General features: G+C 29.1%; 50 protein-coding genes and 1 riboswitch (2 of these 51 only partly in view). Of the genes, 4 read left to right on the forward strand and 46 right to left on the reverse strand.

The annotated features are described in order from the left end of the window. The 13 genes from AB4Y15_RS01795 to AB4Y15_RS01855 all read right to left on the reverse strand — a co-directional run. Positions 1-479: the 5' portion of a SagB/ThcOx family dehydrogenase gene (locus AB4Y15_RS01795; protein WP_427338052.1), read on the reverse strand. 337 nt of this gene lie to the left of the window's left edge; the window shows 479 of its 816 coding nt (coding positions 1-479); the start codon lies at positions 477-479; its stop codon lies beyond the left edge, outside the window. Between the two features lie 5 nt (positions 480-484). Beyond that, on the reverse strand, positions 485-1,363 hold the full coding sequence (locus AB4Y15_RS01800; RefSeq protein WP_427338053.1) for a thiopeptide-type bacteriocin biosynthesis protein: 879 nt from the start codon (positions 1,361-1,363) through the stop codon (positions 485-487). 12 nt (positions 1,364-1,375) lie between these two features. Further along, positions 1,376-2,767, reverse strand: a complete 1,392-nt coding sequence (locus AB4Y15_RS01805) for a nitroreductase family protein (protein ID WP_427338054.1) — start codon at positions 2,765-2,767, stop codon at positions 1,376-1,378. Positions 2,768-2,795: 28 nt separating this feature from the next. Further along, the gene (locus AB4Y15_RS01810) at positions 2,796-4,697 is read right to left on the reverse strand and encodes a YcaO-like family protein (protein WP_427338055.1); all 1,902 of its coding nucleotides are present in this window, start codon (positions 4,695-4,697) and stop codon (positions 2,796-2,798) included. After that, entirely contained in the window at positions 4,624-6,237 is a 1,614-nt protein-coding gene (locus AB4Y15_RS01815) for a hypothetical protein (RefSeq protein WP_427338056.1), read from the reverse strand. Before AB4Y15_RS01815 ends, AB4Y15_RS01810 begins: the two co-directional genes overlap by 74 nt. Next, entirely contained in the window at positions 6,234-7,346 is a 1,113-nt protein-coding gene (locus AB4Y15_RS01820) for a hypothetical protein (protein ID WP_427338057.1), read from the reverse strand. Before AB4Y15_RS01820 ends, AB4Y15_RS01815 begins: the two co-directional genes overlap by 4 nt. Before the next feature lies 1 nt (position 7,347). Further along, positions 7,348-9,846 (reverse strand): lantibiotic dehydratase, encoded by a 2,499-nt coding sequence (locus AB4Y15_RS01825; RefSeq protein ID WP_427338058.1) that lies wholly within the window; start codon positions 9,844-9,846, stop codon positions 7,348-7,350. Positions 9,847-10,035: 189 nt separating this feature from the next. Beyond that, entirely contained in the window at positions 10,036-10,773 is a 738-nt protein-coding gene (locus AB4Y15_RS01830; RefSeq protein WP_427338059.1) for an ABC transporter permease, read from the reverse strand. A gap of 9 nt (positions 10,774-10,782) precedes the next feature. Further along, the gene (locus AB4Y15_RS01835; protein ID WP_427338060.1) at positions 10,783-11,496 is read right to left on the reverse strand and encodes an ABC transporter ATP-binding protein; all 714 of its coding nucleotides are present in this window, start codon (positions 11,494-11,496) and stop codon (positions 10,783-10,785) included. Positions 11,497-11,636: 140 nt separating this feature from the next. Then, positions 11,637-11,816, reverse strand: a complete 180-nt coding sequence (locus tag AB4Y15_RS01840; RefSeq protein ID WP_427338062.1) for a thiazolylpeptide-type bacteriocin — start codon at positions 11,814-11,816, stop codon at positions 11,637-11,639. Between the two features lie 178 nt (positions 11,817-11,994). Continuing rightward, positions 11,995-12,477 carry a LytR/AlgR family response regulator transcription factor gene (locus AB4Y15_RS01845; protein WP_427338063.1) on the reverse strand — a complete coding sequence of 161 codons (483 nt, stop codon included), beginning with the start codon at positions 12,475-12,477 and terminating at the stop codon, positions 11,995-11,997. A 352-nt stretch (positions 12,478-12,829) separates the two neighbouring features. Beyond that, positions 12,830-14,851: a methyl-accepting chemotaxis protein gene (locus AB4Y15_RS01850; protein WP_427338064.1), complete on the reverse strand. Its 2,022-nt coding sequence runs from the start codon at positions 14,849-14,851 to the stop codon at positions 12,830-12,832. Between the two features lie 178 nt (positions 14,852-15,029). Then, entirely contained in the window at positions 15,030-15,668 is a 639-nt protein-coding gene (locus AB4Y15_RS01855) for a redox-sensing transcriptional repressor Rex (RefSeq protein ID WP_427338065.1), read from the reverse strand. 438 nt (positions 15,669-16,106) lie between these two features. Between AB4Y15_RS01855 and abc-f the strand changes: the two genes are divergently transcribed. Further along, positions 16,107-18,038 (forward strand): ribosomal protection-like ABC-F family protein, encoded by a 1,932-nt coding sequence (abc-f, locus tag AB4Y15_RS01860; RefSeq protein WP_427338066.1) that lies wholly within the window; start codon positions 16,107-16,109, stop codon positions 18,036-18,038. 153 nt (positions 18,039-18,191) lie between these two features. Further along, positions 18,192-18,743, forward strand: coding sequence for a biotin transporter BioY (locus AB4Y15_RS01865; protein ID WP_163235295.1), 552 nt, complete (start codon positions 18,192-18,194; stop codon positions 18,741-18,743). A gap of 321 nt (positions 18,744-19,064) precedes the next feature. On the opposite strand, the gene tsaD is transcribed toward AB4Y15_RS01865, so the two are convergent. Further along, the gene (tsaD, locus tag AB4Y15_RS01870) at positions 19,065-20,099 is read right to left on the reverse strand and encodes a tRNA (adenosine(37)-N6)-threonylcarbamoyltransferase complex transferase subunit TsaD (RefSeq protein WP_427338067.1); all 1,035 of its coding nucleotides are present in this window, start codon (positions 20,097-20,099) and stop codon (positions 19,065-19,067) included. A 240-nt stretch (positions 20,100-20,339) separates the two neighbouring features. Here tsaD and AB4Y15_RS01875 point away from each other — a divergent pair, with 240 nt between their 5' ends. Further along, positions 20,340-20,489, forward strand: coding sequence for a hypothetical protein (locus AB4Y15_RS01875; protein WP_427338068.1), 150 nt, complete (start codon positions 20,340-20,342; stop codon positions 20,487-20,489). 29 nt (positions 20,490-20,518) lie between these two features. Here the strand turns inward: AB4Y15_RS01875 and AB4Y15_RS01880 are convergent, their stop codons facing one another. From AB4Y15_RS01880 to AB4Y15_RS01935, 12 genes are all read right to left on the reverse strand, one after another. Continuing rightward, complete coding sequence (locus AB4Y15_RS01880) at positions 20,519-20,722, reverse strand: hypothetical protein (RefSeq protein ID WP_427338069.1); 204 nt, start codon at positions 20,720-20,722, stop codon at positions 20,519-20,521. 86 nt (positions 20,723-20,808) lie between these two features. Beyond that, positions 20,809-21,549 (reverse strand): YIP1 family protein, encoded by a 741-nt coding sequence (locus tag AB4Y15_RS01885; RefSeq protein ID WP_427338070.1) that lies wholly within the window; start codon positions 21,547-21,549, stop codon positions 20,809-20,811. A 30-nt stretch (positions 21,550-21,579) separates the two neighbouring features. Continuing rightward, a complete protein-coding gene (locus tag AB4Y15_RS01890; RefSeq protein ID WP_427338072.1) occupies positions 21,580-22,803 on the reverse strand; it encodes an ABC transporter permease in 1,224 nt (407 codons plus the stop codon). Positions 22,804-22,840: 37 nt separating this feature from the next. Further along, complete coding sequence (locus AB4Y15_RS01895; RefSeq protein WP_427338073.1) at positions 22,841-23,518, reverse strand: ABC transporter ATP-binding protein; 678 nt, start codon at positions 23,516-23,518, stop codon at positions 22,841-22,843. Continuing rightward, positions 23,515-24,771 (reverse strand): efflux RND transporter periplasmic adaptor subunit, encoded by a 1,257-nt coding sequence (locus tag AB4Y15_RS01900; RefSeq protein ID WP_427338075.1) that lies wholly within the window; start codon positions 24,769-24,771, stop codon positions 23,515-23,517. The genes AB4Y15_RS01895 and AB4Y15_RS01900 overlap by 4 nt, the downstream gene beginning before the upstream one ends. A gap of 302 nt (positions 24,772-25,073) precedes the next feature. Then, on the reverse strand, positions 25,074-25,532 hold the full coding sequence (gene rimI, locus AB4Y15_RS01905; protein ID WP_427338076.1) for a ribosomal protein S18-alanine N-acetyltransferase: 459 nt from the start codon (positions 25,530-25,532) through the stop codon (positions 25,074-25,076). Next, positions 25,513-26,235 (reverse strand): tRNA (adenosine(37)-N6)-threonylcarbamoyltransferase complex dimerization subunit type 1 TsaB, encoded by a 723-nt coding sequence (gene tsaB, locus AB4Y15_RS01910; protein WP_427338077.1) that lies wholly within the window; start codon positions 26,233-26,235, stop codon positions 25,513-25,515. Before tsaB ends, rimI begins: the two co-directional genes overlap by 20 nt. Further along, positions 26,235-26,693, reverse strand: coding sequence for a tRNA (adenosine(37)-N6)-threonylcarbamoyltransferase complex ATPase subunit type 1 TsaE (tsaE, locus tag AB4Y15_RS01915; RefSeq protein WP_427338078.1), 459 nt, complete (start codon positions 26,691-26,693; stop codon positions 26,235-26,237). Before tsaE ends, tsaB begins: the two co-directional genes overlap by 1 nt. A gap of 19 nt (positions 26,694-26,712) precedes the next feature. After that, a complete protein-coding gene (locus tag AB4Y15_RS01920; RefSeq protein ID WP_427338079.1) occupies positions 26,713-27,897 on the reverse strand; it encodes a pyridoxal phosphate-dependent aminotransferase in 1,185 nt (394 codons plus the stop codon). Positions 27,898-28,302: 405 nt separating this feature from the next. Then, on the reverse strand, positions 28,303-28,905 hold the full coding sequence (locus tag AB4Y15_RS01925; RefSeq protein ID WP_427338080.1) for an ECF transporter S component: 603 nt from the start codon (positions 28,903-28,905) through the stop codon (positions 28,303-28,305). Positions 28,906-29,001: 96 nt separating this feature from the next. After that, positions 29,002-29,119: riboswitch (FMN riboswitch) on the reverse strand. A 158-nt stretch (positions 29,120-29,277) separates the two neighbouring features. After that, entirely contained in the window at positions 29,278-30,444 is a 1,167-nt protein-coding gene (locus tag AB4Y15_RS01930; RefSeq protein ID WP_427338081.1) for an amidohydrolase, read from the reverse strand. Beyond that, positions 30,431-32,707, reverse strand: coding sequence for an ATP-binding protein (locus AB4Y15_RS01935; RefSeq protein WP_427338083.1), 2,277 nt, complete (start codon positions 32,705-32,707; stop codon positions 30,431-30,433). Before AB4Y15_RS01935 ends, AB4Y15_RS01930 begins: the two co-directional genes overlap by 14 nt. Before the next feature lie 305 nt (positions 32,708-33,012). On the opposite strand from AB4Y15_RS01935, the gene AB4Y15_RS01940 reads away from it, so the two are divergent. Beyond that, on the forward strand, positions 33,013-33,588 hold the full coding sequence (locus AB4Y15_RS01940) for a DUF2202 domain-containing protein (RefSeq protein WP_427338084.1): 576 nt from the start codon (positions 33,013-33,015) through the stop codon (positions 33,586-33,588). Between the two features lie 52 nt (positions 33,589-33,640). On the opposite strand, the gene AB4Y15_RS01945 is transcribed toward AB4Y15_RS01940, so the two are convergent. From AB4Y15_RS01945 to fliB, 20 genes are all read right to left on the reverse strand, one after another. Beyond that, positions 33,641-34,987: an MFS transporter gene (locus AB4Y15_RS01945; protein WP_427338085.1), complete on the reverse strand. Its 1,347-nt coding sequence runs from the start codon at positions 34,985-34,987 to the stop codon at positions 33,641-33,643. Between the two features lie 103 nt (positions 34,988-35,090). Further along, positions 35,091-37,244: a Tex family protein gene (locus AB4Y15_RS01950; protein WP_427338153.1), complete on the reverse strand. Its 2,154-nt coding sequence runs from the start codon at positions 37,242-37,244 to the stop codon at positions 35,091-35,093. A 131-nt stretch (positions 37,245-37,375) separates the two neighbouring features. After that, positions 37,376-39,493, reverse strand: a complete 2,118-nt coding sequence (locus AB4Y15_RS01955) for a methyl-accepting chemotaxis protein (RefSeq protein WP_427338086.1) — start codon at positions 39,491-39,493, stop codon at positions 37,376-37,378. A gap of 122 nt (positions 39,494-39,615) precedes the next feature. Next, positions 39,616-40,720 (reverse strand): peptide chain release factor 2 gene (gene prfB, locus AB4Y15_RS01960; protein ID WP_427338087.1). Its coding sequence is split into 2 segments (ribosomal slippage): positions 39,616-40,653 and positions 40,655-40,720, totalling 1,104 coding nucleotides; the frame shifts between segments, so codons are not numbered across the junction. Positions 40,721-40,774: 54 nt separating this feature from the next. Continuing rightward, entirely contained in the window at positions 40,775-41,059 is a 285-nt protein-coding gene (locus tag AB4Y15_RS01965) for a hypothetical protein (RefSeq protein ID WP_427338088.1), read from the reverse strand. Between the two features lie 32 nt (positions 41,060-41,091). Further along, the gene (secA, locus tag AB4Y15_RS01970) at positions 41,092-43,827 is read right to left on the reverse strand and encodes a preprotein translocase subunit SecA (protein WP_427338089.1); all 2,736 of its coding nucleotides are present in this window, start codon (positions 43,825-43,827) and stop codon (positions 41,092-41,094) included. Between the two features lie 161 nt (positions 43,828-43,988). Then, entirely contained in the window at positions 43,989-44,519 is a 531-nt protein-coding gene (hpf, locus tag AB4Y15_RS01975; protein ID WP_427338090.1) for a ribosome hibernation-promoting factor, HPF/YfiA family, read from the reverse strand. An 809-nt stretch (positions 44,520-45,328) separates the two neighbouring features. Continuing rightward, positions 45,329-45,814 carry a flagellar protein FlgN gene (locus tag AB4Y15_RS01980; RefSeq protein ID WP_427338091.1) on the reverse strand — a complete coding sequence of 162 codons (486 nt, stop codon included), beginning with the start codon at positions 45,812-45,814 and terminating at the stop codon, positions 45,329-45,331. A gap of 15 nt (positions 45,815-45,829) precedes the next feature. Next, positions 45,830-46,222, reverse strand: a complete 393-nt coding sequence (fliS, locus tag AB4Y15_RS01985) for a flagellar export chaperone FliS (RefSeq protein WP_427338092.1) — start codon at positions 46,220-46,222, stop codon at positions 45,830-45,832. 209 nt (positions 46,223-46,431) lie between these two features. Continuing rightward, the gene (fliD, locus tag AB4Y15_RS01990) at positions 46,432-48,129 is read right to left on the reverse strand and encodes a flagellar filament capping protein FliD (RefSeq protein ID WP_427338093.1); all 1,698 of its coding nucleotides are present in this window, start codon (positions 48,127-48,129) and stop codon (positions 46,432-46,434) included. 192 nt (positions 48,130-48,321) lie between these two features. After that, positions 48,322-49,383: a UDP-2,4-diacetamido-2,4,6-trideoxy-beta-L-altropyranose hydrolase gene (gene pseG, locus AB4Y15_RS01995; RefSeq protein WP_427338094.1), complete on the reverse strand. Its 1,062-nt coding sequence runs from the start codon at positions 49,381-49,383 to the stop codon at positions 48,322-48,324. Between the two features lies 1 nt (position 49,384). Next, complete coding sequence (locus AB4Y15_RS02000) at positions 49,385-50,068, reverse strand: PIG-L deacetylase family protein (RefSeq protein WP_427338095.1); 684 nt, start codon at positions 50,066-50,068, stop codon at positions 49,385-49,387. Next, entirely contained in the window at positions 50,061-50,750 is a 690-nt protein-coding gene (locus AB4Y15_RS02005; protein ID WP_427338097.1) for a formyl transferase, read from the reverse strand. The genes AB4Y15_RS02000 and AB4Y15_RS02005 overlap by 8 nt, the downstream gene beginning before the upstream one ends. Before the next feature lies 1 nt (position 50,751). Further along, positions 50,752-51,801 carry a pseudaminic acid synthase gene (pseI, locus tag AB4Y15_RS02010; protein WP_427338098.1) on the reverse strand — a complete coding sequence of 350 codons (1,050 nt, stop codon included), beginning with the start codon at positions 51,799-51,801 and terminating at the stop codon, positions 50,752-50,754. A gap of 31 nt (positions 51,802-51,832) precedes the next feature. Continuing rightward, positions 51,833-52,285 carry a GNAT family N-acetyltransferase gene (locus tag AB4Y15_RS02015; RefSeq protein WP_427338100.1) on the reverse strand — a complete coding sequence of 151 codons (453 nt, stop codon included), beginning with the start codon at positions 52,283-52,285 and terminating at the stop codon, positions 51,833-51,835. A 16-nt stretch (positions 52,286-52,301) separates the two neighbouring features. Continuing rightward, positions 52,302-53,039 (reverse strand): cytidylyltransferase domain-containing protein, encoded by a 738-nt coding sequence (locus tag AB4Y15_RS02020; RefSeq protein WP_427338101.1) that lies wholly within the window; start codon positions 53,037-53,039, stop codon positions 52,302-52,304. A gap of 8 nt (positions 53,040-53,047) precedes the next feature. Further along, positions 53,048-54,244 (reverse strand): UDP-4-amino-4,6-dideoxy-N-acetyl-beta-L-altrosamine transaminase, encoded by a 1,197-nt coding sequence (gene pseC, locus AB4Y15_RS02025; RefSeq protein WP_427338102.1) that lies wholly within the window; start codon positions 54,242-54,244, stop codon positions 53,048-53,050. A gap of 53 nt (positions 54,245-54,297) precedes the next feature. Beyond that, entirely contained in the window at positions 54,298-55,344 is a 1,047-nt protein-coding gene (gene pseB, locus AB4Y15_RS02030; protein WP_427338104.1) for a UDP-N-acetylglucosamine 4,6-dehydratase (inverting), read from the reverse strand. Positions 55,345-56,064: 720 nt separating this feature from the next. Further along, positions 56,065-56,454 carry a flagellar protein FlaG gene (locus AB4Y15_RS02035; protein ID WP_427338105.1) on the reverse strand — a complete coding sequence of 130 codons (390 nt, stop codon included), beginning with the start codon at positions 56,452-56,454 and terminating at the stop codon, positions 56,065-56,067. Positions 56,455-56,548: 94 nt separating this feature from the next. Further along, on the reverse strand, positions 56,549-57,671 hold the 3' portion of the coding sequence (gene fliB / locus AB4Y15_RS02040) for a flagellin lysine-N-methylase (RefSeq protein ID WP_427338106.1). 110 nt of this gene lie beyond the right edge of the window; the window shows 1,123 of its 1,233 coding nt (coding positions 111-1,233); its start codon lies off the right edge, out of view — the gene reads right to left on this strand; it ends in the stop codon at positions 56,549-56,551.

Genomic DNA, 57,671 nt, shown 5'->3' on the forward strand with positions numbered 1-57,671 from the left:
TGATTATACCTATAAACCCTTTCCTCTTTTAAAATCTCTGAATTTCTTATCATTTTTTTAGTAGGAACTAAATAGATATCGACTGGATAAAATCTTCCACCAGACGGATAAGTTTTTAAATTGTATTCTCTATCACTTATCCCAAAAGAATATCCTAAAAAAGCTATTAACTCTTGTGTTGACAAAGCCTGTTTTTTAAAATTCCAAGACGTTCGCCTTTTTAATAAAACATCTGTTAACCTAGTATCAAATTGTTCTAATTCAGAAACATAAGGGACTACGTAAACCACTTCACCTTTTTTGTCATTTTCACGCCCTTTTCTAACATCATTTTCTATTAACTCCATATAATTACTTATAGGAGCTTTTACCGATTGAGTTAACGGTGAATGTTTAGAATTTTCATGGTACAATCTATAAAGATAAGTCTGTTTTTTTACATCATATTTAAAATTCCATAATACGCGTTTCTCTAGCATTATCCTCACCCTTTTTTAATCACTTGATTTATAACATCGGCTATCATACTTTCATACTGAGGATATACCCCTAGTCGATTGTTCATCATATGAATATGCGATGCAAGAATACTAATACGAGCTTGATTTTGAGTTTTATATTTAGTCTGATTTTTTACAATATTATCAAGTATAGTCTTAAGATTCATATACCAGTCATTATATTGAATATTCTTTAGATTATCTTTTATATAGTGATATCTTGAACTGTATATATCAATTAACTTCTGAGTCAGTTTAGAATAATTTATTTTTTCATTTCTATGCTTTGCCCAAAACGAACTATATATCTCATTAAACTTCGCTTTATCTTCTAGAATTTGTATTGCCACACTAAACAAATCTAATGCCGCTATGATTTTTTTATTAGGATTATCCTCTATTTTTTCGAGTATAAGTAGTGATAACCTACTAGATATATGGAATAAATCTTCTGATAATTCTATTACATTTTCTCCACCATACCTATCTATCTCTGGTATATACGGTATCTCCACAATAGTCCTATTATCGCACCAATATAAATCTTCTTTTTTTACAGGTTGTCCATCAAATTTATGGTTTCTATAATAATCTTCTGGTTTTAATATTAATGAATTATTGTATTCAAGATTAAATTCATCAAATATTTTATTAAGTTCTTGTCTAATATATTTACCGTTTTCTCCACGTTTCTTGACTCTAAATCGAATATGAGGGCCTCCCTGCCAATATCTAATATAAAAATATTTATCTAATAAATTATTATCTTCTAATTTTCGTATAAACTTTGAAAAAAACTTCACCAAGAAAACATCATGTAAATTTGTCTCATGAATAAATATATGATAAGAATCCCAACCCATTCTATCTAACTCCTAACTAAAATAAATTTTATAATTATATGTATTTCCTCTGCCAATCATTAGAGCATACATAATCCTGTTATCTTTATCTAATCTCAATACCTTCTCTAAATAATCATCTTTAAAATTCTTTATAGGTCTCGAATACAAACCAAATAATGATACTATGGTAGAAATATAATGAATAGATTCTGCCGATAATAAATGGGAAAAATAAATTTTCTCTTCCTCTGAAAAATCTCCTGTAATATCATAACTTACAAAGAACACAACAGGATTAGAAGATAAGTTAATACTCTGATGACTGTCATTTAAAATTTTATAGTTTTCAGTATATATATCATCCATATATGAGATATTTTCTATTCTCCCGTCTTCCTTAACTTCATAATATCCCGGTTTAACTCCAAATACACTATTTACTAAACAGAATACTCTTATATTCTCTGAATAAAATACATTATTAAAAATCAAATCTGCACTTCTATTTATAATTTCATAGAAAATTTCAGTTTCTAAAACCTTTTTTGTACTAAAAATCCCAAAATAGCTGTGATTAGATTCTCTAGTTTTTATCGATAATAACAATTCTTCTTTACTTAAATATTTTTCTGATTTAAATTCAAACATATTATAAATTTCTTTGTCATTCGACATATTTATCTTCTCCAAAAAATTAATAACATTCGGAAAAAAAGTAATCTCTTCTAAATAACTATATATTCTCATAGGCACATCTACATTTTTTGTAACTCTAAAATTCTCTCTATTCTCATCAATATATTCAGACAAATCGATGATATAATTTAACATCATTTGTCTAAAATCTAATTTCAATTTTCTAAAGAAGACATCTTTATCTAACATATAATCAATTCTAAATTTTGAAAATCCGTTGATATTCAATAATTGTTTTAATTGTGATAATATATGTCCTGAATCTAATATCGAAAGAGCTAGTCCAAATTCTCCATAAAACTTCATAATCCTCCATAAATCTGATATTAAAATTATATAGATATTATTTGTAAAAAAATCTATATTCGTAATATACTCAAACTCATTAATTTTAGGATTATATCTCAAAGCATGTCCTCTGTATATAACATAACATTCGTTGGGATGAACATTTCTTGCTGATGGAACTCCTCGGTGATATATATAAGGATTATCATACTGATAACTTAATATCCCAAGTGTATATTTTATTGCATTTGAAATATTCGAAAAGATTTCATCCGTATAGAATACTTTTTTGTCCAATATTTTTTTATTAATCTTTATATGTTCATCTGTCAGAGTATCTCTGTTAATGTCTGTTATTATATGATCCACAAATTTGAAAGAATTAATGTTTGTATAAACTTCGTATCTATACTTGGTTAACCTATCAAAAAAATTCATAATTAAACGCCCCCTTGTAGTTCCCCTTCTATGGGAAAGGATGAGGGATTAAATTGATATCTTTAACATCTATTGGATATCTCTTTTTACCCGCTATTATTGGTGCTGTTAATATTCTCTCATAGTTTAACCTTCTATTCTGATTGCCAAATGTCATCGTAAGCATTGACGGTATAATCACTTTTACACTCGACATATTCAATTCCTTAGTTATATAACTATTTGTATCGGCTATATAAATACGTGGATGATTTTTAGATATTTTAAAAATAATATCGGATAAAGTATGTTTATTCTCTTTATTTTTATACCATTCATAATAAGCATCTTTAAATTTAATCTCTGAATTGTTTTTTAGAACAAATTCTAGATATTTAAAATTTCCCTTCAAAGAATAGAAATATACATGATATTCCATTTTAGTAACTGCACTCGGATTATCTTTTAACATTTGAATTTCTTTAATTTTTTCAGGAGTGGATAATATCTCATTATATACCGACAAAGATGTAACTATCTCGACTAAAGCACTCTCTAAAGCCTTTTCTGGATTTATATGACTGCCAGCTGCATTATAAGCCTTAACTCGTCCTACATCTTTTTCATCTACTACTAATGCCCAAATAGTAGGTATTCGCGTTTCCAATGTTATATCGAATAAATAAATAGCATATCCTTTCTTTTTCAAATATTTTATTATATTATCTATTTCAATATTGTCTATCTCATCAATATTGAGTCTAACTGGTGGCATTTTATTGTACCAATAAACTAAAAAACTATCCCTTTCTACTACTTCAAACAAAGCATACATAATTGCTTCTTCTAAATTCGCTCCTAATGCCGAACCATTTGAAGTCTCATAAATAAACCTTTCTTCTTCATTAATAATCTGATTATCAAAAAAAATCATCTGTTCGGGTATCCAAAATATTTCTTTAGAATTTATTTCATACACCTTTCTCCAATAATACTTTTTATTGTCATCATATACTTTTAGGCTATACCCTTTTTCTGTAAATTGACTTTTATCTGGCATTGTAAACTCTTTAGGATGTAGTACATTATCAAACTTACTTTTCAATTCTGTATAGCTGCCGTATATACTTCCGTTGAAATGAGGAACTATCGTTGAGTATCTTTCTATCATTTCAAATATAGCCGCATATTTAGAATAAATCACATCACTACTTCTTCCATATGAATAAAATTCCCTATTTTTTATACATGATTTTACACAGTACATTGGTATAATATTTGAACTCACATCTCTAAAAATCCTATATCCTATTCCAGTATCCTTATTTACTAATTCTGAAAATATATCCTCATTTTCAGAAATAATATCTTCAATGTCTTTACTTCGATAGCTTTTACTAAATAAATAATCCGCATTAAAATGCGAAAACAATTCTTCAATACAGCTATCCTCTCTACTACACACTGTACATTCAACATTTTTAAAAATCCTTCTCTTTTCAATGCTAAAATCATATTTATCTATTATATATACTCTATTCTTTAAATTCATAATATTATCTTTTATAAAATCGATAAAGAAAATTACGTTTTCAGATGATTTCTGTAAATTTAATTCAATTAATCTATTCAAACGTTCAAAAATTGGACTTTTATTTCTTCTTAATGAATTTAAGAAACATGCAAAACAGCTATCTTTTTTCTCATTCTCCAATAAAGGGCCTATAAAAACATAATTTTCATCTTCATAAAAAGATATAACTTTTTTCCCACATTTTAAAATCTTAATATAATTCTCCATAGAAATATTTTTAGCTACTATAATCTCAAATTCATTAATATTTAATGTTTCACAAATATTGTTATTAGATATTACTTTAATTTTTAATTGGTTTTTCATTACTATCACCCAATCTACTGAAACATCCAATATATAACTGTGCCTTTTCAAATATACTCTGATAACACCAAATCTCCTCTTTTATCAAAATTTGCTGTTCATTTAAGAAATTCTGTATATTTTCTTTTAATGTTTTTTTGTTCACATCTTTAATTTTCATGGTTTTCAAATTGCCTAAGACATACTTTTTGTTTTCATATTTCTTTATCCCATTCTGATAATTTCCTATTATATAATATAGTCCTTCCAATATTGTTTCCTCTTGATCAATTGTTGCATCACTTTCAAAAATTACATATTTAGTATTTTTATCGCATATTATAATCTTAACAACTTCATATTGAAAAATGTTTTGCCCTAATATTTCAACATCTATACCTACAACCTCTTTGATATAGTCTATAATTAAATTAACCCTTTCATTCGTTTCTATTTTATATACTTCATCAGTCGAAGGCAGCATTGATATTAAACCAGATAACAAATATTCATCTTTAGAAGTTTTACAAATCCATTCATATCCATTTCTTTTTTCAATAGTATTCAAAAATTTTGCCAACCCTTTTGTTATTGCATTAATAGCCGCCATCTCATATTTTTCATGAAAACTTATATACTCTATTTTTCTATCTCCGGAACTAAATTCAATTACATAGCTTGTAATAGGGGAATGTACTCTGAACTTATTATAATTATTTATACTAGTGATTATATGGGGGATTTCTGTCTGTATTATTTCAAAATTCTGAATTATTTCGAGGTTTGTTAGCTTGTCCACAAATGTTCTCTCATAATACTCCGTAGAATAAGTCCTCGACAAATCATCAATATTAAAAGTACTGACTGCCCCATCATTGTAAATTAATCTAGTATTAACTTTATTAAAATCAAATTTATTTTCAATATAGTGCAGCAATATATTTACTGGCAATATCTTATTAGATATGCTATAATCTTTAACATTATTCATTTCAAATATTTTGAATGTATTAATAATCGATTTATTAAACTCTGTCAAATAAAGTAATAAATATTGTCGCTCAAATTCTCTGACTAAGACCATTTCATCAAATCTATTTAAAAATTTTTCTATTAAATTTTCATCTGTACCAAAATATATGACTATTTCATCTATTAAATCATCTTCAATAATATCTTTCTCGTCCATATTTACTACTTTAATTTTTCTATCTGCAAAAAAATTTATTACTGATGCCGGTGCATTAATAAATATAAAAGTCTTCTGTTCTAAATAATCTAATATTTCATAATGTTTTTTAAAGTTCTTTATAATATATCCTTGAAAATCTCTATCGAGTCTATATTGCTTATCACTAACAATATACAGTACATCTAGTTTTAAAAGCATTTTTACAAATTTTAATATGTTTTCTCTCTCATCAGGAATATTCTTAATTAATTCATCAATAAATATACTGTCAAAAGCTAACTCTATTATTTTTTGAATAAGCTCATAATCTTTTACATCCCCATTAATCTGATATCTTTTTCTCCTCTTCACAATATTTATACACTTTTTCTGGACATCATAATAAACGTGAGCATTTTTCTTATACCCTATACATATCATATAATTCCCCTCTCACGAAATATCGTCTTCCAATCTGTATTATATTTCTCAAATATATATCTTGACATGGCATAACAACAGAAATGTTTGTATATAAAACTGATATTTATAGTAGGTAGCATAGAATATAATATATTTACTAAAGACCTAAGAACCATATGCTCCTTACTACTTACTAAATCATCAACAGATTCATTAGAAACAAATACGTCATGAAATTCACTATTTATTCCAGATACATTCTTTTTTAGCATATTTATTTGCTCTTCTAGACTCAAATATCCTTCTTCAGCAAATCCATTTTGTTCAAACAATGCAACAGTTTCATCGTATATATCTTTCCATACATTAAAACATTCTGATAATAAAGAATCGTTAATATATAAACTCTCTAGTTTTTCGACTTGAAGAGCTTTATAGAAAGAATCATAATACTCTTCAAATTTTTCTCTTACACCATATTGCTCTGCAATAGCAAACATCCCTGCTATATGAGAATAATATACAATAGAAGCATATTTTTCTCCATGTTCAAAAAGTTTTAACAAAATATGATAATTTTTTAGAACAAATAATATCTTATCATTTTCTTTATCTTTAAAACGCTTTAGAATTGCTTCAAGTATAGGCTGTAACTTAAATTTAGAACGGATATGTAAAAGTAAATGTGCAGAAGAATTATATAATCTTTTATAATAATCCATATCTAAATCAAGCGTTTTTACTTTTAAATGATTATTCAAATCTATTTTTTCTTCTGTTTTTTGTTCCATTTGTGAAATTATTTTTGCATTTTTTAAGTATTTTTGTATATTTTCTCTGATTACATCTTGCGAAAATTCCCCAAATTTTTCTAAATTATATTCATAAACTCTTTTTTGAAGATATTTCTCTAGATAATCTATATCGATGTTACGATTAACAAATACTATCTGAACATTGGGCCCACCGTTCCACTCTCGTAAAATAAAATAGTTTGAATAAATATTTTCCCTTGCAAAAGGAATTATGCATTCAGATATAAACTGCCTTTTTTGCTGCTCATTTCCAAAATGGTATATCTTAAATATTTTTATTTCTTCTAACGAAAAATCTTCGCTTGTATACATGTTATTTCATTCTCCCCTTTTTAGTCGTATATTCTATTTGATATTCCCTAACAAATTTTTCATTAGAATCATTGGGTAAAACTTCTTCTAATATTACAAATTCATTATTTTTAAGTTCAACAATAAATTCTCTAAATAATAATGGACTTGCAAGATGTATATACTTTGGTTTAAGTTCAGTCCTTCCCAATTTAGAGTAATCTATATTTTTATTCCCCCTATACTTTCTGATAAAAAATTCTAAAGGTAGATTGTTATTTATAAATGTAGATATTACATCATAATAAATTTCTACTACATCTTTATCCATATCAAAAATGTTTCTTAGAAGCCATTTTCTTCGGAATAGCACAATGTTTTTATATTTTATACGAGGAATACTATCTGCTATGATTTTGTTATCTTCAGTATTCGGTTGCCATAAATTCATATAGTATTCATCAAATCTAGAAGTAGGATTAAGCCCTAATATCATTCTCAATACTGTCGGTAATAGAACATATATTAATGAGCCTAAAAAGAATACATCTAACTCGCCTTTATCTTTATGATATATTCTTACAACTTGTCTATCTTCGTCATACATAAAATAGCAGTCTCTTAGATAAATTGCATTATCCATATGATTTTCTTCTTCAGAAAAAGGAAAAATCAAACGCTGCTCATTAAAAAAATAATGTGAGTTAGCATTAAACCCAAACCCCTCTAATACCTCAACACATCTATCTTTATCAAAAACATACTCTTTATATTTTTTAAAATCTTCTTCCTCATAGATTTCTGAAAATAATTTCGAAAATCTTGAAAAGAATACTTGGTTGCCATTATAAATCTTATTAATAACATAATTTTCTTTACCCTTTTGATAAAAAATAGTAGATGAAGTAATATCACTAATTTTCTCTATGCTGCTTGGCACTTCATCAATTATACTGTCCACTATATCAGTTATCTGAACTTCTGGTAACTTACTATCCTTTAATTTCAAAATATGTTCTTTAAACTTCTTTTTCAATTCAAAGACTTTTTTAATATCATCTCTTCTCATACCTTCTATATCAAAAAGAGAATCTTCCCAAAGTTCTCTATATTGAAAGCCTATTTTAGAATACAAATGATAAACATCTAAATCTAAACAACTCACTTTCCTGTTTCCATACTTAGCTTTAAATTGTTCTGAAAAAGGAATCAAAATTGGATATGTCTGATCAAATATTTTTATAAACTTTTGTATCGCCCTAATATTATCTATAAATTTTCTATATTCTTGATCAATCTTTATAATAGGAACATAATCTTTATAATAAGTTTCCTCATATATTAAAATGTCCAGATTGATAGATATATTGAGCATTTTCGACAAATCTATTATTTGTTGCTTTATCCCATTATAAATTGAAAAACGCTCTTTATATTTTGCTGTCTTAAATTGATTTAGCAAAATATTTACTTTTTTTAACTTTTTCACAACAGTTTCTATGGTTCTCTCATCATCGTCTTTGAGCCTCGATACTTTCTGCTCAAACTCCTTAAATATATCTTCTCCAAATTCTGATAACCCCATTGTAGGTATTATAATTTTATTTTTAATTAAAATATTGATTATGAAATTATCTACATTTTCTTTTGAAATAAAATTTTCCAAATACTCTTTAATATCGGAATATGTGAATGTACTATTTTTAAATCTATTTAAAATACTACCTATTACTCTATTTTTTTTAATCCTGATATTTGTATCTATTGAATTATAAATTTTACTTTTTCCTGTATCCTTTTGTACTAGAAAATAATAAACGTCTTCATATTCTTTATACATCGAGATTTTAAATTCCAATTGTTTCAGAAAAGACTCCTTCAATATTAATGAATCAAATATCGCTCTAATTATACAATTATTCAGTTCAACACTTTTCAATATTTCAATATTTTCATCATTAATATAACTATCTTCATCTTCTTTAAATCTACCTAAAGCAACAGATGTAAACGTACTAAATGGGCTTGTCTTCATAGTAGTTCTTGATAAAATTCTTACCAACTGATGATCTAGTTTTCTAGTTCTAGACTTATGCTTTGAACATTCAACAGAAACATACTTATCAAATTTCTTGTCAAAGTCCGAATTAATTAACGGAAATGCAAGTTTTACTATATCATCTCTTTTGAAAAAATCTTGTAAATTTGCTCTATTATTCTCCATTGACTCAATAAATTTCTGATTTAATTCCATTTTTGCTTTTTGAAATTCTTCATAAGTTTTACGATAAACAGATATATATCTAATTGATAATTCGTCTAACTCTACAATCTCTTTTTGCTTAATAGACTTAAAATTATATATCTTTCTCTTACAATTCAATAGCTTTGGATTTTTAGTATCTTTAAAAATCTTTTCTAAAACATCACATACTTCTGAAGAAACTTTTTCAAGTTCTTTTTTATACTTCATCACTAAAACAACACAATCTATCAGCTTTCCATCTACTAGCTTTTTCAACTCTTTTTTAGGTACATTATTTCTCCTCTCTAAAAAATAGGGAAATAGGAAGTCTTTTTTCTCCATTCGCTTTACCGTTGGCCTATACTTACTAAATAAAACAATATCTTGTTAAGCCAACGGTTTGCACCTCCTTCATCTTTAAATAGCCTCATCTATACCTTTTTCCTTTTAGCAATTCTCTAAAAATCAATATTCTTGTCTATTTTTTTGAACTAATAATAAGAGTATACAAATCACAATAGTAACTACCAATGCCAATATATTTGCCACATTAGGTACTTTATTTTCCCATATACTAATTGCTATCCTATCCATATGGTAAACTGGATTGGCAAATACGAAATACTGTAAAGCCTTAGACAGTCTTTCAACTGGAAACATCAGACCAGATGCAAATAATACATATTGAAATACTAAAACAGTAAATGGTACTACTTGCCTTGAATTTTTAAAGAAACCATGCAAAGTCAAACTCATTAGAAGCATTATACCTATCATAATTAGAAATACTAATATAAAAACGAATAAATTATCGCTTATAGGTATACCAAATCCCAGATTTGCTATCAAAAGCATTTCTATTAATCCAACAAATGATATAACTACTCCTCTAACTATATATGTTGCAACTATGAAATATATATTGGTAGGAGATATTATTATTCTTTTGTATACTCCCAATTCCCTATCGGCTACGCTCTGCATCCCAATATTAAAAAATATTGTCAAAAAAGATATTAATATAGAATAAATAGGTACATACTGTTGAAATGACCGTACATCTCCATAGCTGGCATACATACTAGTAAAAACGATAAAAAAGAATGCCGGTATAAATAGAATAGGAAATGCAAATAACGGTTCTCTAAAAAATATTAAAAAATCATACTTAACCTGTTTTCTAAAAAAGCTATATTTCCCCATAATTATATCTTACACTCCTTCTACATAACTAAAGTAAACTTCATTAAAGTATTTCTTATCTAATTTCATTTTTAGATTTTCTGGAGTATCATCTGCTACAATCATTCCATCTTTTAAAATTATAACTCTATCACAGTACTGATCGATTTCCTCCATTGAGTGAGTAGTTAAAAGAATAGTCCTATTATTATCTTTTATACCTTTAATTTTTTTCCATAATATCTGGGCTGCTTTTGGATCTAACCCTGTAGTGGGCTCGTCTAAAAAAATCAACTTAGGATCATGCAAAAAGGCAATTGCCAATAGACATCTCTGTTTCCATCCCCCAGATAGTTTATTAAATTTCACATTCAAATACTGCTGAAGCTCAAATTCTTCAATTATTTCATCTATTCTATTCTTTCCTATATTGTAAAAACTAGCAAATAAATCGAGTGCTTCTTTTACCTTTATATATGCATACATTCCTCCTTCTTGAAATATAACACCTATCTGTGAGCGAACAAAATCCGCTTTTTCCGGTAAAGCAGCACCTAAAACTTCAACCTCCCCTTCATCATATTTTCTAAGAGTCATTAATATTTCTAACAGCGTAGTTTTACCAGTTCCATTAGGACCAACTATTCCTACAACTTCTCCTTCTTCTATTTCAAAGGATATATCTTTTAAAACCTTATTACTGCCATATGATTTATATAAATTTTGAACCTTTACTATCTTCATTTCATCACACCTTATCCTTCCTATCTTTTCTTTATACAAAATAATAATTTTTTCATAAAAGGCCCAACTGATAAAATGTTGAGCCTTTTATGAAAGTTAAATATAGTGATAAATTCTTTTACAAGACTAACCTGTAATCATTATTGTGTAAGTTGTACACTGCCACCACAGCTAGCACATGAAGATGAGCCACAACAAGAACAGCTGCCACAAGAACTTGATCCACTTGTAGCTCCTGTTTCACTAAGTAGAGCCGCTTCAGAGATTTCCATGATTTCTAAGTCATCAACTTCATTAAACAATTTTTCCAATTCGTTCATTCTTACACCTCCTAAATGTAATGTTTATTTAGTCGTTCGATTTCGTATCCGAAATCGATATCTAAATATTCTGACAATTTCAATTTGTCTCCTGCAAAATTGCGTAAATAACCTCTTTTTTAAAGTAAATAGCCAAAAAATATAATTAAATAACCAAAACATAAAGAGAATTTTCCCTTTATACCTCAGGGATAATTATTTCTTTTAACTCTTCAAACTTATATCTGCTCATAAAAGCAATCTTATTTGTGTTAGAAAATTTAATTTCAAAAGATCTATTGCCTAAATTTGTTATTCTTGTGATTTTATCTACATTTACTATATACGATTTATGGACTCTTAAAAAATTCTTTGGCAATTTGTTTTCCAATTCATTTAATTTCTGTTTTGACAAATATTCTTCATCTCTTGTATGAATTATTGTATCTTTATCTAGTTTTTCTATAAATAAAACATCATCTAATGAAATGAAAAATATTTCTTTTTTATTTCTTACTACTATTTTATTAGATTTATTATTTTTCACCATTCGGTTCACTAAACTATTTATTGCTCTAACAAATTTCGTATCATTAGTAAAAGCTTCGTCGCTATTTTGAATTTCAAAAACTTTAGATACTACTAGATTCTTATGTACTAATATAATCAAAACAGCAGTCATTTGATCATCCCCTATTTTTTATTTTTAGGAATGTATACATTATTTGACATCATTATTTTTTATGACTTTATTATACATAAAATTAATTGAAAATTCTGTCGAAATATGAAATTTGAACAAAATCTTCGATTTAAATTTGTATAAGGTAGATTTTGCCTATATCCATTACGGAAATTATATTTAAAATTATCCACAAATTAATACAGTTTATAACGACTCTGGCATGTAAACATGCCAGACGAAGTTTCAATAAAATCAACATTAAATCTTTAAAATATAGGATTTTATTATAATTTCCTATGGATTATAAAAAAATTAAAGCCGACCTCTTTTCGAGATCGGCCTTAGTCTTTTACTCTACCTTAAATTTATTCATTTCTTCTTCTAAGTTCATTGCCAATTCATTTAACTTATCTGCTGCTTTAGCAACTTCCTCTATAGCTGAAGCCTGCTGCTGCATTGATGCACTTACCTGCTCTGATGAAGCTGCTGTTTGTTCTGATACAGCAGAGATACTGCTTATAGAATCTACAATTAAGTCTTTATCTTTATTTATGCCATTTACAAATTCATATAAGTTTTCAATTTTTCCTGTTATTTTTTCTATAGATTCAGATATAAGTTCAAACGCTTTATTAACTTCAAATACATTTTGAGACTGTTCTTCTGATCTAGTTTTAACTTCTTTCATTATTTCAACTGTATTCTTACTTTCTTTTTGAATTTCAGTTATAATCTCTTTAATTTTTTCTGATGCACTACCAGAGTCTTCAGCAAGTTTTCTTATCTCGTCTGCAACAACCGCAAATCCCTTTCCATGTTCGCCTGCTCTAGCAGCCTCAATTGAAGCATTTAATGCTAAAAGATTAGTCTGTTCAGAAATTGAAGCTATAGTATCTAAAATATCTCCAATATTTTTAGTTTTATTATCTAACTCTATAATCGCTCTTTCAATTTTCTTAATTGCCTCACCATTTTCCTTTGTCTTATCCTTAAGCACTTCAACTAAATCCACACTAGAAGTATTTACATCCATTATTTCCTTAGCTGAATTTAACATTTCATCTGCACTTGTATTTAATTCAACAATTTTTTCAGCTAAACCATTTACTATTTTAACTCCTTTTTCTGTATCTGCAGCCTGTTCTGTTGCACCATTCGCAATTTCTTCTACGGCACTTGCAACTTCATCTGCAGAAGCACTTACTTCTTCAGCAGTAGCAGCTAAATTCTGTGAAGCCGAAGTAACTTCATCTACTACTTCTTTAACTTGTCTTATCAATTTATTCAATTCAGATGTAGTAATATTGAAATCTTCTGCTAGTTCACCAATTTCATCTCTTGAACTCACATTGCATTTTGCAGTTAAATCTCCATCTTTAACTTTCCTCATCCCATCAACTAAGACCTTAATAGGTTTAATTATAGATTTTGATAATAAGTAAGAAACTACAACACCAACTAATAAGAAAATAATACTAAACAACAATATGCTTCTTAGAACAAACATAACCTTTCCTTTTATTTCGTCCATATACATAATTACAACTATTTTCCAACCTAATCTATCAACAGTTGTATATACAGCAAACTTGTCATACAATTCACCATTTTCCTCAAACTTATAATCTACAATACCTTCTTTATTTTTATTTATTGCATTTGCTATTTCTTTAACAGGTATTGGTTTACCAATTAGTTCTATATTTTTATGAGTCATAATGTACCCATTTTTATCTATTAAGACTGGATACCCTTTTTTCCCAATCTGAATACTATTCACCATATTAGCCAATGCCTCAAGAGAAATGTCTATCCCCAATACTCCTACGAATTCATTATTTTCTGACTCATTGTATATTGGTATTGCTGCAGAAATAATAAGTTCTCCATTACCTGGGTCTATATATGGATCTGTCCAAATTAATTTCTTACTTGCTACAGCCTGCTTGTACCAAGGCCTTACAGTAGGGTCATAATCCTCGCCTAAATCTCCATCTTCAGGATATGAGTACATTTTCCCATCCTTCGTTCCTAAATAAATATATTGGATATCTTTATGTGCCTTTATATACCCTTCAAAGCTCTTTATCATTCGATCAACACTCTCAGGATTAGTAAGAACTTGTTGCAAATCCTGATTATAACTCATTGCAGTAAAACTTTCTTCAATCCCTTTAAAATGGTCATCAACCATCAATTCTAATTGTTTTATTATCTCGAAAGTCGCATCTTTTAATCCTTCTTCTAGCATTTCAACCGATTTTAGATAAGACATTATTCCAAGTCCAGACATTAATATAGTTATTACTATAATATACATAGAAATTATTTTAAAACCTAACCCATACCTTCTTTTTCTCTTATTATTCATAAAGCTTACCCCCTTTAATACATTATACTTAGAATTCTGACAAAAATATATCTCTTTTTCAATTTTCGACAAAAAAATACTTATTCCTTCTTTTGGCATAAAAAAAATAGGAACATTATGTTCCTAAACCATTAATGAATCTATAAATAGGACTAAAGTACTAAAAAATTCAAATAATCTATTCACTTATTTTTTCTTTTAACATGTATGATAACGTAAATAAACTTTCATTTAAATGAACATTTTCAACAACAACATCATCTGGCACTTTTAAATCATCAGGTGCAAAGTTCCAAATTCCTTTCACACCACTCTTTACAAGTTTATCTGCTATTTCTTGACTAACACCTTTAGGCGTACAAATTATTCCTATCTCTATTTGATTTTCTTTAACAAAATCCTCTAATTCTTTAACATCCCTAACTTTTATACCTCTTATTTCTGTTCCTATAACCCTAGGTTCTACATCAAATATAGCCTTAACCTTAAAACCTTCTTCTTCAAAAGGACGATAATTAGCTATTGCATGCCCTAAATTACCAGCTCCTATTATTACAGTATTATATACTCTATCAAGACCTAATATTTTCCCTAATTGATTATGTAAATCTTCAACATTATAACCATATCCCTGCTGGCCAAAACCTCCAAAGTTATTTAAATCTTGTCTAATCTGTGATGCAGTAAATCCTGTAAGTTGACTTAACTGTTGAGATGAAATTCTCTTTACATCATTTTCCTTTAATTCTCCAAGATATCTATAATACTTTGGTAATCTCCTTATAACAGCCATAGATACTTTGTTACCCTTTTTCATTTTTCTACCCCTCACCTTAAAAAATTTAAAATTATTATTATTATTGAAAATATATTTTTAATGATGTTTACCAAGAACGATCATGCTTATCACTATAAAATTTAATTAAATTGCATCCATTTTTTTATTTACTTTAGTTTTTCATAAAACTTCTGACATTATCATTTGTTAATTATATAGACATATAGTACCATTTTGCTAATATTTTGTCAAATCCTATTGCTGTATTATTTGACAGGTGCTTTTAAAATTTAGTTAGATAACTAATCCTCTTTATTATTTTATAATATTGATAATTAACTTTAAAGCAAAATATTATACAGTAAAACAACCTAGCCCATGAATTTACTACATTTGTTTTATGGTTTAACTTATATCCTTTTTCTGTTAAAATTATATACAAAGTATAATTTAACATAAACTAAAGGAGTTGTCTTTATGATTGTACTATCATGCAGTAATTTATCTAAATCATATGCCATATACAAAGTCTTAGACAATATATCATTTACTATAAATAGTGGAGAAAAAATAGGTTTAGTTGGTCTGAATGGCACAGGTAAATCTACATTATTTAAAATATTAGCTGGTAAGTTAAGTAAAGATTCAGGAGAAATTTATATAGCTAAAGACCATAAAATTGGATTCCTTGAGCAAAATACACAAATAGAAAGTAATAACACAGTATTTGAGGAAACTTTAAAAGTCTTTAAACATCTCATTGATATGGAAAAAAAATTAAGGAATTTAGAAGAAGAAATAAGTATCGAGGGCAAAAAAGGTTCATCAACAAGACTACAAAATTTAATGAATATTTATTCAAAATTAATAGAAGAATTCAACGATAAAAACGGGTATGGTTATAAAAGTGAGATAAAAGGGGTTTTAAAAGGTTTGGGATTTACTGAAGAAGAATTTGATAAACCTATAAACAAGTTAAGTGGAGGCCAAAAAACTAGAATTTCCCTAGCAAAATTATTGCTTGAAAAACCTGATATTCTACTTTTAGACGAACCAACAAACCATCTTGACATAGAAGCTATAAACTGGCTTGAAAAGTTTATAAAAGATTATAAAGGTACTGCAATAATAATTTCTCATGATAGATATTTTCTAGACTCTATTGTAAATAGAATATTTCTAATCGAAAATTCTACCCTTAAATCATACAATGGAAATTACTCAACCTTTATGGAAAAGAGAAAAAAAGAAAGAAAGCTTCTACAAAAAAAATATGAAGAGCAACAAAAAGAAATTAAAAGACAGGAAGAAATTATTAGAAAGTTTATGTCATATGGTGGTAAACGATATATAAGACAAGCACAAAGCAGACAAAAAATGCTCGATAAGATGAAAAAAATCGACAAACCTATACAAGATCGAAAAAAAGCTAAGATAGTTTTTGAGCCTAAGATAAAAAGTGGTTATGAAGTTATCAAAGTAAAAGATTTATCCATGAGTTTCGGTGATTTCAAGCTTTTTAAAGATTTGAACTTTTCTATATACAGAGGAGAAAAAGTAGGACTTATTGGTCCTAATGGTATTGGAAAAACAACATTATTCAAAATTATTTTAAGCGAAATAAATCCGACAAGTGGTGAAATAATTTTAGGACATCATGTAAATATAGGTTATTATGATCAGGAACAATCAAATCTAAATCCTGAAAAAACTATTGTAGATGAAATCTGGGATGAAAATCCTGATTTTGACCATTATCAAATAAGGTCTATCCTTGCAAGATTCTTATTTCAAGGAGATGATATTTTCAAAGAAATTGGCACTCTAAGTGGTGGGGAAAAAAGTCGCCTAGCCCTATTAAAATTAATGCTGTCTAAAGCAAATTTTCTTCTAATGGACGAACCTACTAATCACCTCGACATAGATTCTAAAGAAGTTTTAGAAGATGCTCTTAAAGATTATGAAGGAACACTACTTGTCATATCTCATGATAGATATTTCTTAAATAAAGTAACAGATAAAATATTAGAACTAAGCAGTGAAGGAATTAAAGAGTATCTCGGTAATTATGATTATTATTTAGATAAGAAAAAAGCTAATGAAATTCAAGAAGAAATTTCTGATGATAAAACTAAAACTCAAATTAAAGCAGAAAGAAAAAGGTTGAGAGAACAACAGAAAAAAGAGAAAAAACTAAAAGAAAAAATTAAGAATTTAGAATCTAAAATCAATCAATACGAAGAAAAAATATCTGAGTTAGAAGAATATATGTGCAAACCTGAAGTCTTTAATGATCCAACTAAAAGCATGGAAATCAGTATGGAAGCTAATAGTTTAAAAAAGGAACTTGAAAAACTTTATGATGAATGGATGGAATTAACTGAAAATAGTGTGTTGTTGAAAAAGTAAATTCTTATGAAAATAACTCTCATGCGAAAGAATTTTAAAAAAACTTAAGACTCAAATTTTTCAATTGACATACCAGATTATATATTGTATGATTTAATTGTCAACTTAATATTATGTTAAGTTGACAATTATTTTTTTATGGGAGGTATTAGTATGTCAACAAGAAACTTAGTCTTTTCAGCAATGTTTGCTGCACTAACTGCAGTATGTGCTCAAATATTTATTAACTTACCTTTTACGCCTATTCCTGTTACTCTACAAGTTTTAGCTGTATTCTTATCAGGAATTATATTAGGCAGTCGAATGGGAGCTTTATCGCAATTAGTTTACCTACTTATAGGTGCAATCGGTGTTCCTGTATTTGCTAGCTTTTCTGGTGGTTTACAAGTATTAGTTGGATATACAGGAGGTTTTTTAATTGCCTTCCCTATAGCTAGTTTTGTAATTGGAAAAATAGTGGAGTCTTACAGTAAAACTTCTCCAAAAGTAAACTTAGCTATAAATACTTTAGCTATGATAATAGGACTAATTATTATTTACTTAATGGGAGCAATTCAATACGCAATAATTGCTAAAGTTAGCTTTATTAACTCACTAAGCGTAACTGTATTACCTTTTATATTTGCAGACTTACTTAAATTAATTGCCGCTATTTTAATAGCTGTACCTGTTAAAAAAGCTTTAAAAAATGCAAAGTTGATATAGGTTAGATACTTGGTACTTGGTACTAGGTGTGGACAAGGTGCAAATTATGTCAACATTCTACAATGCAACTTGTCCACATTTTTTATCTTACATTACTTAGAATTTTTATTTTATCCAAATAATCCACAAAAAATTCACATTATCCACATACTTATCCACATTTATATATTAAGTCAGTAACAAACTTATATTTATTTTCCACATTATCCACAATTATTTGTTAAAATAGAAACTATGTTCTGTGGACAAGACGTGTCTAATTATTAGTAATAATGTCGAAATAATATTTATATTTAGTTTACATAAATATATCTACATAATTTAATATTTCCTCTCTCCAAGTTTGAGATTAGGTATCGCATTTAACGTTAAATCAGCTCTATACCCTTTTAAATAGTCATAATATGCAGCACAACCAATCATCGCTGCATTGTCTGTGCATAATTTTTTTGATGGATATCTTAATTCTAATCCTTCTTCAATACATCTTTTACTCATAAAATTTCTTAATCCTTCATTTGCTGCTACACCACCAGCTAAAGCAACTATATTAACTTTTTTATCCTTAGCTGCTTTTATCGTCTTTTCTACTAAAACCTCTATAACAGATTGCTGAAAACTAGCTGCTACATCTTCCACTACTATTTCTATACCTTTTTGTTTAGAATTGTTTAAATAATTTAACACAGCAGATTTCAATCCACTAAAGCTAAAATCGAAACTCCCATCATCTAAATATACTCTAGGAAAATCGATAGCATTTTTATTACCTTCTTTAGCTAATTTATCTATAATAGGCCCTCCTGGATATCCAAGTCCTAATGCTCTTGCAACTTTATCAAATGCCTCTCCAGCAGCATCATCTCTAGTCTTACCAATTATTTCGTATTCTCCATAATCTTTAACTAAAACTAAGTGTGTATGCCCTCCTGATACTACTAAACAAACAAATGGAGGCTTTAGCTCTTTATGCTCTATAAAATTAGCACATATGTGTCCTTCTATATGATTTACTCCTACTAAAGGTATATCTTTCCCAAAGGCTATGGCTTTAGCCGTAGATACCCCAACTAGCAAAGCTCCAACTAATCCTGGACCATATGTAACTCCTATATTATCTATATCATCAAATGTAACATCAGCTTCATCTAAAGCTTGTTGAATAATTATATTAATATTTTCAATATGCTTTCTTGAAGCAACTTCTGGAACAACTCCACCAAATTTTTTGTGTATTTCTATTTGAGAAGAAATAATGTTAGATAATACTTCTCTACCATTCTTTACAATAGCGACAGATGTCTCATCACAAGAAGTTTCTATGGCTAAAGTTATAATATCTTTCTTACTTTCCAAATCTTATCCCTCCACTTCATTCATATATGGTATATTATAACCTAACGACTGAAGAGATACTAGAGAATTTAAGTGCAGGTACTTGGTATTAATTTAAATTGAAAATGAAAAATGTAAAATTAATTTTAAATTTCTAGTTTTACATTTTAGGTTTTTCGTTGTCTTTCCTTATCAAAAACATACATAATATTGACTAATAAACCAATACTAAATATATATCCTATTTAGGAGAGTGTAGAAATGGAAAAGAGGAAATCTCTTTATAATAGAATTGCAGAAGCTAACATTCTACCTGATGGATTATTAAAAGAAGTTAGCTATGACGATTTAGCCTTAGCGATAGTTGCTAAAAACAGACCATTAGCTTCAAAAAATGAAAAGAAAATTTAAAATAATTTGGGGCACCATATGGTGCCCTTTTAGTCTAATTTTACATCCATATTTGATAGTATTTCATCTACTAGATTAATATCACATTTATTGTCTTCAGTAAAGTGTTCGCAATTTACGCAGCTTTTACTTTTATCGTCAGTTGCTACTGTAGAACTTACCATAGAAGCTCCCTTTGGTCTATACTGGCTGCAATTTTGAGCTACCATTTTTAATTGTTCTCTGCTGGCCATCCGTCACCCTCCTTTTATCTTTTGCACTTATTATTTCAAATATATACTATTATTATTCATTTTATGGATTGTGACGGTTTAATAATTTACATTGTAGCCTTCAAAGTAGCTAAGCCCCCAACTATTAAAATCCAAGTTATCCAAGGCAATAATACTGCCAAAGTAGATTTTTTTCTTGATATTCCATATACTTGAGAAATGCCTATAATAGCTAATATCTGATACCAAATTATGAATACATCAATTTGAGACAATATCATGTATAGTAAATTACCATTCATTGATTCCGGCAATAGTACTGCAAAATTAATAAGTACCTCAAATTTTCCTATTATTAAAGATATGATAGTTATAATAACCTGCCCTAACAATACGGGTATGTAAGCATGTGAAACAACTGAAAAAGCATCTTTAAATCTTCCATCTCCTCCAAAAACAGATGCAAGCCCATTAGTTAAAAAGCTCTTAAACACCCAAATAACTATAGGAGTAACGGCTATTACAATTATTGATATATACACCTGTGTATTAACTAAGCCTTCTAAATTTGATACTTCTGTGCCCTGTTTTGCTAACTGTTCCATCATCTTGGTATTTAAAAATTCCCTATAACTGTCTAATCTTAATAATATTAATAACGCCATTCCAATACTAACTAATAATATTGGAAATAAAACTCTAGGATACTCTCTTAAATTATCAAATAGTTTTACAGGATTTGTAAATACATACTTTAACCTTTCCCACCAAGTAAATGGTCTAATTTCATTTTCATTCTCATTTTCATTTATAATTTCGTTATTGTTTTGATTTAAATTTTCAGTCATAATCCCACTCCTTTTAATTTTTTTGTTATTTTACTCATATCTTAATGCTTCTATTGGGTCAAGCTTTGCAGCTTTATTAGCTGGATATATTCCAAAGAATATTCCAACACCAGCAGAAAACAATACCGCTATTAAAATAGTAGCTATCGATACTGTTGGTGGCAAGCCCATTGAAACAGCGATAATATTTGCAATAATTAAACCTAAAATCGTTCCTATTAACCCCCCTATACCTGATATTATCATAGCTTCAACTAAAAACTGCATAAGAATATCCTTTCGTCTAGCACCTATAGCTTTTCTTATACCTATTTCCCTTGTCCTCTCTGTTACAGATACAAGCATTATATTCATTACACCAATTCCACCAACTAATAAAGATATTGCCGCTATTGCACCTACAACTTTTGACAAAATCCCTAACACATTATCCATAATTTGCATTTGCTTCTTTGCACTTTGACTCATATAATAATTGTTACCCGAATTTCTATGACGTCTTTCTATGAGCTTTATTATATCTTTAGAGACTGTCTCAATTCTGCTGCTATCTACCATATTTACTTCAATAGCCCAGTATCTATCACCATATCCTAATTTTTTCATATATGTTACAGGCAAATATATATTCGTAGGTATTTCTTGCCCAAATTTTTCAGCTAACTTTTCAAATGAAGAAGCTTTAGATTCATATATTCCAACTATTGTAAATGATATCTTTGAATATCCAGTATCTACAAGAATTTTTTCTCCTATAACATCAGTTCTTTTAAATAATTCCATTGCAAGTTCTTTATCTATTACTCCAACACTTCTTTTCCCTTTTATATCTGACTCTAATAAAAATCTACCATTAACAATATCTATACTCTCAATTTTATTGTAATCTTCATTTACTCCATATAATGTAACTGAAGCTGTCTCTCTACCTTTATTTGCCTTACCACCAATATTAAAATTAGGAGATATCGCCTTTATGTCATCTTTAAATACTCTTTTAATATTTTCAATATCACCATCATCAAAACGATCTCTATATTTTGGATTCGCGCTCCAATTCATCCAAAAAACAACTCTATTTGCACCAAATCTCTCAAATTCACTTCCTATTTTTGCTTTACTACCTTGTCCTAAAGACACAATAGTAATTACTGATGCAATGCCTATTATTATTCCTAGCATTGTTAAAAATGAACGCATTCTATTAGCCCAGAGGCTAGAAAGTGCAACCTTTATACTTTCTAAGAAATTCATATTCTCACCTCTTCTCCTGTCCTCATATTATAAATGCTCATTTAATCTGCTTATCTTCTATAATCATCCCATCCCTAAATGTAACAACTCTTTTAGCCTTCTGAGCTATATCTGGTTCATGAGTTACAATAATTATCGTTACTCCTTCTTCATTAAGTTTTTTAAAAATATCCATAATTTCTTCTCCAGATTTTGTGTCTAAGTTACCTGTCGGCTCATCAGCCAATATTATTGCCGGATTATTAACCAAAGCTCTAGCTATAGCAACTCTCTGTCTTTGTCCTCCAGACATTTCATTAGGTTTGTGATTTATTCTATCTCCAAGCCCAACCTTTTCTAACAGTTCTATAGCTCTCTTTCTTCTTTCTTTTGCTGGAACTCCTGCATACATCATTGGAAGTTCAACATTTTTTAGTGCAGTTGTTCTTGATAGTAAATTAAATGCTTGAAATACAAAACCTATCTTTCTATTTCTTATCACAGCTAATTCATCATCATTCAATCCTTGAATACTTACTCCGTCCAGTATATACTTTCCTTTTGTTGGTTTATCTAAACACCCAAGTATATTCATTAAAGTCGATTTTCCAGAACCTGACGGTCCCATAATAGCAACAAATTCCTCTTTTTCAATATTAAGATTAATATCTTTTAGTGCAGTAACAGAAACATTTCCCATTTTATATACCTTAGTTAATCCCTCTAATTTAATCATTTCTTATCACCTTTCAATATACTAACGTCCATTCCATCCTTTATTTTTTCAGTAGGATTTAGTATTATTTGATCTCCTTCTTTTAAATCTTTAGAAATTATTTCTACTTTTAAGTCTCCTTCAACGCCTATCAAAACTGGAATTTCTACTGCTTTACCTGCTTCTACTTTAAATACGACTATACTTCCATCTTTTTTATGATATAGAGCTTCATACGGAACTACTAAAGCATCTTTCTTGTTTGCAGTATTAATAGAAACATCTGCTGAAAACCCTGGTTTTATTTTTTCATCAGGATTTAATATATCAATCTTTACTTTTACATTTGTTTCAATACCTCTTCCTGTATTCATTTCAGTTGCTATAGGTGATATATATGAAACTTTGCCTTTATATTCTTGATTTTTAAATGCCTCCCCAGTTATTTTAACTTCTTGCCCTAATTTTATATCATTTACGTCATATTCACTAATATTTACTTCTATTTCTAAGTTACTTATATCATCAATAACAAACAAAGGTGAAGCTGTATTAGCCGGTATCCCAAGTTTAGCACCCGAATAAACAACAACTCCGTCTATTGGGCTTTTTATTATAGATTTACTAAGAGCTTCTTTCTGTTTTTTTAAATTTAATTCTTGTAATTCAACTCTCTTCTTTTGACTTTCTATATTTCTAGTTTTATTTGCATCTTCTAACTGTTTCTGAGCTAATTCAAAGCTAATCTTAGCTGCAGTTAGTGCTGACTTGTCAGCATCTAATTGTGCTTTGCTTATCGCCCCTGCCTCATATAATTTAACAGAATTCTGATATTTCTTTTGAGCATTTTCATAATTTAATTTTGCATTTTCTAAATTTTTCTCAAGTTGAAAAGTATCTTTGCCTTCAAGCATATCCTTTAAAATCTGTTTTTCTATTTCCAAGTTGATTTCTGCAGTCTTTATATTAAATTCAATATCCTCTGTATCAAGCTTTACTAATATTTGCCCTTTAGATACTCTATCCCCTTCCTTAACTAGTATTTCTTTTATTGTATATGGAAGTGTTGTTACTACATTTCTATTAACTTTAGATTTTATAGTACCATCTGAAATTATTGTTGAAGATATGTCCTCCTTAGATACTTCAACTACTTTTACAAATATTCCTTTTCTATCTTCCTTCTTTGCCGCTTTGTATGCTCCCACTCCTATTATCGCTATTCCTAAAATCACTAATAGAGAAATTGCTAAAACCTTTTTCCTCTTTGCCATATAAAAACCTCCTGTCCATTTAAATATGTCTATCACTTTCTTTACTTATCTTACTTCTACAAAATTATTCAATTTCCTGCCAAAACATTAAATTTAATGAAATTAATAAATAAGGTAGATTTTGCATATATCCATAAACGGAAATTATATTTGAATTTATCCACAATTTAAAGTAGTTTACAACGACTCTGGCATGTAAACATGCCAGACAAAGTTTCAATAAAATCAACATTAAATCTTTAAAATATGGGATTTTATTATAATTTCCTATGGATTATAAAAAATTTGAGATGCGATAGAACTCACATCTCCTTCCACATTATTATTGCATCTTCTTTTGTATCAGAATAATAACCTGGTCTTATACCACACTCTTTAAAACCGTATTTTTTATATAAAGACTTAGCTATCTCATTTGATTTTCTGACCTCTAAAGTCATCCTATTTATTCCTCTTTCTCTACAAATCTCTATAAGAGCTTCTACTAGTAATTTTCCTACTCCCAATCCTCTAAAATCAGGATGAACAGCTATATTTGTTATATGTCCCTCATCGATAATAAGCCAAATGCCACCATACCCTATTACTTTATCATGGACAGAAGCTACAACATACTTGGCAAGCCTATTTTCATTGACTTCCTTTACAAAAGCATCTCTTGACCAAGGCGTTTTAAATGACTTTTTTTCTATATCAAGAACTTCATCGATATCTTCTTCTGTCATCTCTCTAATTATAATCTTACTCATTTTTCTCACCACAACACTTAATTTTCTCTTCATATTCTCTCTGAGCTTGAGACTTTCTGAGATAATCAGGAACTAAATCAAAAAAGTTTTCTAGTTTTCCTTCTTTTGCCCTTGATAGTGCTAATTCTGCAACTGATGATGCTCTTGCCATATTTGCAGATTTTGGTGCAAAAAATACTCTATCGCCTAAAACTTCAATTATTTTCTGTCTGTAAACTAATGTACCATCTCCATTAACGATAATACTTTCATCTCTTTCTTTTAAAATATTCATAAGTTCATCTAACTCTATCGCATCTGGTTTTTGTATAACACAAAGGTTACCATTTTCCCACTTGTAAATTCCAGTAAATACTCTATCCCTTCTAGCATCCATCATTGGTACAATAATCCCATCAGAATAAGGTAAATTAAATGCTAGAGCATCCAATGTAGGTATACCAATAACTGGCTTATTCAAAACATGCGCTAAGCTCTTTATGGTTGCTACCCCAATTCTTAAACCCGTAAATGAACCTGGTCCGATTGATACTGCAAAAACATCTATATCCTCTGGTTTTAATTCGCTGTTTTCCAAAATTTCTTTTATTATAGGCATTATTTTCTGAGAATGAGTTCTTTTATTATTTAATATATACTCACCAATCAATTTATCTTCATCAAGTATAGCACAAGTTGCAACAATACTGGACGTATCTACCGCAAGTACCTTCACTATTTAATCAACTCCTTAACAATTTCTTCATATCGCTTTCCTTTAGCTTCTATTATTATTTCTCTTTCATTAAATTCTTTTCCTTTTTTTATAGTAATATCTAATCTTTCTAAAGGTAGTATATCTTCTATTATACTAGCCCATTCAATTATAGTAATCCCTTCTGAATATATATATTCTTCAAATCCTAAATCATACATCTCATCTATATCGTCTATCCTATATACATCAAAATGATATACTGGATATCTTCCCTCATATTCATTAATCAATGTAAAAGTAGGGCTAGTAACATAGTCTTTAACATCAAGTCCTTTAGCTATTGACTGTGTTAATGTTGTTTTTCCCGCTCCTAAATCACCATTTAAACATAAAATATCCCCACTCTTTAAAAGTTTTCCTAATTTGTATCCAAAAGAATAAGTTTCTTCAGGACTGTTTGTTTTTATTTTTACCATGATTTCATCCTTCCTATATTCATTTTTTCATCTTATATATAAATTGTGCAATTCTGTTTAATCCTTCTGTTAACACATCTGTACTACATGCATAAGAAATCCTTATATAATCATCCATTCCAAAAGCTATACCGGGTACAACTGCCACTTTACTTTCTTCAAGTAATCTATCTGCGAAATAAACCGAGAAACTTCCATCATAATCCATATTTTGCTTTAATTGAGAAATATCGATAAACAAGTAAAAAGCTCCTTCAGGATAAATAAATGATAACGGTTTTATTTTATTTAACATTGAAACTACCCTATCTCTGCGACTCTTATAAATCTTAACCATCTCTTTTATTTCTTCTTCACAATAAGATAATGCTCCAAATGCTGCCCATTGTGATATTGTTGAAGGATGAGAAACTAAATGCCCTTGTATAGTAGAAATAGCTTTGGCTATTTCTCTATTAGAAGCTGAATATCCTACTCTCCATCCAGTCATAGAAGCTGATTTAGAAAATCCATTTATAGTTATTGTTATATCTTTAGCTTCATTAGAAATAGCAGCAATACTCTTATAGTCGTCAATATAACGTATCTTTTCATATATTTCATCTGAAATTATATATATATTATTCTCTAAACAAAATTCAACTATTGGAATTAACTCTTTTTCTCTGTATATGCTTCCAACTGGATTTGATGGATTAGAAATTATCATCGCCTTTGTCTTTGGACTTACAGCTTCTTTCAATTCTTCAACTGCAATTTTGAAATTATTAGATTTATCTGTTTCTACAAATACGGGCTTCCCTCCTACCAATTTAACCATTTCAGGATAACTTACCCAATATGGTTTAGGTATAATCACTTCGTCCCCTTCATCCAACAAAGCTAATAATGAATTAGTTATAGAATGTTTAGCTCCACTAGACACCACTATCTCATCAACTTCATAATAAATTCCATTTTCAATCCAAAGTTTGTTTTGAATAACTTTTTTCAGCTCATTCAACCCTGAAACCAAGTCATATTTTGTTTTGTTATTATGTATAGCTTTAATCGCTTCTTCTTTAGCTTTATCTGGAGTAAAAAAATCTGGTTCTCCAATGCTTAAATTAATTATATCTAAACCTTCTTCTCTAAGTTTTTTTATCTTACTGCTTATACCAATTGTAAATGATGGAGTTATATTGTTTAACCTTTTAGATAGCATCTATTTCCTCTCCTTTATATTGTTCTTTATCACTATATTTTTATTATAATCCATAGGAAATTATATTCCATATTAAATTGAAGATAAATTCAAATATAATTTCCGTGATGGATTTCAATAAAATCTACCTTATAAAATTTTTATTTAAAAAGATTTTATTATAATCCATAGGAAATTATATTCCTATTAATTTTAATGATAATTTCAAATATAATTTCCGTAATGGATTTCAATAAAATCTACCTTATAAAATTTTTATTTAAAAAGATTTTATTATAATCCATAGGAAATTATATTCCTATTAATTTTAATGATAATTTCAAATATAATTTCCGTAATGGATTTCAATAAAATAACAAAAAAAACAGGGGCGGTTGGATACAACAGAACCGTCCCCGTATTTCCTTATCTGTGTAAGATTGGTGATATTTTCTTATACAATACAATTGTAATCAGTGATACAATTATTCCCTTTAATAAATTAAAAGGAACTATTGCAAATAAGATAAAGGTTTTGTAATCAGCAACAAATTTATTAACTTTAGCACCCATTTCAACAAAAGCATCTACCGGAGCACCAAATAATTTTGCATAAAACGGTATTAAAAAATAATAATTTGATAAAGAAGCTACAAGCGTCATCATTACAGTGCCTATAATCATACCTAAAATTGCATTTTTAAACGTTTTGTTCTTAAAATAGATATAACCTGCAGTATAAACTAATACACTTCCTACTAAGAAATTTGCTAACTCCCCAACGCCCATGGTCGAAGTTCCTTTAATTACAAGATGAAGTATATTTTTAACAAACTCAATTATAACTCCAGCTATAGGACCTAATGCAAAAGCTCCTATTAAAGCAGGTATATCACTTAAATCAATCTTTAAAAACTCTGGTGTAAACCATAAAGGTACTTCAATATACATAATAAGAAATGCAAGTACTGATAAAACAGATATTTTGGTAAGCATTCTAGTGTTAAATCTTTCTTTTAGTGTTAACATGATACCCCTCCATCTATTTTTTTGTTTTATGGGAGAGGATTAGGAAATTAAAAGCTCCTGAAGACAATCTTCAGGAGCTTACATACATAAAACTATACTAATCTTCTCCCATCCAGACTTTAACTGTCGGCCCTGGAATTTCACCAGGTCAACTGCAATGCAGCTCGCGGGCTATACCGCCGGTCGGGAATTTCACCCTGCCCTGAAGACTAGAAAAAAATAAATATTCTATTATTAACTCCATTATCGCATTATTACTTACTTTTGTCAAGACAATAAATTAACCTTTCGTTATTCGACTGACAAAAAGCCAACATCGAACAACCAGTACCAAGTATCTTACATCTAATTTTACATTTTACATTTTCAATTTTAAATTTTATTTTTATAAACCACCTTACCATCAATTATTGTTACATATACTTTACAATCAACATCTCTTAATGGATGGCCATCAAATATAACGATATCAGCATCCTTGCCTACTTCAATACTTCCAACTCTATCATCTATTCCTAATATTTCAGCAGCATTGATAGTTATAGCTTTAAATGCCTCCATTTCATCCATACCAGCTTTTACAGCAAGTCCAGCACAAAGAGGTAAATATTGTAATGGTATTACCGGTGAATCTGTCATTATTGCAACCTTAACTCCAGCTTTCTGTAATATACCAGGTGTTTCAAAAGTCAAGTTTTTAAGCTCAAATTTACTTCTATTGGTTAAGCTTGGACCAACTATAGCGCATTTTCCTTCTTTTACCAAATGTTCTGCGATTAAGTGTCCTTCAGTACAATGGTCTAAAGTTATATCTACATCAAATTCCTTAGCTATCCTTATGGCAGTTAGTATATCATCTGCTCTATGAGCATGAGCCTTAAGTGGTATTTCTTTTCTAATTACCTTTGCCATAGCTTCCATTTTTATATCAAATTCAGGCATTTTTGATTCATCTTCTTTAGCTTTTTCTAATTTTTCAACATACCTTTTAGCTTTAAAAAGTGTTTCCCTAAGTTTTGCTGCAGTTGCCATTCTTGTAATTGGAGATTTCTTTTGACTATGATAAACTCTCTTAGGATTTTCTCCAAAAGCTATTTTCATAGCTAAAGGTTCTTTTACAATCATATCATCTATTCTATCTCCATATGTCTTTATAGCCGCAAATTGTCCTCCAACTACATTGGCACTACCTGGACCTGTCGCTACACATGTAACGCCACCTTCATATGCCTCTTTAAATGTCCTATCCATAGGGTTTATACCATCAATAGCTCTCAAATGTGGAGTTATTGGATCAACCCACTCATTACCATCATCTCCTTCAAAACCTATACCATCTTCCCATAATCCTAAATGACAATGCGCATCAATTAATCCTGGAGTTACAAGTCTCCCATTAGCATCAATTATTTCAACATCTAATGGTACAACTATGTCTTTACCTACTTCCTTAATCTTTCCATTTTCGATTAAAATACTTCCATTTTCAATTATTTCTCCAGTCATAGTCAAAATTTTACCATTTTTAATTAATAACATTTTCTTTTCCCCCCAATTCTTTCTTTTTATCAATTACACTTCTTACAGCTTTGATAACCTCCTTAATTGTACAAGGCTTATGTATTATATATTCTATTTCACTTAAATCTTGTCCATCTAAGTCATTTGGCCATCCTGTCATTAGGATAACTTTCAAATCCTTTTTAACACTTTTTATTTGCCTAGAAAGCCTAATACCATTCATCTTCGGCATAGCTAGATCACAAATTATTATATCATATTCCTTTCTAGACAATCTCTTTAAAACATTATTACTATTAGTTTCAATATCAGATTCTATTCCAATTATCCTAAGCATTTTTTTTAAAGAATAAGCTACATAGGCCTTATCATCTACAATTAGCACATTTAGCCCGTTAAATTTTGGTAAAATATTATCATCATCAGCATATCTTCCCCCTTTCTGATATCTATTAAATGAAATAATAAATTTTGTTCCTACTCCAACTTTACTCTCTACTTCTATACTCCCATTATAGCTGGCTATTATATTTTTAGCTATGCTTAAACCTAAACCTGTTCCTCTAGACTCTTTTGTACTAAAAAACGGTTCGAAAATTCTATCTTTAAATTCATCTGGTATTCCACATCCTGTATCCTCAATACAAATATAAACCTTATCCCCTCTGTCATAAGTTTTTACTGTTAACTTACCCCCATTTTCCATAGAATCTATAGCATTCAATATTATATTAAGAATTACCTCTCTTATCTCGTGAACATCACAATATATATAACTGTTTGAGTTTAACTCTTTCACTAAAGTAAATTCTCTTCCTTTTACATCATAGATATTATTCCATTTAGGTCTTGCCATATCTATAGAAGTTTCTACAATACTATTAAGGAGTATTGCCTTCTTGTTAGAACTTGCTTTTTTTCTCGTGATCTTCTGTATTTTGTTGACTATCGCCTTGCCATCAAGAGCAGAATTATATATTATTTCAAGATTTTTCTTTATATTTTCATCTTGTACTTGATATAAAAGTAGCTGAGATAAACCTATAATAGTGGTCAATATATTATTAAAATCGTGTGCTATTCCTCCAGCAAGTTCCCCCAATATCTTAAGTTTTTCAGCTCTCAGCAAATCTTCCTGATGTTTCTCTATTTGTTTTTGCTTATTCAACAAAGCTAGTATTGTATTGCCAATTGCTTTCAGGAATGACATATGATAATGGAAGTGCTGTCTACTGTTATAAGAGGCTAGTATAAGAAATGCAATAGGATTGTTTTCATCTTTACCTATAGGTATCTCAACTAATGACTTTATACCAAGTTCATTCATTAATCTAGCATTGTAACAAATTTCCAATTCGCTGTCATCATAGACTTTTATTCCTTGTCTAAATTTTTCTCGAAGTCCGTTTTTATTTAAAGTTCGAGTAGTAATATATTTATCAATTTCATAAGGCAAATTGTACTTTATTATAAACTCTAAATTAAATTCAGTATCTAAATATGTAAAAATCACTCCAAAGTCGGCATTTACTACTTTACAAATTTTTTCTAATACTGTTTCCAATAGATGTCTGCTATTATGTTTATATGAAATATCCAAAATTAGTTCATTTAATAATTCAAGTTTCTTATTTTCTTTATATAATTCAACTTTATCTAAGTACAAAATTCTTAAATATTTGTAAAAAAGTTCTATCTCGCTAGGACTATTTATTCGAAATACACTTACACTGTCATTATTCATTATAATAAAAACATCATGAAGAGGAACTAAACGATAAAAATATTCTTCAGTAAAATTATCAATTAAATATTCCTTTATAATCATAATCCCCTTCTCTTGAGCAAGTTTTTTAATTTGTTTGTGATATTCATGTAGTACATCTAAATTTGTTTTATCATTATAAAAATCATCTCTAATTCCATGTATTACTATTTTTTTATACCCCTTTTTATAGCAATTATCAATTAAGTTCTCATAAAATTTGACTATATTTTCCACTCGGAGTAGTCCGCCTTTAAAATATTTTTTCTGAGCAGAGATAAATATGAGTTGTCCCTTTTTTACTAATTCATCTATTGCCAAACCTAATTTTTCTAACTTCTCTTTTTCTGCATGTAATTGATTAATAAAATTATATACATATATGAAACAACCATCATTCTCAATAATCTGTAAAATAAGACTTTTCAGATAATTTTTTTTAGAATTCAGTATACTTGAACTTAAAATACCACAAAAAGCCCCCCTAATATACTTTATATCTACCTCATTGTACAAAACGACTACCCCCTTGAATTGAAAAAATGAAAACTTTTTGTGTAGATTCTACAAAATTACAAAAATCCCTCTTTTTTTGTTGTAAAAATATTAAAGAAAATAGATTATAATAGAGTCGTATATTTTTTATCAATTATGTCTTTAGAAAATTTAATAAATTATATTAGATAATTAAAGTAGAAAACAAATGATTAAACCCAATATCGAAGTTTACTTTGTATAAATTTACAATATTTAATGTTTAAAATGAACTAGCTAAGGGTAGTTAGTATTATATATAAAAGATTATGAAAGGATGATTACTTATGTTGAAAAATATTAAAATTAAGGTTTTAATTGTTTCTTTAATTTTAGTTTTAAGTTTAACAGCGTGTTCTAACTATGATTCGCCCCAGGAAAATTCATCTAATCAAACAAGTAAATCTTCAAATGTAAGTTCTACAAAATCCGAAGAATGGGGATCAATGGCTGTAAAACTCCGTGACTCTTTTACATTAGAAGAAATGCTTGTTTATGCAATACAAGATGAATATCTTGCAAGAGCTGAATATGAGGAAGTAATAAATAAGTTTGGAGAAAATAGACCCTTTACAAGTATAATAAAAGCTGAAGAAACTCATATAAAACTTTTAACTCCTTTATTTGAAAAATACAATATACCCATTCCAACTGACAGGGCAAAAGATTACGTTGTAGTTCCTGAAACCTTTGAAGAAGTTTTAAAAATAGGTGTTAAGGCTGAAATCGACAATATTGCTATGTATGAAAAGTTTTTAAAACAAAAAGATTTGCCTGAAGATATAAAAGATGTTTTTATGAAATTAAAAAATGCATCTGAAAATCATTTAAAAGCCTTTCAAAATAGTTTGTCAAATCAATAATTTAAAATTCATAAAAAAGAATCCTAATAATTTAGGATTCTTTCTTAATTGCTTAACTATAAATGTTTTTACATCTCGTTTCCTTGACAAATAGTATACTTATAACAGCAATTATGGAAGATGCCAAACATATTAAAAACGCTCTATTATATGAAGCTACTGTATATACTTTAACTCCCTCAACTAGTTTACCAGTCCAATTTTTATCTAGTACATAACCAATAAGAGGCTGTATAATTGCCGCAAAAAGGAAACCACCCATGTTTACTGTTCCAGTAGATATTCCTGCATAGCTAGGATTATTTACTTCTTTAGAACATGCCCAAGATAGCACAAAACCTGATGACGAGAAGCCCATTATAAACAATAATATATAAAGTATTGAAAAAGACATCCTACCAGGGTTAATATATATTAATATCACCCATGTTAATGTATATAATAAACAAAATGCCAAAAATGGAGCTTTTCTTCTTCCAATCTTATCTGAAATTGTACCAACAACTAAACTACCTATCATAAGCCCTACTGTTACTATCATAGTAAAAGTTGAAGCTTTTGCTTTTGATACACCATATACATGTATCATATATGGGACTCCCCAAGCACCCATAAAAGCTATTACTGAACCAAACATACCTCCAAAAGCAAAGAAACCCGGCCAAGTTTTTGGATTAGAAAAAACATTTTTTATGCTTTCTGATAATGATACATTTTTCTTTTCAACTTTTTTAATTATTGGATCAAATCCCATATCTTCTGGACTATTTCTTACAATTAAATATGCCAATACAGCTACAACTAACGATACAACTCCTATTGCAGCAAAAGATAATCTCCAACCTATATTTGTAACCATTACTACTAAAGGAAACTGTGCAAGTAAAGCACCACCATTACCAATAAAAGAAGTTAACCCTGACATTCTTCCAAACTCGTCTTCTCTAAACCACTGTGATAACACCTTTAAAATAGAAATAAATACTACAGATACTCCTAATCCAACTATCAATCTACCAATATAAGCTAATGTTATGTTTGTAGCAAAACCAAATATTATAGAACCTATACCTGCAAGTAATGTACCTACAGAAACCGTTTTCCTAGCACCTAAAGTATCTGCCAATATTCCTGACGGTATCTGCATAATCATGTAAGCGTAGAAATACATTGAACCTAGATTTCCAAATTCAACATCTGTAATATTAAATGCTTTAATCAAATCTTGTCTAACTACCCCCGCTGCAACTCTATGGAAGAATACTATTACGTATGCTAATGCAAGTATCCCCCATATATACCAGCGATAAGTATACAATTTGTTTCTTTCTGCATTCATTTTTAAAACTCCTTTCATCATTATTTTAGCTAATAATCTTGATTCTGTGCTATTCGCCATTCGATATTTGTGTCAATTGTCTTTCCAATATCGAACTGCAAATGACGAACGACGAACAGCCAGAATTCTAATTTTTAATTTTACATTTTCAATTTTAAATTATTTATACTTCCCTCATACTTAATGCTATTCTCCCCTTCTTTACATCTACCTCTATTACCTTAACCTTAACAATATCTCCTACTGAAACTACTTCCATAGGATGCTTGATAAATTTGTTACTTAACTGCGATATATGTACTAAACCATCTTGCTTTACTCCAATGTCAACAAATGCACCAAAATCTACTACATTTCTTACAGTCCCTGTTAATACCATATCTGGTTTTAAATCTTCAATTTTTAATACATCAGTTCTAAATACTGGTTTTGGCATCTCATCTCTTGGGTCTCTGCCAGGCTTTTTTAACTCTTTTATAATATCCTTTAGAGTTGGTAAACCTACACCCAAATCTTGAGCTAAAATTTCTATATTAATATCATTTAAACTTTTATCTATATCCTTCAAACTTCCATTCTTTATATCCTCCTCTGAAAAACCTAATCTTTCAATAAGTTTAATCGCAACATCATACGACTCTGGGTGGACAGAAGTGTTGTCTAACGGATTGGTTCCATCAGATATTCTCAAAAAACCAGCACACTGCACAAAAACTTTATCCCCAAGTCTCGGAACTTTCTTAAGCTCTTCTCTATTTTTAAACTTCCCATTTTGTTCTCTGTATTTGACTATATTTTTAGCAACACTAGACGATATTCCAGCAACATAGCGAAGTAATTGTGCAGAAGCAGTATTTAAATCTACTCCTACACTATTAACGCAATCTTCAACAACGCCTTTTAAAGCTTCGTCTAATTTTTTCTGATTTATATCATGCTGATACTGACCTACCCCTACGTGTTTAGGGTCTATTTTTACAAGTTCAGCTAGTGGGTCTTGTAATCTTCTAGCTATAGATATTGCCCCTCTTAATGATACATTAATATCAGGATATTCTTCATTGGCAACTTCTGATGCTGAATAAACAGATGCTCCTGCTTCACTTACTATTGTATAACATACATTTTTATCTATTTCACTTAGCATTTCGGCTACAATAAGCTCCGACTCTCTTGATGCAGTTCCATTGCCTATCGCAATTATATCTATATCATATTTATCTATAAGCTCTTTAAGCTTATTTTTAGTTTCTTCAATTTTATTCTGTGGTTCAGTAGGATATACAGTAGTTGTATCTAACAATTTACCTGTTTCATCAACTACAGCTATCTTACATCCTGTTCTAAATGCTGGGTCAAATCCCATAACTACTTTTCCTTTGACTGGTGACCCAAGAAGTAAGTTTTTAAGATTTCTAGCAAATACCTTTATAGCATGCTCTTCTGCTCTTTCAGTTAAACTATTTCTAATTTCCCTCTCTATAGATGGTGCAATTAGCCTTTTGTAACCATCTTCTATTGCTTCTTTAAGATATTCTGTAGTAATAGCTTTATCATTAGTAATAACGCTATTCATAAGATAAGTCATAATCTCTTCATATGGTGCATCTATCTTTACTCTTAAGTACTTTTCCTTTTCTCCTCTGTTAATAGCTAATATCCTATGATTTGGAATTTTCTTAACAGGTTCTTTATAATCATAATACATCTCATATACAGACTCTGCTTCCCCATCTACTGCTTTTGATACTAATATACCTTTATTAAAAGTAACATTTCTTATAAATCTTCTAAATTCTGCATTATCAGAAATAATTTCAGCTATTATATCCTTAGCTCCATTATAAGCATCTTCAATGCTATTTACACCCTTCTCTTCGTTTATAAATTGCTTAGCTAAGTCTTCTAAACTTATATCTACTATTTCTTGAGATAATATTATATCTGCCAGAGGCTTAAGTCCTTTTTCCTTTGCAATTGTAGCCCTTGTCCTACGTTTAGGTCTAAAAGGCCTATATAAATCTTCTACTCTCTGAAGTACATCTGCCTCAATAATTTCCTTTTTTAATTCATCAGTCAATTTCCCCTGCTCACTAATAAGCCTTATAACTTCTTCTTTTCTACTTTCTAAATTTCTTAAATAAGAAAGTCTTTGACTGAACTCTCTCAAAACAACGTCGCTTAATTCCCCTGTCTGCTCTTTTCTATATCTAGCTATAAAAGGAATAGTATTTCCTTCGTCTATAAGCCTAATAGTATTTTCTACCTGATATCGTTTCAATCCAAACTCTTCTGTAAGCTTTTTAACAATATCCATAATTTTTCTCTCCTTCATGCAATATCCCACTTAATTATACAATTTTATGCATAATTAAACAAGAGATACAACCGTTTGCCACACGCTTTGTCAACAAACAAAATGCGGCTAAAAGCCGCATACATTCCCATCTATTCTAACTTAAACCCTTTTATCAACGTATCCAATCTATAAGCCATATCACGTAATTTTTCAGCAGACTCATTTATCTGATGAATAATTGACTGCTGCTCTTCTGTACTTGCTAATACAGTTTGAGTTCCTGAAGCGGTTTCTTGAGAAATCTCACCAACTTGAACAAATGCTGTTTCTATTTCATTCATTTCTTGAGATAGCTCTTCTACTATACCATAAAACTCTTCAACAATATTAGATACTTTATTTGTTTCAGCAATAATATTGTTAAAGAACTTTGTCGTATTATTAATTATCTCTCTTCCTCTGTCCACTTCATTTATTCCCTCATCCATAGATTTTACAACTTCATTCATCTCATTTTGTATCTCATTTACTATCTTAACTATATCGTTTGAAGCACTACTTGTCTGTTCCGCAAGTTGTCTTACTTCCTCAGCAACAACTGTAAAACCTCTTCCATATTCACCTGCTCTTGCTGCCTCAATAGCAGCATTTAAAGCTAAAAGATTAGTCTGTTTTGATATGTTATCAATAAATGTAACTATATTGCCAATTTCCATTGTATGTTGCTTTAATTTTTTCAATTTCTCAGCTGATTCTCTAACCCTTTTCGTAATTAAATTCATAGTTTCTTCTGACATCTTTACATCATCAGAACCTGCTTTAGCTATATCTGAAGCAATATTTGCAGCTTGTAAAATATATTTAGTTTTATCTTCTACATTTTTCACACTCTCTGCCATTTTATTTACAACCTCATCAGCTTCATCTACGCTTCTAAGCTGTCTTTCTGTTCCTGCAGCAACTTGTTCAATAATCTTCGAAATCTCTTCTGAAGATTTAACAGTAAGCTCAGCACTATTTTTTAATTCTTCAGAAGATGTATTTATTTCTTCCCCAGCAGCTTGAACATTGGATATTATCATATGCAATGCATCAAGCATCTGATTAAATGCTTTCTGTAAGTCTCCAATCTCATTTTTGGCATTTTCTTCTGCTCTCTTAGTCAAATCTCCGTCTTTAATTCTATTTGCTACATTTACTAATTTTACAATAGGATCTGAGAATATTTTGGCAGCAATAGATGTAAATATAATAGCTAAAACAACTGCAGCTAATGTAATATACAATGTTCTATATAAATCTTTTAGATAGCTTTGTGCTATTTCATCTTTATTTTGCTCAACTATAACACCCCAACCAGTTGAAGGTACTACTGTATATGCTCCTATTACGTCTACTCCTTTATCGTTTTTATATGATAATTCAACACCTGTTTCTCCATTAATTGCTTTAATTGCACCTACAATTCCATTCTCTTTTGCATTAAATCTATTCAATACCTTTTCTCTAAACTTAGGATGACCAATTACAACTCCTGTTCTATCAACTATGTAAGCTATACCAGTTTGTCCAATCTTATGTGCTTTTGATAATTCCACTAAATCATTCAACGCTATTTTTGCAACTATCACACCTGTCTGTTTCCCAAATATATTTTTTATAGGCATAGCTATATTTACTCCAGAAAGCCTATTAGTTTCATCGATATAAGAATCAGAAATAGCTCTTTCTCCATTTAAAGCTTTCTTAAACCATTCTTCTTTACTTACATTCTTCTTATCTTTTCTATTAGCTGTAGATATAATCTCATTACCTTGCATATCGTATATGTATAACATCTGTATTTGGTCTATTTTAGTTACTGTAGAATTTAGTACAGTTGAACAATCAAACTCACTCATATTCATAAAATCATGAGTTGCAGTCAAAGTATCTAAAATATCAAAAGAACTTAAAATAAATATATCTACTTGCTTTGCGAGAGATTTAGCAATGGTAAGATTTGTAGATTCTATACTCTTTTCTATGCTTTTAGTTTGGGAATAGTAATTTATCAATCCTACAGAAACAATAGGTATTATTGTAAGGATTAAAACAATCGCCATTATTTGATTTTTAATTCTATGCTTTCTTGAAGTTTTCTTTTTACCCTTCTTTACCCTTTTAAACAACAATTTACTTTTTTCCTTTAATGATTTCTTTTTATCTTTTTTATATAATTTTTTTGAAAAAGTAAGTTTTAATTTTTTCTTCTTAAATAACCCCACTCAAATAACACCCCTTATTTTAAATTTTCATTATTATATTCTACATTTTTTTACATAATCCTCTTTATTTTCTGAATATTTTTGTTTTACAACAGAACAAAGCCACCAGAAAATCTGGTGACTTATCTAGCTTTAGACTTCAAATATTCATTTATAAAAAAATCTATATCCCCATCCATAACACTATTCACATTTCCAACTTCTGCACCGGTTCTATGATCCTTTACAAGATTATATGGGTGAAATATATAAGACCTTATTTGAGAACCCCAAGCAATTTGGTTGTACTCACCCTGCAGGTCTTCAATTTTTTCCTTCTGTTTAAGTCTTTCTAATTCCATTAATTTAGCTTTTAATATCTTCATAGCTGTTGCTTTATTGCTATGCTGGGATCTTTCGTTTTGGCATTGAACGACAATCCCAGTAGGTATATGAGTTATCCTAACAGCCGATTCAGTCTTGTTTACATGTTGACCTCCAGCACCACTTGCTCTATATGTGTCAATTCTTATTTCATTAGGAGCAATTTCTATATCTATTTCATCTTCTATTTCTGGAATTACATCAACCGATGCAAAAGACGTATGCCTTCTTCCAGATGAATCAAATGGAGATATTCTAACAAGCCTATGGACTCCTTTTTCAGATTTCAAATACCCATAAGCATTGAGTCCTTTTACAAGTAGAGTTACGCTTTTAATCCCAGCTTCTGGATCTGGTAATATATCTAAAACCTCAACAACATAACCCTTCCTTTCACACCATCTTCGATACATTCTCAGTAGCATCTGTGCCCAATCTTGAGCTTCTAATCCACCTGCACCTGAATGTATCGATAATATAGCATTATTTTTATCATATTCCTCATTAAGAAGGGTTTTTATCCTTATATCGTTAACTTTTTTATCGATACTATCAATTGTCTCTTTTATCTCATCTATTAAAGATAACTCTTCTTCCTCTTGAGCTAATTCTAAAAGCACTTCGGCATCTTCAATTTCCTTAATAATATCTTTGTATTCTTTCACTTTATCTTTTATATTCTTAAGCTCCTGAGCCACTTTTTGAGCTCTTTTATGATCATTCCAAAAATCTTGTTTTGCCATTTCCTCTTCAAGTTTCTTTATTTTATCCTCTAACCCTTCTATGTCAAAGAGAAACACCTATTTCTTGTATTTGCTCTCTAAAACTAGATACCTTATCTCTGAATTCTGCTAAATCTAGCATTATAACACCTCACTTCTCATTAGTAGATATCGATTGTTGACTAATTTTACATTTCTAACATCCAGTCTTAATTACTTTTATCTCTACTTCTTGCCTTTCAACTTTATCTATTAATTTATCGACTTTTTCTTCTAATCTAATAATTCTTTCTGAATTCTGTTTGTAGCCGTCAAATAGTGCATCTATTTTCTTCTCAATCTGATTTTCGATTATACTTTCTACTCTAGCTATTGCTTTTGCATTCTGTGCTATCGCTTTTGCATTACTCTTAACATCTTGTTTTATTTCCAATATTTCTACATACATCTTTTCCAATAATTCAAAAGTTTTATCATCCACTTTACCACCCCCAATCAACTATCTAATACCTATTAAACATTCTTTCCGCAGCATTTCTTATACTTCTTTCCACTACCGCATGGACATGGGTCATTTCTTCCTATTTTTTTACCTTTAACAATAGTCTTAGGTTTGCCACTATCTCCATGACTTACATTAGTTATTCTAGCTACCCTTTCTCTTTCTATTTTTTCAGCAGGTTGTAGATTAAATAAATATCTTACTGTATCCTCTTGAATGTTTTTTATCATTTCCTGGAACATATCATATCCTTCAATCTGATATGCTCTAACAGGGTCTTCGTTCCCCATCGCTCTTAAACCAATACCCTGTCTTAATTGATCCATAGCATCAATATGGTCCATCCACTTAGTATCTACAACTTTAAGCAGTATTACCCTCTCAAGTTCTCTTAACTGCTTTTCTCCTATTTCATTTTCCTTTTGTTTATACAGCTTTGTAGCTAAATCCATTATTATATCTTTTAAACCTTCTCTAGTTAAAGATTCTAAATTTTCTATTTTAAGCATTCCTTTAGGTAAAAATATATTTGCCAAATAGTCTTCAAGGCCTTTTAAATCCCACTCTTCAGGATATTTAGCATCAGCTGTATAAATGCTGATAGCTGTATCTACAATATTTTCTACCATAGAAATTATATGCTCTTTAATATTCTCTCCTTCTAGAACCTTTCTTCTTTCAGCGTATATAACCTCTCTCTGTTTATTCATAACATCATCATACTGAAGAACATGTTTTCTTATATTGAAGTTCCTAGCCTCCACTCTTTTCTGTGCTGTCTCTATTGACTTTGAAAGCAGAGGATGCTCTAAAGGTTCATCATCTGGCATACCCAAAGATTCAACCAAGCCTTTAATTCTATCACTACCAAATAGCCTCATTAAATCGTCCTCAAGTGAAATATAAAATCTAGAAGAACCAGGATCGCCCTGACGTCCAGAACGTCCTCTAAGCTGATTATCAATTCTACGTGATTCATGCCTTTCTGTACCTATAATATGAAGTCCTCCAGCTTCAATTACTTTTCTTTGCTCATCTTTTAAAGCCTCTTTAGTTTTATTTAATATTTCCTTGTACACCCTTCTTGCCTCTAAAATTTCTGGATCATCAGTATCTTCAAAACTATCTGCAAGAGAAATTATATGTTCACTATAATTTCTCTTTCTCATTTCACTTTTAGCTAAAAATTCAGGATTACCACCTAGAACAATGTCAGTTCCTCTACCTGCCATATTTGTTGCAATTGTTACAGCTTTATATCTACCTGCCTGAGCAACGATTTCAGCTTCTCTCTCATGATGCTTAGCATTTAACACCTCATGCTTTATTCCTTCTTTTTTAAGCATTTTACTTAATATTTCAGATTTTTCTATAGAAATAGTACCTACAAGAACAGGCTGTCCTTTCGCATTTCTCTCTTTAATCTCTTTTACAACTGCCTTAAATTTGGCTTCTTCAGTTTTATATACAACATCAGGATAATCTATCCTAATAACTGGTTTATTTGTAGGTATTTCTATTACGTCCATGCCATATATTTCTCTGAACTCTTCTTCTTCCGTTTTCGCTGTACCAGTCATTCCTGCCAACTTTTTATACATCCTGAAGTAATTTTGGAATGTTATAGTTGCTAAAGTCTTTGATTCTCTTCTTACATTAAGACCTTCTTTAGCTTCTATCGCCTGATGAAGACCATCACTATATCTTCTACCAAACATAAGTCTCCCTGTGAATTCATCAACTATTACAACTTCTCCATCTTTAACTACATAATCTCTATCTCTTTTCATAAGATTATGTGCTTTTAAAGCTTGATTAATATGATGCATTAGCTCCATATTCGCAGGATCGGCTAAATTCTCTATATTAAAGAATTTCTCTGCCTTTTTTACACCTTGTTCAGTAAGCGTTACAGTACGTGCCTTTTCATCTATAACAAAATCCCCTTTTTCTTCCTTTATCTCAAAATTGAAACGGTCTTTTTTCTCATTTGGATCTACTTTTGTTCCCTTTAATGTCTGCACAAAAGAATTAGCTGCGAAATAGAGGTTAGTTGACTTATCCCCTGTTCCTGAAATAATAAGAGGAGTTCTAGCCTCATCTATTAAAATACTGTCAACCTCATCTATTATTGCATAATTTAATTCTCTCTGAACCATTTCACTCTTATATATAACCATGTTGTCTCTTAAGTAGTCAAATCCAAACTCATTATTTGTACCATATGTTATATCGCAATTATAAGCCTTACGTCTTTCCTTATTATCTAATCCATGAACTATACAACCTACAGATAATCCTAAAAATTCGTAAATTTTACCCATCCAATCTCTATCTCTTTTAGCTAGATAGTCATTTACTGTTACTACATGAACTCCTTTTCCTGTAAGAGCATTAAGATAAACAGGTAAAGTAGCTACCAAAGTTTTACCTTCACCTGTTTTCATTTCAGCTATCCTTCCCTGGTGAAGAACAATACCACCTATTAGCTGAACCCTATAATGTCTCATACCAAGAACTCTATCAGCAGTTTCTCTGACAACTGCAAAAGCTTCTGGTAAAATGTCATCTAAACTCTCTCCATTTGCCAATCTATTTTTAAATTCTTGAGTTTTTTGTTTCAATTGTGCATCTGTAAGTTTCTTCATTTCATCTTCTAATGATTCTATTTTCTCAACTAACGGGTTTAATCTTTTAATTTCCCTCTCACTATAAGTTCCAAAAATCTTTTTAAATAGTCCTTTCACTTTCATCACCCTTCGGTTATTTTTACCTTATCTTTATATTTTATCACTAAAATTTGTAAGGGACAAGAGAAGTGTTTTTCATCGTTCGTCATTCGCTATTCGTTATTCGACACATAAATAAAACGGTGGAAAGTAATCTCCACCGTCTTCTACACTCTAATTTAAATCTCTGGCTCTATTAAACCATAATTTCCATCTTTTCTTTTATATACTACATTTACATCATCAGTTACCGCATTTCTAAAAACGAAGAAATTATGACCTAAAAGCTCCATTTGTAGTACAGCTTCTTCAGCATCCATAGGTTTAATAGCAAAACGTTTAGTCTTTACAATCTTTGGCTCATTATTTTGATTTTCTTCTAAAGGTATTATATTTTCAAATCTTATTGTTTTTCCATTACGATTTCTTTTTTGTAATTTAGTTTTATGCTTTCTAATCTGTCTTTCTAAAACATCTATCACCTTATCAATTGAAGTATACATATCACTGTTTTCTTCTTCAGCTCTAATAATACCACCTTCAAAAGGTATAGTAACTTCTATTATATGCCTATTTTTCTCAACATTCATTGTAACATGTACTTCAACATCTTTATGGAAATACTTATCTAACTTTTCCATCTTCTTTTCTACTACGTCCCTTAAGGCATTTGTAACCTCTATATTTTTTCCACTTACTATGATTTTCATGTATTTCCAACCCCTTTCACTTTATATAAGTTGTTAAAAAACAAATACTACCTTAAGTTTTTTTAATCCATAGGAAATTATAATAAAATCCTATATTTTAAAGATTTAATGTTGATTTTATTGAAACTTCGTCTGGCATGTTTACATGCCAGAGTCGTTAAATCCCCCCAAAAACTTTCCTTTAATATATTTTATAATTCATAGGAAATTATATTCCTTGTTAAAATTATATACAATTTTGAATATAATTTCCGTAATGAATTTCAACAAAATCTACCTTAATTTATTTAAATTAATTGTCATTTAAAATTTTATATTCTTATGATACCCACATATGCTGAGTAATTAACAAAAAATTTTTAAAAGAAAAATTTTTGATATAAATAATAAACCGATAGCTGCAAGCTTATTAGACAATAATTTATATTTTTCTATTTATTAGTACAAATATATTCATTAATTCTTCAATATACAGTTAGTTGTATAAATATTAATATAGCTTATCCACAATAGAATTATTAATAATTTGTGGATAAAATATGTATTATTCTGTGGATATTGTTGATAAGTCTGTGGAAAAAGTATATTTGTACATGTTTTATTGTTGAAAACTATGTGCATATATAGTGGACAAAAAAAATTTTTTGCTTTTTTATCTGATTTTAGACATAATATGAAATTTTTTTACAATTATATTTATTTTTTTGATAGTAGTTTCATCTTTTTTATATACAATATATTGAAATGATAGGTAGTAGATAAAAAAACACCTCAGGTTTTTGCCTGAGGGATATAAACCGAAGATTTTTTTATTTTTTTATGTTAATAAATATCGAACTATTCATATTTCTAATTTTATAAGCATTGTCGTATTCTTTTACAATCTTTTTACCTTGCTTAATATTCTTCAATTTAAGTTTAAGATTATCAAATTCATTTTTAATTTTTTCGTTATTATCAGTTTCTATTACTTGTACTTCTTTTAATGTTAATAAAATCTTATTTATTGTTTCCTTAAGATGCTTTAAATGAGGATATTCTTTAACATCAATCATTTCAATAGAATCTATTTTATTTATCACTTTAAATTCTTCATACTTTTCTATAAAAATACTATCTATCTTATTTACTTCATCTATTCTTTTTTGTTTTATATCTATATAATTCTGGAGCTCTTTGATATCATTATTCTTTATACACTCTGACTGCTTTTCAGTAATTTCTAATATCTCTTTAACTAAAGATAGTTTCATTTCACTAAGATTAATAAGTTCTTTTACCAAATCGCTTGACACTTTATCAGCTCCTAACTATTTAGCAGCCATTTTATTTTGTCTTGCTAATTTCATTGCCTCTTTCCAAGTATCTCTTAAATCTTCTACAATAGGCAATATTTCTTCTAAGATTTTTGAATCTTTTTTTATATTAGCTTCCATTAACTTGTCCAAAATAAATGTATATAAACTTCTTAAATTTTTAGATATTTCATAATCCATGTTCAAAGTAATATTTAACTCGCTAATTATATCTTGAGCTCTAACTATAGAATTATGGGCATTTTGTATATCTTTTTGTTCTATAAATAACTTACCTTGTTTTATAAATTTTATAGCTCCATTATATAGCATTAAAGTCAATTCTTCAGGAGTTGCTGTCATTATTGAATTTTGCTGATACTGTGCATATAGATTTTTCATTTCCATAATTTTTCATCCTTCCATAAAATTCTTTATCAGATCTGACCATTTAATGTTGATTGCTTCATCATTATATATACTTTATATATAATTTGAAGCTTCGAATGAATTCGAAGCTACTATGCGTTATTCCATCATTATTGCATTTGTATTTTTATTTTCAATTTTACATTTTTGATTTTAAATTCATAAAGAATGCTTTGCATTCTTTATGCCTACATTCCTCCACCAAATTGCGACATCAACCACATACTCTGCTGGTTCATTTGTGAAATCGCCTTTTCCATCGCTGTAAATTGTCTCCAATACCTATCCTCAATACTATCTAAATAGTCATACATATCATCAATTCTCTCATCAATATCAGAAATATCTTTTTCTAACATACTTATACCACTATATTGAGTTATAAAATCAATTAACATATTAGATTTTACATTCCTGAAAGTTTCAGAATAATCTCCAGGCCCTGATTTATTAATTATCTCTTTCATCCCAGCAATCATATTATCATAAAGTCTATTTATAAGACCACTCTCACTTCTCTTTTGTTGAATTTCAGCAGCTGTCATATCACTTTCTGATTTAGTCATTAATTCTTTACTAGGTTCTTTAAACAATAATTCTAAAACACTATCAACATCATTTTGTATAGCTGCCTTTAACTTAGTTTCATCAATTACTAATTTACCACCAGTAGAACCAGCAATATAACTTTCAGTTGTTATACCTATTTCTGTAAGCTGATCATAAGAACCAGTAACCCCAGAAACCTGTTCATATAATCCACTTCTAATATTATACATAGTTCTTGATAATATCGAATCATTTCTTAAAAGTCCACTTTTAGCTTTTTCTTCCCAAAGTTCTATTTCTTTTTCAGATAGTTCTTCTTTTTGCTCTTTAGTTAACGGTAGATAATCTCTATATCTCTTCTCTGTAAGTTTAGTATTTACCTTTTCAACAATTTCATTATATTTTTCAACAAAAGTCTTTATTTTATTGTATACTGCATCTACATCAGTGTCCACTTGAACTGTAAAACTACCAGTAGACTTTAAATTGAAATTTATTCCATTTATTGTGAATTGATTTGAATTCATTACAATATCTTTTGCTTCACCAAAGTCTATCTGGGCATCTACACCTGAATATCTTATACCATCTGTAAGGTTTGTTGGCGTTCCACCATTATCATAAGTCAACTTAAGTAAACTGCCTGCACCTGTTATAAAATTTAAGTTTCCTCCTCCTGAATCAGTGCTTGTATCTGTTATTTCAACCCAATTAGATGAACCAGTATTATCAGTCTGTAAGAAAAATCTATCAATTGTACTATCATAAACTGCTGTTACACCTAAATTTGCACTATTAATGTCACTAACAATATCGCTTAAAGATACTGTATCCAAATTAGTATATGTAAATGTCTTTTGCCCTGTATTAGTTGTAATAGTAAATTCTATTTTATCACCTGCAGCTAAACCAAACTGGCTAGCTATATTTGATGTATCCCCATTTGATATATTACTACTACTTGCTGCAGAAAAATTTTCTGCTAATCTATCAACAGTTATACTATAAGTACCTCTAACCGCACTTGAAATTGCACTAACTGTAGCTATGCTTTCATTTGAAGATGTTGCACTTTTTACCCAATCCAAACTACTAACTGATTTATTTACTAATGTCCCTGTAGACGTTGTTGTAGTTAATCCAAACTCTTTTTTAGTATCCAAAATAAAGTTTGCAAAATCTAAATTTATTTCTTGATACAACTCTTGTTTCCATTCAAGCAACTGCTTGTCTTGTTCTAATTTATCTACCTTTGTTCTTTCTACTTTCATAAGGTCGCTTACTATCTGGTCTATATCCATACCAGAAGCTAAACCACCAATTCTAAGATTACTCATTTGAACACCACCTCGAAACTCCTTTTAGGAGAATTCTAATATCATCTTTTACAACCTTACACTTTCTATATTTTTTATCGACAATATAGAAGAAAAACTTTAATGTATTAATATCTTATTTTATACTAAACTCAATATTTTAATCATCTCTGATAGTATATAAAACTCTCTTACCAAATTATCGTAGCTTAATTAAAGCATTTTACTTAAAATCTCTACTATTCTACTAGTTCCCATTCCATCGACTAAAAGTTGTTGTTTTTTAATATAATTTATCCTCAAATTGAAATCATCTTTTATAAGATGAATTTTTTTTAATACTTTTTCAACTTTTAACTTATTATACAATCCTAAACTTTTCACATATCCCAGCTCATCCATTTTCTTAACAATAAACTCTTGATTATCTGCATATATAAAAGCTAATGTAGGGGTTCCACATGCACATAATTCATATAATGTGCTTCCACCAGAAGATATAGCAATATCAGACCTTAGCATAATTCTTGACATATACTTTACATTTTCATGTAATATAACATTTTTATTTTCCCTGCTAATGTTTTTCAATTCTTCTTTATTAGTAAAGCTATTTCCAACAATAACATTTATCTTTAAATTTTTTAGTTCTTTATCTTGTAAAATCATATTTAATAATTTTACACTCATATTATGTGGATCTGAACCGCCTGTTGTAATCATAATTTCTTCTACTTCTTCTTTTACAATTCTCTCTGGAAGATTTCTAAACTCGTCCCTTATTAAGTTATATTTAGGTCCTAATAACATTATTTCATTTTCTGAATATTTCTTGTAATTCATATATTCTGCTGTTATATTACCATTTACTAATATATCGACAGGATATACAAATTTATTTAAGTCATCTATATATCCTAGTTTTTTTACATGGGGTTTTATTTTTAAAAAATATTCTTTTGTGACATTATAAGTATCTATGAAAAGTAAATCTATTTTATATAGCTTAATAATACTGTTTATTTCCTCTGCTTCTTTATCTAATTCTTCAGGATTCCCATAATTAAAACCAGTTGTGTTCTCTATCTCTCTATGTTTTAGTTGAATAACGTTAAAATTTTCTTCTTTTATTTTTTCTATTCCGCCCTTGTATTTACTTATAAAGAAAACTTTATATCCATTTCTTCTAAATTCTTTTGCTAATGATAATGAGCGCATTATATGTCCCATACCTATGTTTAAGCCACCATCTGCTCTGAATGCAACTGAATGCATATTAATCTACCTTTCTTATTAATTCGAAAACTTCTACATATTTCTTTCCTACTATTATTCCCCATCTCTGAGCTATAATTTTTAATGCTTTTAATGACCTTGGATGTGGATAATCTCTTATTTCAGTTTTATAACAGGCTATTGCGTCAAGTTTATCTTTAATTGTATCTTCTATATCAATAAATACATTTGGCTTAAAAATATTATCTTCATACTTAAAATTCCATTCTGTAGAAGAAGGTGTTTCAAAAGTATATATCTCTTTTACACTATATTCTCCAACAGGTCTACATGCTGTTATTACTGACTCAAATGTTTTTCTATGGTCTATATTTAAATCTCCATAATGATGTGTATATATTATATCTGGCTTTAACATATCTACATATTTTTCTACTTCTTTAATTATGTCTAATAAGTCTATTGAGTCAAACCTATTATCTGGTAGATTAGAAAAGTATACGTTTCTATATCCAATTATTTTTGCTGCATTTAATGTATCTTCATGAAGTTTATCTAATATCTTTTTATCTGTATCTTCTCTTTTTTTTCCTCTAGATGTCATACCTTCCCCTAAGATAAGGCAATCGACTATATCTCCTTTATTAACATGTTTCTTTACTGTACCACCTACACCTAATATTTCATCATCTGGATGTGCAGCTATTACTAGTATTTTACTCATGGCTTTCCACCTCTTTTATCTCAACGTCAGCAATTATTTTCCCACTTTTAAAACTTGCCCTTGAAAATTCTAATCTATACTTCCCAAACTTAATAAAAGCCTTTGGATATCCTTCGGCATCGAGCATTCTAATATAATCATATATTTGTTCTATTGTAAGCTCAGGTTTTATCTCACTTTGTTCTGGTTTTCTCCTTTTAAACTCAACTACTTCTCCTTTTTGTGGTTTTGGAATAAGTTGTTTGGCAATGATTTCTGGAATCATATCGTTAAAAATTATTTTTGATGCTCTAATGTATATTTCTTCAGCTGTACCATTTAAGTTCAAATCTTTCTTTAGATATATGTCTCCAGTATCTATTCCTCCATCTACTTTTATAGCTGAAATTTTTGTATTTTCTATGCCTCTTTCAATTAAATTTTGAAGAGGACTTCCCCCTCTACCAAAAGGTAAATCTGTCATATGAAATACTATACATGTAAAGTTATCATATATGTTTTGTGGAATAATCCACGACCAATGTGGAAAAAAGATATATTTAGGGTCTATTTCTTTTACTTTTTCATAAGTTAAATCATTTTTATCAGTAATAATAAAAGTTTCTATATTTTTATTTTCCTTTTTAAATTTAATTGCATTTTTTATATTCCAAGACTTAATAGTTGCTATAATAATTTTCATACTAAATCACCATACTCCAATCAATAGGTGTTCCTCTTTCTATATCTTTAGATGCTGTTCTCCCTAATATATCTTCATAGTACTTAGGAGCTAGTCCATACCCTGGTCTTATCACTTTTACGTTTTCTTCTGTGAATACTTCCCCTTTTTTAATATCTTTAATAACAAATATTGATCTTCTAAATTGTCTATTTATCTTTTCCTTTTCTGAAACCTCAAAGCTCACTTTTCCTATAGCTCTTTCTGCTGCTCTTATGTCTTCTACCATTTTCTTAAATTCATGGGGTTCCATTGAAAAAGATGAATCTGGATTTTCGATTTCTCTACTTATGCAGAAATGCTTTTCTACTACTTTAGCTCCAAGGGCTACTGCAGTTATCGCTCCTACTGAACCTAATGAATGGTCTGATAATCCAGCAATTACTCCGAAGGCTTCTTCTAAATACTTGATTGTCTTTAAGTTCATATCTTCTGGTACTGCTGGATATGCACTTGAACATTTAAGTAGGCATAAATTTTCATTACCTTGTGATTTTACCGCATTTACTGCATCTTCTATTTCCCCTAATGTTGCCATTCCAGTTGACATGATAATTGGTTTGCCCTTTGAGGCTACATATTTTATTAATGGTATATCAACTACTTCAAATGAAGCTATTTTATAAAAATGTACTCCTAGTTCCTCTAAAAAGTCTACTGCCGTTTTGTCAAAGGGAGTAGAGAGAAAATCTATTCCTATTTTATCTGCCTCTTCCTTTAATCTTGCTTGCCATTCCCATGGGGTATAGGCTTTCTTATATAAACTATAAAGATTTTCCCCTTTCCATGTTCCTTTTGTTATTTTAAAATATTCATTATCACAATCTATTGTCATTGTATCTGGTGTATAAGTCTGTATTTTAATACAATCTGCTCCTGATTCCTTTGCAGCATGTATAATCTCTATTGCTCTATTAAAATCACCTGCGTGGTTAGCTGACATCTCTGCTATTATATATGTCGGTTGTCCTTCGCCTATTAATCTGTCTTTTATTTTTATTGTTTTATTCATGAATATCCTCCTCGATGTCTAAATATCTTTTTTACAAATCTATATAATATTCAATATAATCATTTTTCTTCTCATGTCTATATCCAGCCTTTGCAAAAGCTTTTTGTGATGGAATGTTTTCTATCTTAACTTTTCCTACTAACCTTCGTATATTTCTAACTTCATTTTTAAACTTGTTCACTATTTCCTTTAACAATTTAGTACCATACCCTTGTCCTCGATACTTTTTATCTATGCTATAATCTATAAATCCTATACCATCTTCCATATCTACCCTTATTTGTCCTATAGGGATTTTTTTATCAATATAGCATATATAAATAAATGTATTTGAAGATTTAATTTTATTTTCAAACCACTTTTTATGTTGTTCGTAATCAATCTCATTTGTATTAAAAGAATTTTTTCTAACGGTTTCATCATTAACCCATTTAAATAGCAAATCACAATGTTCTTCTTTTACAGGAACTAATTTTATATTCATATTATTTTCACACCTTTTATTTAACTTTCTTCTGTTCTATATGGATGTTAATTTTCTTTAATTCAGGTTTTTCTTTAAATAGTTTTAATATATCTTCCATATAAAAATTGTGCTTTTCTTTATATAAATATCTATATATTTCCTTTATTAATTTAAAATCTTCTTCAGTATCTAATGTCCATCTGTACTCAGAATAATTTACATCGTTTTTATAATAATGGATTTTATTACTATTTTCGTATATATAAGGTGTTACATGCTCTCTTTGATAATTTTCTTTTGCATTATTAAATGCTTCTTCTAAGACTTTAAATGAAAATACTTCTGTGTCTAATCCTCTTGGGAAAGTTCTTTGACTTAAATCTATTCCTGCATTTGTTACTATATCATAATCATTTTCTTTATAGAATTTTACTATACTATCTATTATAATCGGGTCAATTAAAGGACAGTCGGATGTAATTCTTACTACAATATCTGCATTATTCTCTTTTGCTGCATAGTAATATCTACTTAATACGTCATCTTCACTGCCTCTAAAGTATTTAACTCCACATTTTTCAGCTTCTTTTACTATTACATTATCTTTTTCTAAAGTAGTCGTTGCTATTACTATTTCATCTACTTCTTTAGACTGCTTTACTCTTTCAACCACATGTGCTAATACAGTTTTGCCAAATAAATCTTTCATTACCTTACCCGGTAGCCTTGTTGAACCCATTCTAGCCTGAATTATCGCTACTACTTTTCTCAAGCTTACACCTACTTTCTATAGTAACTTAAAACCTTATCTACTGCATAAACAACATCTTCTAAATCTTTATCACTCATCTTAGGAAATAACGGAAGTGTTATCATTCTTTCATATAACTTTTCTGCGTTTGGACACAATCCTTTTCTGTATCCTAATTTTTGGTAATATGGATGATAATATACTGGTATATAGTGAACATTGACTCCTATATTTTCAGCTCTTAATGCTTCAAAAATTTCTTTTCTTGAAGCTTTAAATTTTTCAAGTTCAATTTGAATTACATATAAATGCCAACTAGAATTCGAATATTCTGCTTCAAATGGAATAATCACTCCGTCTATATTAGATAAATATTGATTGTATTTTTTAACTAGTTCTCTTCTTCTCTGGATAAACATGTCCAATTTCTTCAGTTGGCTTATTCCCAACGCACATTGTATATCAGTTATTCTGTAATTGTATCCTAACTCTAATTGCTCATAATACCATGAACCTTCTTCTTTATTAACCAATAAGCCTTTATCTCTAGTAATACCATGTGTTCTAAAAAGTTGAAGCTTTTTATATAGCTTTTCATCATTTGTAGTTATAACTCCACCTTCTCCAGTAGTTATATGCTTTACTGGATGTAAGCTAAACTCTGTCATATGCGATATACTTCCGACTTTTTTGCCTTTATACTCTGTCCCTATTGCATGCGCCGCATCTTCTATAACTATAAGATTATACTTATCCGCTAGTTCAAGTATAGAATCTAAATCAACGGCTTGTCCTGTATAATCAACCGGTATTATTGCTTTTGTCTTTTTAGTTATTTTCTTTTCTATATCATTAACATCTATATTGTAAGTTTTAGGGTCAATATCTGCAAAAACAGGCTTGCCACCTTGATAAAGAATGCAGTTTGCTGATGCCGCAAAGGTTATTGGAGTTGTTATTACTTCATCTCCTTCTTTTATCCCTGCTGCAAAACATGCTGCATGAAGTGCTGCTGTACCGTTTGATACAGCTACTGCATATTTCGCACCAACATACTCTGCTACTTTTTTTTCGAATTCTATCACTTTAGGTCCTGTTGTTAAATAATCGCCTTTTAATGTATCTATAACTATTTTAATATCATTTTCATCTATCCACTGCTGTCCGTAGGGCAAAAACTTTTCCCTTAGTGGTTTTCCTCCATTTATAGCTAATGTATTAACCATTCTATCACCTACTTTAATTTAACCTTCAAAAATATAATCTATATCTCTTCTTATTACATTTCGTTTTTGCTTACCGCAACTTCTGACTTCCAGTTCTCTACCTTTGGCATCAAATCTAATTCAACTAAAGCTTTTCTTAAATCTTCTACACTAAGCCATTCTGTATTATTACCTGAATTATATTCAAATCCTTCTTCTATCAATTTCCCTCCTGGTGTAAAATGTTTATCAAAATCCCACCATTCAAAATGCGGATAAATGATATAATGATTTTCGTATTCATATGTTGTTCTAGAATCATCTTTTGTAATCATTACTTCATGTATTTTCTCTCCTTCTCTTATTCCCACTTCTTTCATCTTACAATCTGGCAACATAGCTTTTGCTAAGTCAGTTATTTTAAAAGAAGGAATCTTAGATATGTAAGTTTCTCCACCTTTTGATTCTTTTAAGGCTTTAAATACTAATTCAACACCCTCTTCTAGTGTAATCCAGAATCTAGTCATTCTAAAATCAGTTATAGGAAGTTCCTTTTCCCCTCGCTCTATTAAACTCTTAAAAAATGGAATAACTGACCCCCTACTTCCAGCAACATTTCCATATCTTACTACTGAAAAAACTGTACTTTTACCACCTGAATAAGCATTAGCAGATATAAACAATTTATCTGATACTAACTTCGTTCCCCCATATAAATTTATTGGATTTACAGCTTTATCTGTTGATAATGCCACCACTTTTTTTACTCCTCTATCTATAGCAGCGTCTATAACATTTTGAGCACCATGAATATTAGTCTTTATTGCTTCAAAAGGATTATATTCACATGCAGGAACTTGTTTCATAGCAGCTGCATGAATTACATAATCTACCCCATCAAAAGCTCTATATAATCTGTCTTTGTCTCTAACATCACCTATAAAAAATCTCAACTTATCTAACTTATCTCTAAACTTCTGTTTTACTAACATTTGTTTATATTCATCTCTAGAATAGATAATTATCTTTTTAGGATTATATTTATCTAATACCATTTCAATGAACTTCTTACCAAAAGAGCCTGTTCCCCCAGTTATTAAAATTGTTTTATCATTTAACACTCTATATCCTCCTATCCATATTAATATCAAAAATTCTTTTAAATATAGAAAGTACTAAAGTTATATATTTTTATTATAACATCGAACATCTTAGTTCTCTTTTATTGTAAATATAATTTCATTACTTTTATCGGCATCTCATTTAAAATTCTTTAAAATAATAATTTTTAGATAGGCATTTTCAAAAGTTAAATTGCCTATCTAAAATTGTTAATAAAGATAAATACTCTCTTGAAAATGTAAGACATTCTAATGGTGTCCATTCTAATAGTGCTGATTTATGGATAGAAGTTGCCAATTATTTAGATGAAGCTTATGATATGGAAAAAATAGAAAAAAATACGTTTATTAAGAGATGGATCTAAGTGGATAAAGAAAGGATTTGGCTTTCAGAATTGCTTAAGTCTGTTCGTGGTGCTTAATTTCATAACATTGTAGGGACTTTTTATATTTTTAAAACCTACAGTAGCTTGACACAAGCCCTTTATTTGAGTTTAAAATATTTATAGTTGTATATGGCATAGTTCTTACCTCCGTGCTACTTATTTGATTTGTTTAATAATTTTTATTTAACACAAAGTAAGAACTTATGCCATTTTTATTTTTTAGTAATGTTACCGATTAAATTTCTATTTTTGCATAACTAAAGCTGTAATTTAAAGTATTTATTCAATTTTTATGATATATTAAACTTATCTTTCATATTTAATTTACATTACCCTATCTTCTTTCATCTACAAAAATACCAGACATTTCCATGAATTTTGCAATCATATCTAAAATTTTTTCTGGTGGTATTTCTTTTATAACTTCTTTTGTTTCCGTATTAATAACCTTTATCATAATCTCTTTCGTTTTTTCATGTATGCTAAATCGAACTTCACTACGTACTCCCAATAATTTCTTATTAGCATCTTCAATAGCTTTAATCAAAGCTCTTTCTCCGACTGACAATTCATAATCAGACTTATTACTCAAAGATAAGTCTCTATCAAAGTCAATGGCTGTATTATTTACTTTTTCAATTTCGTCTGCACTATTAGCTCTAAGATTTTGATTTGCATTTTGAAAACCAATACTCATATCAGAAAAAGAATTTTGTATTCTCAATACTATCTCCCCCTGAAAAATAATCTCTCTATAATATGTATCGGTAAATACTATATATTGTTTAGCAATTAATAACCACAACTCAAATATAATTTCAACTATTTTTAATAAATATAGCCATATAAGCCATACTTATAAAATTATTTTGTTTTAATAGATTATAAATATGCTCAATAAATGAATTGTTATGTGCTACTACTTTAGTAAAAGATTGAATCAGTTTAATTATATGTTCTACATTAAAGTTTTCCTTATGATATCCCGCCATACCTATTAAGTGCATCTTAATAAGAGCATAGTTAATTACTAACATAACATAATTATCAAAAACTGATTCCTTTCCAGCCACAGGAAAGAGATTTTTATATATATAATCGACAATATAGTTTTCTAAGATATACTCGTGCTTATCCATAAAAATCTTGTAATATCTTACATATGCTTCATTATATCTCTCTACTATTTCTTCTTCTTTTAAATTTTCAGTATATTGTATCCCTTCCAGAAATTCATTAAAACATTCTAAATACCTTTGATTATTTATTCCTAAACAAATTCTCTCATCTGCAAGCTCTTTTAAAATCTTCATTTGAACTGCTGGTTGTGGAGTAATACTTTTTATAGTATTCTTAAATATTCCTCTAGTAATCTTATCTACATAATATTCTATAAGTTGTGGAATTTCATTTATATTATTCTCTTCAATATATTTCTGAACTTTATCAAAAAACATTCCCAAAATAATAAGCCTTTCAGCAATACTGTAATCACGGCTTTTAAGCAGTTGAATGCTGAAAATTCTAAGGTCCCAGAAATATTTTTTTATACTTCCAAAAGCATCTACTTCTTTAGTGTTCAAAACTTGAATGATATTGCCTCTTTCTACTACTTCTTCTATCTGTTCAAAATCAATACCCTCAGAATTTAATAAGGCACGACGAGCTATCTCTGGACATGAAAGGGTAGCTGATTTTTCTAAAACATCATCTACTAAATTGTAAAATCTAGGATAGGTACTACATGTATCTGAAAGATAATCTTCTCCTAATTCTTTTTGTATAGTACATAATTTTTCTTTATCTAAAAATGGGCATATTTCGCCTTCATTCAACCTTATCTTGGCATAATAAAAATCATTAGGATTAGAACGATTGCGTGTTATATATTTATTTAAAAGATTCTTTATTTTTTTGTTTTTACACTTGTTATATTTTTTA

This window comes from Caloranaerobacter longqiensis (genome assembly GCF_050286925.1).
Classification (GTDB): Bacteria; Bacillota; Clostridia; order Tissierellales; family Thermohalobacteraceae; genus Caloranaerobacter.

Excerpts from the sequence above, each read along its gene's own strand:
- AB4Y15_RS01800 (WP_427338053.1), bottom strand. The coding sequence starts at position 1,363 with ATGGGTTGGGATTCTTATCATATATTTATTCATGAGACAAATTTACAT.
- AB4Y15_RS01805 (WP_427338054.1), bottom strand. The coding sequence starts at position 2,767 with ATGAATTTTTTTGATAGGTTAACCAAGTATAGATACGAAGTTTATACA.
- AB4Y15_RS01815 (WP_427338056.1), bottom strand. The coding sequence starts at position 6,237 with ATGATATGTATAGGGTATAAGAAAAATGCTCACGTTTATTATGATGTC.
- AB4Y15_RS01820 (WP_427338057.1), bottom strand. The coding sequence starts at position 7,346 with ATGTATACAAGCGAAGATTTTTCGTTAGAAGAAATAAAAATATTTAAG.
- AB4Y15_RS01830 (WP_427338059.1), bottom strand. The coding sequence starts at position 10,773 with ATGGGGAAATATAGCTTTTTTAGAAAACAGGTTAAGTATGATTTTTTA.
- AB4Y15_RS01835 (WP_427338060.1), bottom strand. The coding sequence starts at position 11,496 with ATGAAGATAGTAAAGGTTCAAAATTTATATAAATCATATGGCAGTAAT.
- AB4Y15_RS01840 (WP_427338062.1), bottom strand. The coding sequence starts at position 11,816 with ATGAACGAATTGGAAAAATTGTTTAATGAAGTTGATGACTTAGAAATC.
- AB4Y15_RS01845 (WP_427338063.1), bottom strand. The coding sequence starts at position 12,477 with ATGACTGCTGTTTTGATTATATTAGTACATAAGAATCTAGTAGTATCT.
- AB4Y15_RS01850 (WP_427338064.1), bottom strand. The coding sequence starts at position 14,851 with ATGAATAATAAGAGAAAAAGAAGGTATGGGTTAGGTTTTAAAATAATT.
- AB4Y15_RS01855 (WP_427338065.1), bottom strand. The coding sequence starts at position 15,668 with ATGAAAAAGGGTAACAAAGTATCTATGGCTGTTATAAGGAGATTACCA.
- abc-f (WP_427338066.1), top strand. The coding sequence starts at position 16,107 with ATGATTGTACTATCATGCAGTAATTTATCTAAATCATATGCCATATAC.
- AB4Y15_RS01865 (WP_163235295.1), top strand. The coding sequence starts at position 18,192 with ATGTCAACAAGAAACTTAGTCTTTTCAGCAATGTTTGCTGCACTAACT.
- AB4Y15_RS01875 (WP_427338068.1), top strand. The coding sequence starts at position 20,340 with ATGGAAAAGAGGAAATCTCTTTATAATAGAATTGCAGAAGCTAACATT.
- AB4Y15_RS01880 (WP_427338069.1), bottom strand. The coding sequence starts at position 20,722 with ATGGCCAGCAGAGAACAATTAAAAATGGTAGCTCAAAATTGCAGCCAG.
- AB4Y15_RS01885 (WP_427338070.1), bottom strand. The coding sequence starts at position 21,549 with ATGACTGAAAATTTAAATCAAAACAATAACGAAATTATAAATGAAAAT.
- AB4Y15_RS01890 (WP_427338072.1), bottom strand. The coding sequence starts at position 22,803 with ATGAATTTCTTAGAAAGTATAAAGGTTGCACTTTCTAGCCTCTGGGCT.
- AB4Y15_RS01895 (WP_427338073.1), bottom strand. The coding sequence starts at position 23,518 with ATGATTAAATTAGAGGGATTAACTAAGGTATATAAAATGGGAAATGTT.
- AB4Y15_RS01900 (WP_427338075.1), bottom strand. The coding sequence starts at position 24,771 with ATGGCAAAGAGGAAAAAGGTTTTAGCAATTTCTCTATTAGTGATTTTA.
- tsaE (WP_427338078.1), bottom strand. The coding sequence starts at position 26,693 with ATGGTAAAAATAAAAACAAACAGTCCTGAAGAAACTTATTCTTTTGGA.
- AB4Y15_RS01920 (WP_427338079.1), bottom strand. The coding sequence starts at position 27,897 with ATGCTATCTAAAAGGTTAAACAATATAACTCCATCATTTACAATTGGT.
- AB4Y15_RS01925 (WP_427338080.1), bottom strand. The coding sequence starts at position 28,905 with ATGTTAACACTAAAAGAAAGATTTAACACTAGAATGCTTACCAAAATA.
- AB4Y15_RS01930 (WP_427338081.1), bottom strand. The coding sequence starts at position 30,444 with ATGTTATTAATTAAAAATGGTAAAATTTTGACTATGACTGGAGAAATA.
- AB4Y15_RS01940 (WP_427338084.1), top strand. The coding sequence starts at position 33,013 with ATGTTGAAAAATATTAAAATTAAGGTTTTAATTGTTTCTTTAATTTTA.
- AB4Y15_RS01945 (WP_427338085.1), bottom strand. The coding sequence starts at position 34,987 with ATGGCGAATAGCACAGAATCAAGATTATTAGCTAAAATAATGATGAAA.
- AB4Y15_RS01950 (WP_427338153.1), bottom strand. The coding sequence starts at position 37,244 with ATGGATATTGTTAAAAAGCTTACAGAAGAGTTTGGATTGAAACGATAT.
- hpf (WP_427338090.1), bottom strand. The coding sequence starts at position 44,519 with ATGAAAATCATAGTAAGTGGAAAAAATATAGAGGTTACAAATGCCTTA.
- fliS (WP_427338092.1), bottom strand. The coding sequence starts at position 46,222 with ATGGAAATGAAAAATCTATATGCACAGTATCAGCAAAATTCAATAATG.
- fliD (WP_427338093.1), bottom strand. The coding sequence starts at position 48,129 with ATGAGTAATCTTAGAATTGGTGGTTTAGCTTCTGGTATGGATATAGAC.
- pseG (WP_427338094.1), bottom strand. The coding sequence starts at position 49,383 with ATGCATTCAGTTGCATTCAGAGCAGATGGTGGCTTAAACATAGGTATG.
- AB4Y15_RS02000 (WP_427338095.1), bottom strand. The coding sequence starts at position 50,068 with ATGAGTAAAATACTAGTAATAGCTGCACATCCAGATGATGAAATATTA.
- AB4Y15_RS02005 (WP_427338097.1), bottom strand. The coding sequence starts at position 50,750 with ATGAAAATTATTATAGCAACTATTAAGTCTTGGAATATAAAAAATGCA.
- pseI (WP_427338098.1), bottom strand. The coding sequence starts at position 51,801 with ATGAATAAAACAATAAAAATAAAAGACAGATTAATAGGCGAAGGACAA.
- AB4Y15_RS02015 (WP_427338100.1), bottom strand. The coding sequence starts at position 52,285 with ATGAATATAAAATTAGTTCCTGTAAAAGAAGAACATTGTGATTTGCTA.
- pseC (WP_427338102.1), bottom strand. The coding sequence starts at position 54,244 with ATGGTTAATACATTAGCTATAAATGGAGGAAAACCACTAAGGGAAAAG.